50 protein-coding genes and 1 pseudogene (2 of these 51 cut by a window edge) are annotated in these 56,136 nt (G+C 71.3%); 30 read left to right on the forward strand and 21 right to left on the reverse strand.

Translation table 11 applies throughout. The annotated features are described in order from the left end of the window. A protein-coding gene (locus DEO23_RS09880) for a sugar ABC transporter substrate-binding protein (RefSeq protein WP_109275856.1) crosses the window boundary here: on the reverse strand, positions 1-696 show its 5' portion. The gene continues 660 nt to the left of window position 1, outside the view; 696 of the gene's 1,356 nt are visible here — the first part of the coding sequence; it begins with the start codon at positions 694-696; the stop codon falls past the left edge of the window. Between the two features lie 115 nt (positions 697-811). Between DEO23_RS09880 and DEO23_RS09885 the strand changes: the two genes are divergently transcribed. From DEO23_RS09885 to DEO23_RS09895, 3 genes are all read left to right on the forward strand, one after another. Continuing rightward, positions 812-1,582: a DeoR/GlpR family DNA-binding transcription regulator gene (locus DEO23_RS09885; RefSeq protein ID WP_109275857.1), complete on the forward strand. Its 771-nt coding sequence runs from the start codon at positions 812-814 to the stop codon at positions 1,580-1,582. Continuing rightward, positions 1,579-3,078: a family 4 glycosyl hydrolase gene (locus DEO23_RS09890; RefSeq protein WP_109275858.1), complete on the forward strand. Its 1,500-nt coding sequence runs from the start codon at positions 1,579-1,581 to the stop codon at positions 3,076-3,078. Before DEO23_RS09885 ends, DEO23_RS09890 begins: the two co-directional genes overlap by 4 nt. A gap of 153 nt (positions 3,079-3,231) precedes the next feature. Beyond that, entirely contained in the window at positions 3,232-4,083 is an 852-nt protein-coding gene (locus tag DEO23_RS09895) for an alpha/beta hydrolase (RefSeq protein ID WP_109275859.1), read from the forward strand. 205 nt (positions 4,084-4,288) lie between these two features. On the opposite strand, the gene DEO23_RS09900 is transcribed toward DEO23_RS09895, so the two are convergent. Genes DEO23_RS09900 through DEO23_RS09910 form a run of 3 tightly spaced genes read right to left on the reverse strand, consistent with a single transcriptional unit; the run spans position 4,289 to position 6,553 of the window. Continuing rightward, the gene (locus DEO23_RS09900; protein WP_109275860.1) at positions 4,289-4,798 is read right to left on the reverse strand and encodes a hypothetical protein; all 510 of its coding nucleotides are present in this window, start codon (positions 4,796-4,798) and stop codon (positions 4,289-4,291) included. Further along, on the reverse strand, positions 4,795-5,958 hold the full coding sequence (locus DEO23_RS09905; RefSeq protein ID WP_109275861.1) for a serine hydrolase domain-containing protein: 1,164 nt from the start codon (positions 5,956-5,958) through the stop codon (positions 4,795-4,797). Before DEO23_RS09905 ends, DEO23_RS09900 begins: the two co-directional genes overlap by 4 nt. Positions 5,959-5,962: 4 nt before the next feature. Then, positions 5,963-6,553: a helix-turn-helix domain-containing protein gene (locus DEO23_RS09910; protein WP_109275862.1), complete on the reverse strand. Its 591-nt coding sequence runs from the start codon at positions 6,551-6,553 to the stop codon at positions 5,963-5,965. Positions 6,554-7,177: 624 nt separating this feature from the next. Between DEO23_RS09910 and DEO23_RS09915 the strand changes: the two genes are divergently transcribed. The 3 genes from DEO23_RS09915 (at position 7,178) to DEO23_RS09925 (ending at position 9,150) form a co-directional block, all read left to right on the forward strand. Next, on the forward strand, positions 7,178-8,023 hold the full coding sequence (locus tag DEO23_RS09915; protein WP_109275863.1) for an undecaprenyl-diphosphate phosphatase: 846 nt from the start codon (positions 7,178-7,180) through the stop codon (positions 8,021-8,023). Between the two features lie 102 nt (positions 8,024-8,125). Beyond that, positions 8,126-8,416, forward strand: a complete 291-nt coding sequence (locus DEO23_RS09920; RefSeq protein ID WP_109275864.1) for a YciI family protein — start codon at positions 8,126-8,128, stop codon at positions 8,414-8,416. Positions 8,417-8,577: 161 nt separating this feature from the next. After that, positions 8,578-9,150, forward strand: coding sequence for a dihydrofolate reductase family protein (locus DEO23_RS09925; RefSeq protein ID WP_109275865.1), 573 nt, complete (start codon positions 8,578-8,580; stop codon positions 9,148-9,150). Between the two features lie 105 nt (positions 9,151-9,255). Here DEO23_RS09925 and DEO23_RS09930 read toward each other — a convergent pair whose 3' ends face one another. Together DEO23_RS09930 and DEO23_RS09935 are read right to left on the reverse strand one after the other, a co-directional pair. Next, positions 9,256-9,771: a hypothetical protein gene (locus DEO23_RS09930; RefSeq protein ID WP_240613334.1), complete on the reverse strand. Its 516-nt coding sequence runs from the start codon at positions 9,769-9,771 to the stop codon at positions 9,256-9,258. A 16-nt stretch (positions 9,772-9,787) separates the two neighbouring features. Continuing rightward, on the reverse strand, positions 9,788-10,702 hold the full coding sequence (locus DEO23_RS09935; protein WP_109275866.1) for a LysR family transcriptional regulator: 915 nt from the start codon (positions 10,700-10,702) through the stop codon (positions 9,788-9,790). Between the two features lie 217 nt (positions 10,703-10,919). Between DEO23_RS09935 and DEO23_RS09940 the strand changes: the two genes are divergently transcribed. The 4 genes and pseudogenes from DEO23_RS09940 to DEO23_RS16615 all read left to right on the forward strand — a co-directional run bounded on the left by DEO23_RS09940 (position 10,920) and on the right by DEO23_RS16615 (position 16,309). Next, the gene (locus DEO23_RS09940; RefSeq protein ID WP_109275867.1) at positions 10,920-11,687 is read left to right on the forward strand and encodes a LamB/YcsF family protein; all 768 of its coding nucleotides are present in this window, start codon (positions 10,920-10,922) and stop codon (positions 11,685-11,687) included. Next, on the forward strand, positions 11,684-13,456 hold the full coding sequence (locus DEO23_RS09945) for a 5-oxoprolinase subunit B/C family protein (RefSeq protein ID WP_240613335.1): 1,773 nt from the start codon (positions 11,684-11,686) through the stop codon (positions 13,454-13,456). The genes DEO23_RS09940 and DEO23_RS09945 overlap by 4 nt, the downstream gene beginning before the upstream one ends. A gap of 291 nt (positions 13,457-13,747) precedes the next feature. Further along, positions 13,748-15,886, forward strand: a pseudogene (locus DEO23_RS09950) (alkaline phosphatase PhoX); the annotation flags it as partial. Then, entirely contained in the window at positions 15,878-16,309 is a 432-nt protein-coding gene (locus tag DEO23_RS16615; RefSeq protein WP_420808024.1) for an S-layer homology domain-containing protein, read from the forward strand. The pseudogene DEO23_RS09950 and the gene DEO23_RS16615, both read left to right, overlap by 9 nt. Positions 16,310-16,329: 20 nt before the next feature. On the opposite strand, the gene DEO23_RS09955 is transcribed toward DEO23_RS16615, so the two are convergent. After that, positions 16,330-16,737: a VOC family protein gene (locus DEO23_RS09955; RefSeq protein WP_240613336.1), complete on the reverse strand. Its 408-nt coding sequence runs from the start codon at positions 16,735-16,737 to the stop codon at positions 16,330-16,332. Positions 16,738-16,745: 8 nt separating this feature from the next. Next, complete coding sequence (gene soxR / locus DEO23_RS09960) at positions 16,746-17,204, reverse strand: redox-sensitive transcriptional activator SoxR (protein ID WP_109275869.1); 459 nt, start codon at positions 17,202-17,204, stop codon at positions 16,746-16,748. 62 nt (positions 17,205-17,266) lie between these two features. Between soxR and DEO23_RS09965 the strand changes: the two genes are divergently transcribed. After that, positions 17,267-18,163 carry an MBL fold metallo-hydrolase gene (locus DEO23_RS09965; protein ID WP_240613337.1) on the forward strand — a complete coding sequence of 299 codons (897 nt, stop codon included), beginning with the start codon at positions 17,267-17,269 and terminating at the stop codon, positions 18,161-18,163. Positions 18,164-18,445: 282 nt separating this feature from the next. Further along, positions 18,446-19,039 (forward strand): manganese efflux pump MntP, encoded by a 594-nt coding sequence (locus DEO23_RS09970; protein ID WP_109275870.1) that lies wholly within the window; start codon positions 18,446-18,448, stop codon positions 19,037-19,039. 46 nt (positions 19,040-19,085) lie between these two features. Here DEO23_RS09970 and DEO23_RS09975 read toward each other — a convergent pair whose 3' ends face one another. Then, the gene (locus DEO23_RS09975; RefSeq protein WP_109275871.1) at positions 19,086-19,859 is read right to left on the reverse strand and encodes an ABC transporter ATP-binding protein; all 774 of its coding nucleotides are present in this window, start codon (positions 19,857-19,859) and stop codon (positions 19,086-19,088) included. 270 nt (positions 19,860-20,129) lie between these two features. Here DEO23_RS09975 and DEO23_RS09980 point away from each other — a divergent pair, with 270 nt between their 5' ends. Beyond that, entirely contained in the window at positions 20,130-20,672 is a 543-nt protein-coding gene (locus tag DEO23_RS09980) for a P-loop nucleotide/nucleoside kinase family protein (RefSeq protein WP_109275985.1), read from the forward strand. A 150-nt stretch (positions 20,673-20,822) separates the two neighbouring features. Here DEO23_RS09980 and manD read toward each other — a convergent pair whose 3' ends face one another. Then, the gene (gene manD / locus DEO23_RS09985; protein ID WP_109275986.1) at positions 20,823-22,055 is read right to left on the reverse strand and encodes a D-mannonate dehydratase ManD; all 1,233 of its coding nucleotides are present in this window, start codon (positions 22,053-22,055) and stop codon (positions 20,823-20,825) included. A gap of 158 nt (positions 22,056-22,213) precedes the next feature. Here manD and DEO23_RS09990 point away from each other — a divergent pair, with 158 nt between their 5' ends. Beyond that, positions 22,214-23,668 carry an amidohydrolase family protein gene (locus tag DEO23_RS09990; RefSeq protein WP_109275872.1) on the forward strand — a complete coding sequence of 485 codons (1,455 nt, stop codon included), beginning with the start codon at positions 22,214-22,216 and terminating at the stop codon, positions 23,666-23,668. A gap of 43 nt (positions 23,669-23,711) precedes the next feature. Here the strand turns inward: DEO23_RS09990 and DEO23_RS09995 are convergent, their stop codons facing one another. From DEO23_RS09995 to DEO23_RS10015, 5 genes are read right to left on the reverse strand one after another with little or no spacing between them, the layout of a single operon-like run. Next, on the reverse strand, positions 23,712-23,990 hold the full coding sequence (locus DEO23_RS09995) for a hypothetical protein (RefSeq protein ID WP_109275873.1): 279 nt from the start codon (positions 23,988-23,990) through the stop codon (positions 23,712-23,714). A gap of 49 nt (positions 23,991-24,039) precedes the next feature. After that, complete coding sequence (locus tag DEO23_RS10000; RefSeq protein ID WP_109275874.1) at positions 24,040-24,843, reverse strand: response regulator; 804 nt, start codon at positions 24,841-24,843, stop codon at positions 24,040-24,042. Further along, a complete protein-coding gene (locus tag DEO23_RS10005; protein ID WP_165831795.1) occupies positions 24,840-26,087 on the reverse strand; it encodes a sensor histidine kinase in 1,248 nt (415 codons plus the stop codon). The genes DEO23_RS10000 and DEO23_RS10005 overlap by 4 nt, the downstream gene beginning before the upstream one ends. 57 nt (positions 26,088-26,144) lie before the next feature. Continuing rightward, positions 26,145-26,720: a universal stress protein gene (locus DEO23_RS10010; protein WP_109275876.1), complete on the reverse strand. Its 576-nt coding sequence runs from the start codon at positions 26,718-26,720 to the stop codon at positions 26,145-26,147. After that, positions 26,720-28,255 (reverse strand): MFS transporter, encoded by a 1,536-nt coding sequence (locus DEO23_RS10015; protein ID WP_338067831.1) that lies wholly within the window; start codon positions 28,253-28,255, stop codon positions 26,720-26,722. The genes DEO23_RS10010 and DEO23_RS10015 overlap by 1 nt, the downstream gene beginning before the upstream one ends. 190 nt (positions 28,256-28,445) lie before the next feature. Between DEO23_RS10015 and DEO23_RS10020 the strand changes: the two genes are divergently transcribed. The 7 genes from DEO23_RS10020 to manA all read left to right on the forward strand — a co-directional run bounded on the left by DEO23_RS10020 (position 28,446) and on the right by manA (position 36,946). Then, complete coding sequence (locus DEO23_RS10020; protein WP_109275878.1) at positions 28,446-29,369, forward strand: class II glutamine amidotransferase; 924 nt, start codon at positions 28,446-28,448, stop codon at positions 29,367-29,369. Then, positions 29,359-30,309, forward strand: coding sequence for a CPBP family intramembrane glutamic endopeptidase (locus tag DEO23_RS10025; protein ID WP_165831796.1), 951 nt, complete (start codon positions 29,359-29,361; stop codon positions 30,307-30,309). The genes DEO23_RS10020 and DEO23_RS10025 overlap by 11 nt, the downstream gene beginning before the upstream one ends. Before the next feature lie 93 nt (positions 30,310-30,402). Next, complete coding sequence (locus DEO23_RS10030; RefSeq protein ID WP_109275880.1) at positions 30,403-31,347, forward strand: serine hydrolase domain-containing protein; 945 nt, start codon at positions 30,403-30,405, stop codon at positions 31,345-31,347. A 138-nt stretch (positions 31,348-31,485) separates the two neighbouring features. Beyond that, a complete protein-coding gene (locus DEO23_RS10035; protein WP_109275881.1) occupies positions 31,486-33,222 on the forward strand; it encodes a pyruvate dehydrogenase in 1,737 nt (578 codons plus the stop codon). Positions 33,223-33,493: 271 nt separating this feature from the next. Further along, complete coding sequence (locus DEO23_RS16520) at positions 33,494-34,249, forward strand: transglycosylase family protein (RefSeq protein ID WP_109275882.1); 756 nt, start codon at positions 33,494-33,496, stop codon at positions 34,247-34,249. A gap of 109 nt (positions 34,250-34,358) precedes the next feature. Beyond that, positions 34,359-35,552: a hypothetical protein gene (locus DEO23_RS10045; protein ID WP_133249863.1), complete on the forward strand. Its 1,194-nt coding sequence runs from the start codon at positions 34,359-34,361 to the stop codon at positions 35,550-35,552. 191 nt (positions 35,553-35,743) lie between these two features. Beyond that, positions 35,744-36,946: a mannose-6-phosphate isomerase, class I gene (gene manA, locus DEO23_RS10050; protein ID WP_109275884.1), complete on the forward strand. Its 1,203-nt coding sequence runs from the start codon at positions 35,744-35,746 to the stop codon at positions 36,944-36,946. A gap of 16 nt (positions 36,947-36,962) precedes the next feature. Here the strand turns inward: manA and DEO23_RS10055 are convergent, their stop codons facing one another. Next, entirely contained in the window at positions 36,963-37,994 is a 1,032-nt protein-coding gene (locus DEO23_RS10055) for a MauE/DoxX family redox-associated membrane protein (RefSeq protein WP_109275885.1), read from the reverse strand. A gap of 125 nt (positions 37,995-38,119) precedes the next feature. Here DEO23_RS10055 and DEO23_RS10060 point away from each other — a divergent pair, with 125 nt between their 5' ends. The 4 genes from DEO23_RS10060 (at position 38,120) to DEO23_RS10075 (ending at position 44,632) form a co-directional block, all read left to right on the forward strand. Beyond that, positions 38,120-39,571 carry an MFS transporter gene (locus tag DEO23_RS10060; RefSeq protein ID WP_240613338.1) on the forward strand — a complete coding sequence of 484 codons (1,452 nt, stop codon included), beginning with the start codon at positions 38,120-38,122 and terminating at the stop codon, positions 39,569-39,571. Positions 39,572-40,299: 728 nt separating this feature from the next. Beyond that, entirely contained in the window at positions 40,300-42,219 is a 1,920-nt protein-coding gene (locus tag DEO23_RS10065) for a nucleoside-diphosphate sugar epimerase/dehydratase (protein WP_109275887.1), read from the forward strand. Between the two features lie 3 nt (positions 42,220-42,222). Then, complete coding sequence (locus tag DEO23_RS10070) at positions 42,223-43,383, forward strand: DegT/DnrJ/EryC1/StrS family aminotransferase (protein ID WP_109275888.1); 1,161 nt, start codon at positions 42,223-42,225, stop codon at positions 43,381-43,383. A 7-nt stretch (positions 43,384-43,390) separates the two neighbouring features. Further along, positions 43,391-44,632 (forward strand): lipid II:glycine glycyltransferase FemX, encoded by a 1,242-nt coding sequence (locus tag DEO23_RS10075; RefSeq protein ID WP_165831797.1) that lies wholly within the window; start codon positions 43,391-43,393, stop codon positions 44,630-44,632. A gap of 135 nt (positions 44,633-44,767) precedes the next feature. Here DEO23_RS10075 and DEO23_RS10080 read toward each other — a convergent pair whose 3' ends face one another. Next, positions 44,768-45,868, reverse strand: coding sequence for an ATP-grasp domain-containing protein (locus tag DEO23_RS10080; protein WP_109275890.1), 1,101 nt, complete (start codon positions 45,866-45,868; stop codon positions 44,768-44,770). Beyond that, positions 45,865-46,956: a sugar transferase gene (locus DEO23_RS16525; RefSeq protein ID WP_276309450.1), complete on the reverse strand. Its 1,092-nt coding sequence runs from the start codon at positions 46,954-46,956 to the stop codon at positions 45,865-45,867. The genes DEO23_RS10080 and DEO23_RS16525 overlap by 4 nt, the downstream gene beginning before the upstream one ends. A gap of 270 nt (positions 46,957-47,226) precedes the next feature. Here DEO23_RS16525 and DEO23_RS10090 point away from each other — a divergent pair, with 270 nt between their 5' ends. Further along, positions 47,227-48,576, forward strand: coding sequence for a type III PLP-dependent enzyme domain-containing protein (locus DEO23_RS10090; RefSeq protein ID WP_109275892.1), 1,350 nt, complete (start codon positions 47,227-47,229; stop codon positions 48,574-48,576). Here DEO23_RS10090 and DEO23_RS10095 read toward each other — a convergent pair. Genes DEO23_RS10095 through DEO23_RS10105 form a run of 3 tightly spaced genes read right to left on the reverse strand, consistent with a single transcriptional unit; the run spans position 48,560 to position 51,983 of the window. Beyond that, on the reverse strand, positions 48,560-49,588 hold the full coding sequence (locus DEO23_RS10095; RefSeq protein WP_109275893.1) for an ATP-grasp domain-containing protein: 1,029 nt from the start codon (positions 49,586-49,588) through the stop codon (positions 48,560-48,562). The genes DEO23_RS10090 and DEO23_RS10095 overlap by 17 nt on opposite strands. Next, positions 49,585-50,838, reverse strand: coding sequence for a hypothetical protein (locus tag DEO23_RS10100; protein WP_109275894.1), 1,254 nt, complete (start codon positions 50,836-50,838; stop codon positions 49,585-49,587). Before DEO23_RS10100 ends, DEO23_RS10095 begins: the two co-directional genes overlap by 4 nt. Beyond that, on the reverse strand, positions 50,835-51,983 hold the full coding sequence (locus DEO23_RS10105) for a glycosyltransferase family 4 protein (protein WP_109275895.1): 1,149 nt from the start codon (positions 51,981-51,983) through the stop codon (positions 50,835-50,837). The genes DEO23_RS10100 and DEO23_RS10105 overlap by 4 nt, the downstream gene beginning before the upstream one ends. A gap of 209 nt (positions 51,984-52,192) precedes the next feature. Between DEO23_RS10105 and DEO23_RS10110 the strand changes: the two genes are divergently transcribed. The 4 genes from DEO23_RS10110 to DEO23_RS10125 form a co-directional block, all read left to right on the forward strand. Beyond that, on the forward strand, positions 52,193-53,662 hold the full coding sequence (locus DEO23_RS10110) for a tyrosine-protein kinase domain-containing protein (protein ID WP_165831798.1): 1,470 nt from the start codon (positions 52,193-52,195) through the stop codon (positions 53,660-53,662). A gap of 13 nt (positions 53,663-53,675) precedes the next feature. Next, positions 53,676-54,311, forward strand: coding sequence for an arsenate-mycothiol transferase ArsC (locus tag DEO23_RS10115; protein WP_109275897.1), 636 nt, complete (start codon positions 53,676-53,678; stop codon positions 54,309-54,311). Positions 54,312-54,426: 115 nt separating this feature from the next. Further along, the gene (locus DEO23_RS10120) at positions 54,427-55,659 is read left to right on the forward strand and encodes a hypothetical protein (protein WP_109275898.1); all 1,233 of its coding nucleotides are present in this window, start codon (positions 54,427-54,429) and stop codon (positions 55,657-55,659) included. A gap of 78 nt (positions 55,660-55,737) precedes the next feature. Beyond that, positions 55,738-56,136: the 5' portion of a methylenetetrahydrofolate reductase gene (locus DEO23_RS10125; protein WP_109275899.1), read on the forward strand. The gene runs 543 nt beyond the window's last position; 399 of the gene's 942 nt are visible here — the first part of the coding sequence; the start codon lies at positions 55,738-55,740; the stop codon falls past the right edge of the window.

The following is a 56,136-nucleotide window of genomic DNA, read 5'->3' on the forward strand; positions in this document are numbered from 1 at the left end:
CTGCAGCGGCCCGAACACGTGCAGGGCCGGCCACTTGTCGAGGTTGCCGAGCATGATCGGCAGCTCGTCGCCCTTCTTCGCGGTCTCGAGCAGTGTGCGCACCTCGTCCCAGGAGGTCGGCGGCTCCACGCCGATGCTCTTCAGCTTCTTGGCGCTGTAGTAGATCCCGCAGACCTCGCCGGTCTGCGGGACGCCCCACAGCGAGCCCTCCCCGAAGGTCTTCGCGTCCTTGGAGTAGCGCGCCTTGGACAGCACGGAGTCGGAGAAGCGCTTCGTCCAGCCGTAGGCGTCGGCGTAGCCGGAGAGGTCCAGCAGCTGCCCCGCCTTGACGAACTCGCCCATGTCGGCGCGGGCGTTGTTGACCTGCAGCACGTCGGGCACGTCCCCGCCGGAGAGCGTGAGCGCCGTCTGCTTCTGGAGGTCGTCGAAGGACTGCTTGACGCGCTTGATCGTGACGTTCGAGTACTTCTTCTCGAAGGCCGTGATCAGGGCCTTGATGGCCTCGTCCTGCGAGCCGCGGACCTCCTGGTCCCACACGTTCAGGGTGACGTCGCCGAGCGCGGCGACGTCGGTGTCGACGGCATCGGCCGACGGGCCCGTCGGCGAGTCGGAGCTGCCGCTGCCGGGGGCGCAGGCGGAGAGGGCGGCCAGGCCGCTGACGGCGGCGGCGGAGGCGAGGAACTGGCGACGGTGCATGAGGTCCTCCAGGTGGGCGGGGCCTCAGACTGCCACAGTGTGCGCGATTGTGGGAGAAGTTGAGCGCGCGTGTTCGGCACTGCGTGAAGATGAGCGGCGATGCTAGGTTTGCCGCATGCTGACCGATGACCGTCGCCGGGGGATCGTCGCCGCCGTGCGTCGGCGCGGATCGGTACCGGTCGCGGAGCTCGCGGGGTCCTTCGCCGCCTCCGAGGCGACGATCCGGCGGGATCTGGAGCATCTCGCGTCCGGCGGTCTCGTGCGACGTGTGCGCGGTGGCGCCTGCGACCCGCGCGGCGACGCGCGACCCGAGCCCGATCCCAGAGGGTTCGCGCAGGTCGCCCGCGACGCGGCAGGGCCCAAGCGGGAGGTCGCACGCCTGGCCGCAGGTCTCGTCGAGGAGGGTGACGTGATCGCCCTGGACATCGGCACCACGGTCGCCGCCATGTGCCCGTTCCTGCAGGAGAAGTCGATCACCGTGGTCACGGCATCGATCGCCGTCGTGAATGCTCTCGCGGGCGCCAGGGACATCGAACTGGTGGTGCTCGGAGGGATCCTCCGCCCCACTTATGGCAGCCTCGTCGGCTCGATCACCGAGAGCGCGCTGCGGCAGGTCCGCGTGGATCGTGCCTTCCTGGGCACCTCGGGGATCCGGGCCGACGGCACCGTTCTGGACACCACCCCCAGTGAGGTGCCGATCAAGCGCGGCCTGCTCGACATCGCCATCTCCTCGTGCCTTCTCGCCGACAGCGGGAAGCTGCCGGGGACCGGCTACCTCGAGGTCGCGCCGCTGGACCGCTTCGACGTCCTGGCGACGGACCGGCCACCCTCGGCCGACGCCCTCACCCCGGATCCCGACTCCGACCTGGAGGTCCTCACCCCATGAAGCTCACCATCCTGGGCGGGGGCGGCTTCCGCGTCCCGCTCGTCTACGAGGCCGCCGCGACGGGCGCCACCGGGCTGCGGATCGACGAGATCGCCCTGCAGGATCTCGATCCCGCTCGCCTGCGCGCCATCGAACGGGTGATCACCGAGCTCGGCGAGGAGCTGCGGGATCAGGGACGTGCCGTCGGCCCGCTGCCGCGGCTGGTGGCGACCACCGATCTGCGCGATGCCGTCACCGGCGCCGACTTCGTGTTCAGTGCGGTGCGCGTGGGCGGCGCCGAGGGGCGCACCGTCGACGAGCGGGTGGCGCTCGACCTCGGTCTGCTGGGCCAGGAGACCGTGGGCGCCGGCGGTCTCGCCTACGCCCTGCGCACCCTCCCCGTGGCTCTCGAGATCGCCCGCACGATCGCCGAGGTCGCCCCGCAGGCCTGGACCATCACCTTCACCAACCCCGCCGGGATCGTCACCGAGGCCATGCGCGGCGTGCTCGGGGATCGCGTGGTGGGCATCTGCGACACCCCGATCGGCCTGGTGCGCCGGGTCGGCCGCCTGATCGGCGAGGACATCGACGCCCCCTCCGCGCTGGATCGCATCGACATCGACTACGTGGGCCTGAACCATTTGGGCTGGCTGCGTGGACTGTCGGTCGACGGGCGCGACCGGCTGCCGGGGATCCTGGCCGACGACGCCTCCCTCGAAGAGATCGAGGAGGCACGGCTGATCGGCTTCGACTGGGTGCGCACGATGGGTGCTCTGCCCAACGAGTACCTCTACTACTACCTGTTCACCGAGCGCGCCCGCGAGCGGATCCTGTCGGCGGGTGCCACCCGCGGGGAGTTCCTGGTCCAGCAGCAGGGACGCTTCTACCGCGAGGTGGCCGGGACCGGGGATGCCGGGGGCGCGGTCACCGGGACCGAGGTCGCCGGGACCGAGCGCACCGAAGCCGGGGCGGGCGGCGACGACAGCCCCCTCGCGGCCTGGCGCGCGACGCTGCACGAACGCGAGGCCACCTACATGGCCGAGTCCCGCGAGGCCGACGAGGAGCGGCGCGAGGCGGACGTCGCCGGCGGCGGCTACCAGGAGGTCGCCCTGCGCCTGATGACCGCGATCGCGACCGGGCGGACCGAGCGCATGATCCTGGACGTCGGCAACGCACCCGCGGGGACCGCCGCGAGTGCGGATCCCTCCACCCGGATCGTCCCGCAGCTCCCCGCCGACCTCGTCCTCGAGGTGCCCTGCCTCGTCGACGGCGAGGGCGTGCACCCACAGGCCGTCGGCCCCGTGCCGCTGGACCAGCTCGGGCTGATGGCCCAGCAGCGCGGCGCCGAGCGCTGCATCCTCGAGGCCGCGACCAGCACGGATCCGGCCCGTGCTCGCGCCGCCGCCTGGGAGGGGTTCGCGACCCATCCCCTGGTGCGTTCGGTGGAGCTCGGCGCTCATCTCGTCGACGCCTACGCCGCACGCCAGCGCTCGATCGGCGAACTGCTGGGGGAGTGACGGCGTCGGTGGGCGAGGACCCGGCGACGTCCCGTTCTCGCCTTCTCGCCCCTGGTGACGCGTTCGGACGTAGATTCGACGCAGCGTGGTGCGCGCCGGGCGCATGACTCGGTCCGGGCACCCACACACGACCCGACATCGCCAGGAGGCCTCATGATCCGCATGCGCACCGACTTCTTCGCCGAGTCGCTCGGCATGGGCACCTCGATGGTGGTGCTGATGCCGGAGCCGACCTCCGGGATCGGCATGAGCGGGGACGCGAACGGCCGCGACGGCGCCGACCCCGACGCGGGAGCGCCGGGTCGGGCGACAGCCCCGGCGGCGGGACCGCCCGGCGGCGCAACGGGTCAGCCCGAGGTGCCCGTGCTGTACCTCCTGCACGGACTGAGCGACGACTGCACCATCTGGGAGCGCCGCACCTCGATCGAGCGCTATGCCAGCGAGCGCGGGATCGCCGTCGTGATGCCCGAGGTGCGCCGATCCTTCTACACCGACGAAGCCGTCGGCGAGAAGTACTGGACCTTCGTCTCCGAGGAGCTCCCCGCCCTGGTCGCGCGCACCTTCCGGATCTCGAGAGCGCGCGAGGACAGCTTCGTCGCGGGCTTGTCGATGGGTGGCTTCGGCGCCCTCAAGCTGGCCCTGAACCACCCGGGCCGTTTCGCGGCCGCCGCGAGCCTCTCGGGAGTGACGGATCCCGGCGCCATCGACCTCTCCGGTCACGAGGGCCACCTCGCGCGGCGCATCTGGGACGGACGGTCCATCGAGGGGACCCCCGACGACCTGATGGGGCTGCTGCGCAGCGCCGACCCCGACGCCCTGCCACAGCTGTTCCTGGACTGCGGCACCGAGGACCGACTGGTCACCCAGAACCAGGCGTTCATCGAGCTCGCCGAGGAGCGCAGCATCGACCTCACTTCCCGTCTGCGCACGGGCGAGCACGAGTGGGGGTTCTGGGATCAGGGCATCCAGGACGTCCTGGACTGGTTGCCGATCCGCGAGCGCTGAGGCGGGCGCCGAGACGAGCACTGGGGATGAGTGCGCGGCGGTTGCCGGACGCCGCGTGGGCGCCTGCGGCCTTACCAGGGCGCCAGGGCCGCGTCGGGACTAATAGCGCATCATCTGCGAGATATTGCAGATGATGCGCTATTAGTCCCGCCCAGGCCCGGGCCCGGGCAGTTTCTTCGTCGGCAGCCGGCGGGCCCTGCGCCTTTCACCCCGCGATCAGCATCAGCGCCGCGGCGCCGACTGCCAGGCCGCCGGTGATCACGAGCTCGGGGGTCGAGGGCCTGGTCGCACGGAGAACGGTGCGCCGCTCTGCCCGTCCTTCACGACCGGCGCGCCCTTCACGTCCTTCACGGCCGACCCGTCCTTCACGCCCGGCACGCCCTCCCCGTCCTGACCCGGCGCCGCCCGCCGCGGCCTGCCGGACAGGGCATGCGTCCGCGCCCGGCGACACGACCCGACTGCGTGCCAGTGCGACGACGACTGCCGCGATCATGAGTGCCGCGAGCATCCACCAGATGACGGTCATCGCCCCGGCGAGGGGCACCAGCAGACCCGCCAGCAGGAGATAGAAAGTGCCCGTGAGGGCGTGATTCAGGATCCGCAGCGGGTGCTGGCGGCCGATCAGGATCCACACCGGCTGCAGCAGCACCAGCAGGGCCAGCACGCCCCAGCCGAGGTAGGGGGCCAACGTCGCCAGCAGTGTCGGCATGGTCATCGCAGAACCTCCCCGGACAGCACCCTCATCGAAACGTCGTCGACGTCGGGGGTCGCGGTGTCCGAGAGCATGACCCATCCGCGCTCCGTCTCCGGTGACCAGCCGCAGAAGGAGTGGAACCCTCCGGTCTCGCCGTTGTGCCAGACGGCGGATCCGCCGCCCTCGAGCTGGCTGGTGAACCAGTTGATGCCGACCTGCGTGGTCTCGTTCTGCCGGGCGACCGGCTCGATGCCGTGGGCGCCGGGATTGGAGCCGTCCATCATCGAGCGCAGCCACGAGGCGATGTCGGTCGCCGTGGAGCGGATGCCGCCCGCCGCAGCGAAGCCGTCCATCGTCCAGGCGCCCGATCGGTGCCCGTTGGTGGCGTGCCCTGTCGGCGCGTTCGCGGGCAGGTGATCGGCCGTGATCGGCGCCCAGGTCTCGCGCAGACGCATCGGGTCGATCAGGCGTTTGTGCAGCAGGGTCTCCCACGACGCCCCCGCCGCCACAGCGAGCAGTTGACCCTCCAGAGCCACCCCGTGATTGGAGTAGACGACCTTCCCGCGGTGGACGGGCTCGGCGTCCAGGGCCAGATCGATGACCGCCTCGGCGTCGAACCCTGCGTACGGGTCGCGGTGGAGGGGAGTGCGCCAGATGTTCTTCGCGGTCACAGCGCTCGGGAGCGAGGGGATGCCCGAGGTGTGGCTGGCCAGCTCCTGGATGCTGACGTCGGCGACGGCCGCGCCGGATGCTCGGTCGCCCAGGACGTCGGCGACCGTGTCCTGCAGGGCGAGTTCGCCGCGGTCCACGGCATCCATCACCAGTGCGGCGGTGAAGGTCTTGGTCAACGACCCGATCTCGAACTCGCGGTGCTGATCGGCCCCGAAGCCGACGTAGCGCGTGGTGCCGCCCTCGATGAGGGCCGCCGCGACCGTGCGTTGCCCCGTCAGGTGCGGAACGAGCGCGGAGGCGAGGCGTCGATCGCCCGTCGATTCACCGAGATTCCCGGGTCGAGGGCTTGCCAGCGCCCCGGCGCCCAGCAGTGTCCCGACCGAGGCGGCGCCGATCCCCAGCACGGTGCGGCGGGCGGGGCGCTCGAGCGTGGGGTGGCCGGGAGTCGTTGGCTGATCGGACACGCTCTGCTGATCGGGTGCTGTGGTCTGATCGTCATCGGCCAACATCGGGTCACGCCTCCTCGAGAGCGGTGATGATCGCCAGCAGCGGCACCACGCGGGTGGGCGGTATCGACCAGGTGCCGCGGGTCGGAGAGGTCACCCAGCCCGCGCCCTGGAGCGCGTTGAGGTGGTGATAGGCCACCCCGGTCGAAGCGAGGTCGAGCTCGTCGACGAGCTGGGCGACGGGACGCTCGCCGTCGAGCAGGCGCTGGAGCAGCGAGAGGCGCAGAGGATGGCCCAGTGCCGCCACGCGCTCGGCGCGCTCGGCCCAGTCAGCGCGCAGCAACGGGTCGGTGGGACGACCCCACTGGTACTCCACGTGCCCCATGCCCGGGTCGACGGAGCCTGCGAAGACCACCCCACCGGGCTCGGGCATGCGCGACTTGAGGCTGTTCAGAGCCCAGAAGGGGTCATCGTCGTCGGTCGCCGTGCCGGAAGCCGTCGGCGTCGTGGGGTCCGGTGCGGGGCGGCCCTCGAGTGCGTCGAGCCGCGCTCCCAGATCGACGATCCGCTGCTCGAGGCGCGCGATCCGGTCGCCGTCGGTCGGGTCGGCCGTGGTCGACGGGGCGGCGTGCTGGGGCACAGGGCGGTTCGAGCTCATCGTGGACTCCTCGTCGGCGAGGTCGGGTGTGGGAGGTCGGATGCTGGGGGCTTAGGAGCGCTGATACGAGAGGGAACGGCGCTCGGTGCCTCGGCGGGGTTCGTCGCAACACTTCCTCCGAGAGTACGGAATTACGGAAGAACTGACAAGGGTGTGGTGTGGTCGTTGGGCGTGCTCGGCATCGGGAGCTGGGGTCGGCACTGGTGCCGGGGTGCTCGTCCTGCACTTGCGCGACGGCTTCAGCCGCGCCCGAGCCGGGTGCCAGGGCCGCGCTGGGACAAATAGCGCATCGTCTGCCATATATGGCAAACGATGCGCTATTTGTCCCGCCCAGGCCCAAGCTCCCGCCCAAGCTCCCGCCCAGGCCCAGGCCCAGGCCCAGGCCCAGGCTCAGGCCCAGGCTCCCGCCCCGGGCGCCGGTCGAGGCCCCTGGCGCGCTCCGCGCCCAGGTCGGAGTCCGACCGCGTGCCAGCCGCGTCCTCCACCTCCGCCTCCACCTCCCGTGCAGTCCCCGTGCAGGTCCTGTGAGGGGTCACGCGTAACCGTGCCGCCGGCGCGGGAGCACAGGATCTGCGGCGTAGGCTCCGACCGTCCTGATCCGCCACACGCTTTCGGAGTCCGCCCGTGAACTGGCTGCACGCGATCCTGCTCGGCATCGTCGAGGGGATCACCGAGTTCCTCCCGGTCTCGAGCACCGGCCATCTCAACATCGTCGAGAAGCTGCTGGGCTACGACATCGATTCCCGCGGCATGACCGCGTTCACCGCCGTGATCCAGATCGGCGCGATCCTCGCCGCGGTGATCTTCTTCCGCAAGGACATCGTGCGGATCGCGGTCGCCTGGGTGCGCGGACTGCTGGGCGCGGAGGGGCGGCGCGACCCCGACTACTCGCTGGGATGGGGCATCATCCTCGGGTCGATCCCGGTCGCGGTCGTGGGGCTGGTCTTCCGCGACCAGATCGAGGGGTCGCTGCGCAGCATGTGGGTGATCGCGATCGCGCTGCTGGTGTGGTCGGCGGCGATGTGGGCCGGCGACCGCATGCAGGCCCACCAGGTCGTCCCCAAGGAGATGCACCACGTCTCGGTGCTGCATGCCCTGGTGATCGGCCTGTTCCAGGCCCTCTCGCCGCTGTTCCCCGGGGTCTCGCGCTCGGGTGCGACGATGACCGCGGGCATGATGCTGGGCTTCGACCGTGTCACGGCCACCCGTCTGAGCTTCTTCATGGGCATCCCGGCGCTGGTCGCCGCGGGCGGCCTGGAGGCCGTGACCAGCGTCGACGACATCTCCGCGGCCGTCGGCTGGGGGCCGACGATCATCGCGACGGTGGTCTCGTTCCTGGTCGCCTACGCCTCGATCGCCTGGCTGCTCCGGTTCGTCTCGAAGAACTCCTTCACCTCGTTCATCATCTACCGGGTGATCCTCGCGCTCGTGCTGATGGGGCTGCTCGCGGGCGGCGTGGTCAGCGCCTGAGCCGAGGGCGCGAGCCGCCTATCCTGCTGGGAGACCCCATCCGGAACCCCATCAGGTGACCCAGTCCGGGTGGCACGCCGACCCCGCACCACAGGAGCTGCCATGACGACCTTCGCCGTCACCTACCACTACGCCGACGAGCCCGAGCGGCTGGACGCCGTGCGGCCGGAGCACCGTGCTTTCCTCGGCAGGCTGCACGAGTCCGGGGAGCTCATCGCGAGCGGCCCATACCCGGACACCGGGGGCGGTCAGGCCCTGCTGATCCTCCAGGGCGAGGACGACAGCGACGTCCTCGCCGCTCTGGACGGGGACCCGTTCCGTCGGGAAGGGCTGATCGAGCGGCGCGAGGTCCACGACTGGAACGTCGTGATCGGGAGCATCGGCGGCGCCTGAGACACCGAGCGCTGAGCCGGGGCCACCGGCGCCTCTCCGCACACTGCTTCCGCGCCTCTCGCCCCCACGGGCCCCGGGTAAATCTGTGGCGCGCGGACGGGCCGGGACGTAGCGTCCTCTCGCGACGCCTCCTCCTGCCCGCTCCGACCGATCGGATCCCCATGCGCGAGCTCACCTACTACGTGGCCGTCAGCCTCGACGGCTTCATCGCCGGACCCGACGGGCAGTTCGACGCCTTCCTCGCAGAGGGCGACCACATGGCGCCGATCTGCGCCCGCTACCGCGGCACGGCGCCGAGGGTGCTGGCGGAGGCAGCCGGCCTGCCGACCGAGGACGGTCCCTTCGACACCGTGCTGATGGGCTGGAACACCTACGCGGTGGCTCTGCCGACCTTGCCGAGCCCCTACGCTCACCTGCGCCAGGTCGTCATCACCCGCCACCACGACGCTCCCGAGGGGAGCGAGGACGTCGAGTTCACCGGAGAGGATCCCGTCGCCCTCGTGCGTCGCCTCAAGGGCGAGTCGGGGAGCGGGATCTGGCTGTGCGGGGGCGGGGCGCTCGCTGCGGCCCTCGCCGACGAGATCGATCATCTCGCCCTGAAGATCAACCCCGTCCTGCTCGGCGACGGGATCCCGCTCTTCGGGTCGCGCGGCTACTCGCCGGCGGCGTGGAGGTGCACGGCAGTGCAGTCCTTCGCCTCGGGCGTGACCCTGGGGGAGTACTCCCGCGCCTGAGGGCTTCCGGGGGCGCGGCCCCACGGGCGGCCCTGCAAGCGCGCCCTACGCGCGCCCTGCGAGCGCGCGCCCTAAGCGCGCCCTACGAGCGCACGAGCACCCGGGTTACTCGCCCCCGCGTGGTCCTGCCGCGTCGGCCCGCGCCCGTTCCTCGCCCTCGGCCTTGGCCTCGAGGAACTGGCCGACGGTGGCGCGGCGCAGGCAGGTGGAACCGACGAGCACGAGGGGCAGGGCTCCGCGGCCGCCGTGGGACTCGGCGAACTCGCTCGCCGCGGGATCCTTCAGCACGTTCACCCAGGCGATGTCCTCGCGCTCGCCGCGGACAGCGGCCTGCAGTCGCGCCGAGAGCGGATCGCCGGGCGCCCAGAGGATGATCGCCCGCTCGTCGTCCCGGCCGTCGAGCGCCTGTGCCAGCGGCATGTGCCGGCCGCGTCGCAGCGGCGAGGTCCAGTAGCCCATGAGCAGCCCGAGCGCCGCGAGCAGGACGGCCGCGACCCAGTGACCGGTGACGGCCAGCAGCACGGCCACCGCGAGACCCCCGAGGGTCATCAGCGCCGGACGCACCCACAGGCCCCTGCGGCTCAGCTGTCGGCCGGCATCCGGGGCGATCGTCTGATCCATCGTGGCTCGTTCTCCCTCAGATCATCACGGCGGCGCTCGAACGCTCCGCCGCCTCCTCCACCAGCGCATCGCGCAGGGCCTTCACCGCCGGGATCGTCGCTGCACCGGGCCGGTTGATCAGACCGATCGTGCGCTCGTTGAGGCCCGCGATCGGCCGCACCAGCACGTCCGCGCAGGGAGCCGCCTCGACCGCGCTCTCGGGCAGCAGCGCGATGCCGCCGCCGTGCTGGATCAGCCGCTGGACGACGACGGCGTCGTCGGTGGTGTGACGGATCGAGGGCGTGAATCCCGCACGCTCGGCGTTCACCAGCAGGTTCGCGCGGCAGCGCTCGCAGCCGGCGATCCACTCCTCGTCGGCCAGGTCCTTCATCGACAGATCGCGGTCATGCGCCCGCGGGTGGTCCTTGGGGACGACGAGCAGGACGCGGTCGTCGAGCACGGGGGTCCACTCGAGCGCCCCCTCGGCGTCGACCGTCGTGCCCTCGTAGCGGAAGACCAGGGCCAGGTCGAGGTCGTTGCTCAGCAGGCGCTGGATCGCATCCGGCGGCTCGAGCTCGTCGAAGGTGACGTCCACGCCGGTGGCCTGTGCGTTCATGCGGGCGAGCGCCGGCGGCAGCAGCAGGGCCGCCGCGGACGGGAAGGTCGCGAAGCGCACCCGACCCCGGCGCAGCGCCGTGATCTCGGCGAGCTCCTCCTCGGCGGCGTGCAGGGAGGAGGCGATGCGCTCGGAGTGGTTGAACAGGCGCTGGCCCGCCTCGGTGGGGGTGACGCCGCTCGAGGAGCGCAGCAGCAGCTGGGTGCCGACCTCCTTCTCGAGCGCGGCGAGATGCTGGGAGACGGCAGGCTGGGTCCAGCCGAGCTCGCGGGCACCACCGCCGATGGTGCCGTTGCGCACGACCGTTCGGAAGATGAGGACGCGACGGGGATCCATGCCCACGAGACTACGCGACCCACCCTAGGAATCCTTATGGCTTGCGGGACGAGTCACGATGGGAATTCGTCCGGTTCTCCCGGAGCGGGGCCGGGCCCGCAGGAGTCGCGACGGCACGGCCTCCCGCTCTCCTGGGCGCGCGGTTCCGCGTCCGATCTGAGATGCTGAGTCGCGGCCGCCGGCCCTTCCCGCACCCGGCGCGCGAGATGGAGGCCCCATGAGCAGCATCGACCTGAACAGCGACATCGGTGAGTCCTTCGGCGCCTGGCGAATGGGTGACGACGAGGCCATCCTCGACGTCGTGACCAGCGCGAACATCGCCTGCGGCTTCCACGCCGGGGACCCCTCGCAGATGCGGGCGACCGCGCGCGGCGCCGCCGCGCGAGATGTCACGATCGGCGCGCACGTGGCCTACCGGGACCTCGCCGGCTTCGGCCGACGCTTCGTGGACGCCTCCACCGCCGAGCTCACCGACGACCTGATCTACCAGATCGGTGCCCTGCGAGGGATCGCCGCGGCCGAGGGTGCACGCGTCACCTACGTGAAGCCCCACGGCGCCCTCTACAACACCATCGTCGAGCACGGGGGTCACGCCCGCGCTGTCGTCGACGCCGTGCGAGCCCTGCAGGGCGGGGGAGAGGACCTCGCGCTGCTGCTCCTGCCGGGCTCGCGCGCCGGGGAGCTCGCCCGCGAGGCAGGGATCGAGGTGGTGGGTGAGGCCTTCGCCGACCGTGCCTACACGCCGGAGGGCACCCTGGTCTCCCGCCGTGAGCCCGGCGCCGTGATCGAGGACCCGCAGCTCGTCGCCGACCGCATGGTGCGCTTCGCCGAGGAGGGCGTCCTCGAGGCGGTCGACGGGACGCGGCTGCGCATCGATGCCCGCTCCATCTGCCTGCACGGCGACACCCCCGGTGCGGTCGACCTCGCCCGCGCGGTACGCCGCGCCCTCGAGGACGCCGGCGTGACGATCGGAGCCTTCGCATGAGCCGCCGCACCCCCGAGCGCGCCGCCGAGCCGCAGCTGCTGCCCATGGGCGCTCGCGCCCTCCTCCTCGAGCTGCCCACCCTCGAGGACGCCCTGACCTGGCACGCAGCTCTGCGCACCGACCCCCTGGCCGGGCAGACCTCGGCCCTTGCCGCGGCGCGCACCGTGCTGCTGCGCTTCGCGACGCCGGAGGACGCCGACGCGGCCCCCGAGGCGCTCGGGAGTCGCGAGGCGCGCCGGGCGAAGAAGAAGGACGGGCGCACCCGACGCGTGGAGGTCGTCTACGACGGGGAGGACCTCGAGGCCGTGGCGCGCGAGACCGGGCTCTCGGCCGACGAGGTGATCTCCGCGCACACCGGCACCGCCTGGACCGCCGCCTTCGGGGGCTTCGCGCCCGGGTTCGTCTACCTCAGCGGCGGTGATCCCCGGCTGCAGGTGCCGCGCCGCGACAGCCCCCGCAGTCGTGTCCCCGCCGGCGCGGTGGGCCTGGCCGGCGAGTTCTCCGCGATCTACCCGCAGACCTCGCCCGGCGGCTGGCAGCTGATCGGGCGGACCGACGTCACCCTGTTCGATCCCGACCGGAAGAACCCCTCCCTGATCGTCCCCGGTGACACCGTGCGCTTCGAGGCGACCCGCGAGCGGGTCCGCGCCGGCCGCCGCTCCGACGCGGCGGAGGACTCGCAGGCACCGGACGCCGACGGCGCCGACGGTTCGCAGACGCGCGCCCTCTCGGTCGACCCGAGCCGAGCGGAGGCCCCGTCGGGTGCCGCGCGGCTCGAGGTGCTGGATGCCGGGATGCGCACCCTGATCGAGGACACCGGCCGCCCGGGCCTGGGCGATCTCGGGATCACCGTCTCCGGCGCGGCCGACGCCCCTTCCGCTCGGCAGGCGAACCGACTGGTGGGCAACGCCCCCGGCGCGGCCGTGCTGGAGAACCTGCTGGGCGGTCTGCGTGTGCGTCCACACGGCGATCTGGTCCTCGCCCTCACCGGCGCCGTCGGCGAGGCCACGATCGCCGCCTTCGACGCCGAGCCCCGGGAGGACGAGTCCGAGGACGAGGAGGAGAGCGAGGACAGCTCGCAGCCCCGCCAGCGGCGCGCACCGCTCCACGAGCCCTTCGGTCTGCGCGCCGGTGAGGTGCTCTCCCTCGGCGCCCCGGCCTCCGGCCTGCGCGGATACCTCGCTGTGCGCGGCGGGATCGACGCCCCCGCGCAGCTGGGCAGCCGCGCGAGCGACACCCTCTCGGGACTCGGCCCGCGGCCTCTGGGCGGCGGCGATCTGCTGTCGATCGGTGAGCCCGACCCCCAGCGCAGCGTGGGCTCCGCCGAGGCGCCGGTGACGGCGTTGGCACCCCCGGACGGGGACTCCGGCGGCGTCGAACCGGCCGTGGTGCGCGTCCGCCCCGGTCCCCGCGCCGACTGGGCGCAGCCGGACGCCCTGCTGGGTCGGACCTGGCAGATCGGCGGGAGCAGCGACCGGGTCGGCGCGCGGCTCCGAGCGGCCGACGGCACCCCGCCGCTGCGACGCCTGCGCACCGAGGAGCTGCGCAGCGAGGGCCTCGTCGCCGGCGCGATCCAGCTGCCGCCCTCGGGCGAGCCCGTCGTGTTCCTCGTCGACCATCCCGTGACCGGCGGGTATCCCGTGATCGCCGTGGTCGAGGAGGACGATCTGCCCCGGCTGGGCCAGCTCCCGCCGGGCACGCCGCTGCGCTTCGAGCACGCCGAGGAGCCGGGCGAGCACGCCGAGAAGACGGGCGAGAGCGGGGCCTGAGCCTTCCGCACCGGTGGCGCCGCGGCCCCGTCCGCTCACCGCCCGGCCACCCTCCTGTCACGTCGATGTGGGGCGCGGGTCACATCGGGCCGACATGCTCGAGGTGCCCCTCGCGCCCCGGGGGACGATCGGACGCGCCGACACTGCGACGCGGGCGTCCGCACCGGATCGCGCAGCACGCTCCCTCGCTGAGCGCGCCGCCGCCGACGCCCCGCCACCAGCGGGGCCACGCCGCCGGGGCCGTCCGTCCCCGGCGAAAGGACCCTCGTGGTCATCCAGCTCCCCCTCCTCATGAAGGATCACGTGGCCGGCAAGCGGTCGCCCGTGACCTGCGCGTTGAAGTGTGCGAACGCCTGCCTCGGCGAGACCTGCAACAGCTCCGCGAACGCCACCTTCCGCGACATCGCCTCCGCCGCGCTGAGCCGACGTGCCCTGCTCGGCGGCGGTGCCGCAGGAGCTCTCGCGATCGCCGTGGCCGGCACCGCAGGTGCCCCGTCGGCCGAGGCGGCGACCGCTGCGGGCCCGCTCCCGGCACGCCCGACGGCGCCGGGCGGCAGCCCGCTGGAGTTCACGACGATCCAGCCGGTCGAGCACACCGCCGACGAGTTCACCGTCCCCGAGGGCTTCCGGTGGCAGCCCGTCATCAAGTGGGGCGACAAGCTGTTCTCCGACGCCCCCGACTTCGACTGGGAGGACCAGAGCGCCGAGGCGCAGCGGCTCCAGTTCGGGTACAACAACGACTACACGGAGATCCAGGAGATCCCGCACACGAGCGGACGGCGCGCCGTCATGTTCGTGAACCACGAGTACACCAACGAGAACATCATGCTCCCGCCGGGCACCGACCCCGAGGTCGCCGCCCGCATCGGGATGGAGGCCCACGGCCTGAGCGTCGTCGAGCTCGAGCGCGAGAACGCCGACTCCCCGTACGAGTACGTGGTCGACGCCGACCTGAACCGTCGTTTTGTCGCCGACACCCGCTACGACTTCACCGGCCCCGCCGCCGGCTCCGAGCTGCTGCGCACCGCCGATTCCCGTCGTGGCCGCCACACCCGGGGCACGTTCGGCAACTGCTCGGGCGGCCTCACCCCCTGGGGGACCCTGCTCAGCGGCGAGGAGAACTTCAACGGCTACTTCCGCACCGCCGCGGACTCGGCGGAGAACAAGCGCTACGGCATGGGCGCCGAGCCGACCGTGCGGGGCTGGGAGGACGTGGACCCGCGCTTCGACACCACCAACGAGGGGTACGAGAACTCCGCCCACCACTTCGGATGGATCGTCGAGGTCGACCCCTGGGACCCGGAGTCCACCCCGCGCAAGCACACCGCGATGGGCCGCTTCAAGCACGAGGGCGCCAACATCATCATCGCCGAGGACCGCCACGCCGTCGCCTACATGGGCGATGACGAGAAGTTCGACTACCTCTACAAGTTCGTCTCGCGGAAGAAGTACGTCGAGGGGAACACCCGGCACAACATGCAGCTGCTGGAGGACGGCGACCTCTACGTCGCGAGGTTCTCCGGCAACTCCGGGCCGATGGACGGCTCCGGCGAGGTCCCTGCCGACGGCTCCTTCGACGGCACGGGCACCTGGATCCCGTTGGTCGTGGACGGGGAGTCCCGGGTCGAGGGGATGGACGTCGACGAGGTCCTGGTGCGCACCCGCCTCGCGGCCGACACGGTCTCGCCCACCAAGATGGACCGCTGCGAGGACGTCCAGCCCTCCCTGACCAGTCGCAAGGTGTACGTGGCGTGCACCAACAACGACGGGCGCGGCACCGAGGGCAAGGAGGGGCCCGACGAGGTGAACCCCCGGACCGTCAACCGTGACGGCCACGTGGTGGAGATCGACGAGCTGGGCAACCAGTCCGGCGCGTCCTTCGCCTGGAACCTGCTGCTGGTCTGCGGTGATCCCGAGCAGAACGACGCGACCTACTTCTCGGGCTTCCCGACGGAGAAGGTCTCGCCGATCTCCTGCCCCGACAACCTCGCCTTCGACTCCGTGGGCAACCTCTGGATCTCGACCGACGGCGCGCCCAGCACGATCGGGTTCAACGACGGGCTGTTCCGCGTCACCCTGGACGGGAAGCAGCGTGGGAGGGTCGAGCAGTTCGCCTCGGTCCCGGTGGACGCCGAGACCTGCGGACCGATCGTGCACGACCAGGACCGCACCGCCTTCGTCTCCGTCCAGCACCCGGGGGAGGACGGCAGCTACGAGAAGCAGACCTCCTACTGGCCCGAGTTCGCCGGCACGGGTCCGAAGCCGGCGGTCGTGCAGATCCTGCCTTCCACGGTCTCCTTCAGCGATGTCGACCCGGAGACCGCCGAGTACCAGGCCATCGTGTGGAGCGCCCAGCACGGCATCATCCCCGGGCGGGAGGACGGTACCTTCCGTCCCCAGGGCACGGTGGGACGCCGGGCGATGGCCACCTTCCTGTACCGCCTGGCGGGGAAGCCGGAGGTCACCCCTCCGCGCAACGAGCCCTTCGGCGACGTGGAGAAGGGCGACGCCGGGTACCGCGCGATCATCTGGGCCCAGCGCGAGGGGATCGTCCGCGGCTACGGCGACGGCACCTTCCGGCCCGCCCAGAAGGTCACGCGCGAGGAGGCCGCGGTGATGCTGTACCGCTACGCGGGATCGCCCGCCTACCCCTCGCCGACGAAGCCGCCGTACCCCGACGTGGAGCCGGGCGCGAGGAACGCGACCGAGATCGCCTGGCTGAAGGCGCGGGGGATCGCGACCACCTGGGAGGACGGCACCTTCCGCCCGACGGTCGCGCTCACCCGGGCCTCGGCGGCATCGTTCCTGTACCGCACGGACGCCGTGCAGCACGTGGCCTTCCGGGAGGGGTGAGCCGTCGGGACGGCTGGGCGTCAGGGCACCACGATCTCCACCTCGAACCCCTGCTCGTTCTCGAGGAAGAGGGCCGTGTGCGAGGGGCCGCCGGCATGGGGGTAGTCCTCGCCGAACAGTTCTGACCAGCCCTGGGAGGGTGCGTCGGAGCGGAGGTCGTCCAGCCTCGCCCGCCCGTCGGAACCGGGCGGGAGGTTCAGTGCGAGATGGTTCAGGCCAGGCCGCAGCCGATCGTGGCCCCTGCCGACGACCGCCGGCGATTGCTCGAGGACGAGGTAGAGGCCGCTGGGATGCTGCCAGGTCCGCCCCGCGGCCCAGGTGGGATCGCTCGTGTCACGCCACCCCAGCCGTCCCAGCAGCCAGTCGAAGGACGGCGCGGCCGCGGCGAGGTCATGGGTCCACAGCTCGATGTGGTGAAGGGGGTGCACGGCTGCTCTCATTCCTGTTCCCGTTCGACCTGCGGGAACACCCGTCGCGCCCCCGGGCCGCCGGCCGCGAGCTCGTCGTCGGGGTTGTAGATCGCGCACTGGCGCATGGACAGGCATCCGCAGCCCACGCACATCGACAGACCGTCGCGCACCTGCTCGAGCTCGCGGATCCGCCGGTCCAGGCGGGGCCTCCATTCGCGTGCCAGTCGCGCCCAGTCCCGCTTGGTCGGGGCGTGGTCGGGCGGGAAGCGGGAGAAGGCCTCGGCGATCTCGGCGAGGGAGAGTCCCACGTGCTGGGCGGCCTGGATCACCGCGATGCGCCGCAGCACCGTGCGCGCGTAGCGGCGCTGGTTGCCGCTCGTGCGCTCGCTCGTGAGCAGGCCCTGCGACTCGTAGTGACGGATCGCGGAGGTCGCGACGCCGGCTCTGGCGGCGACGTCGCCGATGGTCAGGCGTTCCTCGGACATGCCCGAAGTCTCCGCCAGAACCTCCTTGACTTCAAGTGGACTTGAAATCAGAGGGTCTCGGTATGAACACCACGACGGCGTCTGCTCCCCTCTCCGACACCATCTCCACCTCGCCGATGCGTCTGCCGGACGACGTCGTCCAGTGCGCGACCTGCGGCGTCGAGTACGACGCGCGGCGACTGCCCGGCGCGTGCCCGATCTGCGCCGACGAACGCCAGTACCTGCCCGCCGATGGTGTCCAGCGCTGGACCCGCCCCCTGGAGCACGATGAGGACATCGAGGTCGTCGAGCTCGAGGAGGGGCTCCACGCCCTGCGCTGCGCCGACGGGGTGGGCATCGGCCAGGAGGCGAAGGTGCTCGTGGTCGACGCGGGAGCGGTCATGGTCGACGTCCCTGCCGCGATCACCGAGGAAGCGGTCCAGGCGGTGCGGGCCCTCGGCCCGGTGCGCGCGATCATCCCCAGCCACCCGCACATGTTCGGGCTGCAGTCCCTGTGGTCCCGCGCGCTCGGTGACGTGCCCGTGTGGATCGCACGCGAGGACGCGGCGTGGCTCGGGCGCACCCCGGAGAACCTGCGCCTGTGGGAGGGGACGCAGGAGGTGCTGCCCCGCGTCGTCGCCGCGCAGCTGGGTGGGCACTTCCCCGGCAGCGCGGTGGTCCACGGGGAGGGCGCCGACGGCGCAGGGGTGCTGCTCACCGGCGACACCATCGCTCCCAATCCCGACGGTCGAACCGTCGCCTTCATGCGCTCCTACCCCAACCGCATCCCGCTCTCGGGCCCGGTCGCCCTGAGGGTCGCAGAGGGCGCGGCGGCCTTCGGCTTCGAGAGGCTGTATGGGAACTTCGCCGGAGCGATCCTCGTCGATGCGCGGGCATCGGTGCTGGCGTCGGCCGCACGCCATGCCGCCTGGGCCAGCGGCGAGCACGATGATCTGACGGGGTCCGCGGGGCTGGCCTGAACATCCGTGACCGGCCCCACGTGCGCTTCCGACCTCCATCGGCGACCCCGTACCCTGAGGGAAGAAGGGGAGTAGTTCCCTGAGCGCATCCGCGCCGCCGACCCGTGGGGTCGCAGCGCAGGATCGTCGAGGCGATGTCGACATATTGGTGCTCCGGCACCCGGCACGCCGCCCGGCCCGGCCGCATCGTCGGCCTCTCGGCCCGGGTGAACGAGACCTTCGGCATCTGACCATGCCGGAGGACTCTCATCCGCCGGCCCGACTCGTGAGGCCCTCGACCCCATGACCCTGGCCACCGCCGCCACCCTTCTGATCCTGGCCCTCGGCGTCTCCGCCGACGCCTTCGCCGTCTCCCTGGGCCGCGGCCTGCAGATCCGCGGGAAGCTGCTGTTCAACGCACTCGTGCTCGCCGCCGCCTTCGGCATCGCCCAGGCCGTGATGCCCCTGCTGGGGTGGCTGCTCGGCGCCGCCTTCGGCTCCTACGTCGACAAGGTCGACCACTGGATCGCCTTCGGCCTGCTGGCGCTGGTCGGCGGGCGGATGATCTGGCAGGCCCTGCACCCGGAGGCCGAGGAGGAGCTCCCCGAGGACCCCGATCACCCCGATCACCGGGTGACACCGCGAGAAGTCACGGTGCTGGCGCTCGCCACCAGCATCGACGCCTTCGCGGTGGGGATCTCGATCGCCTTCTCGAAGCTGTCGATCTGGATGGCCGTGCCCGTCATCGGCGTGGTGACCTTCGTGCTGTCGTTCGTCGCCGTGTTCCTGGGGCAGCGGATCGGCCGACGTTTCCGCACCCCGGCCGAGGTGATCGGCGGGATCATCCTGATCCTGATCGGCCTGCAGATCCTGCTCGAGCACCTCGGGGTCCTCTAAGGTCCGACGGCCCTCGGCCGGCTAGCGGCGACCCCGCCCCGCGAGATCAGCGGAAGCGCTGCACCGCGATCGGTGCGCTCGCCGCCAGATCACGGATCACAGGGTGCTCGCTCGCCCCGAGCACCTCACTCATGCTCCCGCGCGCGAGGATCCGCCCCTCGCCGAGGAAGGCGACGCTCTCGCACAGCGCCGAGAGCAGCTCGAGATCGTGCGAGGCGATCAACATGCCCACCCCCAGCTCGCTCGCGCGGGTGCGCAGAGTGGAGGCGATCTCCGCGCGCATGCCCGGGTCCACCGCCGTCAGCGGCTCGTCGAGCACCAGGATCTTCGGCCGGGTCGACAGCGCCGTCGCGAGGGCGACGCGCTGGGTCTCGCCGCCCGAGAGCGAGCGCAGCGTCCGTGACGCGAAGCGTTCCTCGAGTCCGACGGCCGCGAGCATCTCGGCAGCGGTGACCGCGTGGGTGCGGCCGGCCTTGCGGGCCTCGCGCGCCGCGTTCTGGAGCGCTCCGGAAGCGGTCGCGCGGGGATCGGTGATCGTCATCGCGTACTGCGAGACGAAGCGGACCTCGGCGGTGAACTCCCGTCGCACCGCACCCCGCAGGCGGGAGACCCTCCGCCCCTCGTAGCTGACCTGGCCCGACGTGGGCTTCAGCGCCCCGCGCAGCACGTCGATCAGCGTCGTCTTGCCCGCGCCCGAGGGGCCGAGGAGCCCCATCGGCGGCTGGCCTGCGCGGATCTCGAGGTCGATCCCGTCGAGCACGGCCTGGCCCGGGTATCCCGCGTGGACGTCGGAGGCGATGAGCGCAGAGGAAGGAGCCATGGTCACTCTCTGTCGGGTGCGGGTGCGGGTGCGGGTGCGGGTGCGGGTGCGGGTGCGGGTGCGGCAGTGGATCCGTCGGCCGGAGCGGCGAGGGCGTGCCCTGGCGTCCTGCCTGCGATCGACCAGAGGAACCGTACCCGCGGCATCTGTGCGAGCACGGGGAGCCCCCGGCACGTGGAGACGCCGCGATGTGGAGGAGCGCAGTGCCCGGTCCTGGCGCCGTGCTCCGAACCAGGTCCGTGCCCGCGCGCGGCTCCTTACAGTGGGGCCATGCCCGCACGTCTGTTCCTGCTCGTCGGCCCACCCGCGGTCGGCAAGCTGACCATCGCGCGGGAGCTCGCACGCCTGGACGACGTGATCGTCGTGGACAACCACCTGGTCAACAACCCCGTGTTCGTCCCGGTGGGGCTGAACCGCGGCGGCGGCCCGGGCCTCGCCGACACCGATGCGCTGCGCGCCCGGGTGACGGACGTGGTGCTCGAGGCGACCGTGGCCGCCCCGGCCGACCTCTCTCACGTGTTCACCATCTGGCTGCCCGACGAGCCCGGGTGCCGTGCCCACGTGGAGCGCCTTCGGGGGATCGCCGAGCGCCGCGGGGCACGCTTCGTTCCCGTGTGGCTCACCGCCTCATCGGAGTCGCTCCTCGCGCGGGTCGCCGCTCCCGAGCGCGGGCAGCGCAGCAAGCTCACCGACCCCGACGCGCTGCGCGAGCTGCTGGAGATCCCCCGGCTGCCGGCCCCGCCCGATGCCCTCGCCCTGGACACCACCGACCTCGACCCCGCCGGGGCGGCCGCGCTGATCCTGGGCGGCTGACGCGGAGAGTGACGACCGCCGGCCGACGTGACGGCCGACGCCCGATGTGTCGCCCCTCGGCCGGCGTCGCGGCAGACAGCCGCCACGAATGAGCGAGGGCCTGACCGGGACGTCCCGGTCAGGCCCTCGCTCATGACGTCGGCCGGTGGATCACCAGTCGTGCATCGTCCCGTCCACCAGGCGGTTCACCGGGAGGTAGGCGGGGGAGTACTCGTGGGAGGTGCCCGCGGCGTCGTCGTACTCCACGCCCAGACCCGGGGTGTCGCCCGGGTGCAGCAGACCGTCCTCGAAGGAGTAACTGGTGTGGAACACCTCGAGCGTGTCGTCGGTGTGGCGCATGTACTCCTGGATCCCGAAGTTGTGGATCGCCAGGCCCAGGTGCAGGGCGGCGGCCTGGCCGACGGGGGAGATGTCGGTGGGGCCGTGGAAGCCGGACTTGATCTGGTACAGGCTCGCGAAGTCCATGATCTTCTTGAGGTGCGTGATGCCGCCGGTGTGGGTGACGGCGCTGCGCACGTAGTCGATCAGCTGCTCGGTGATCAGCGTCTGGTAGTCCCAGACGGTATTGAAGATCTCGCCGATCGCGAGCGGCTGGGTGGTCAGCTCGCGCACGCGACGCAGGCCCTGCTGGTTCTCCGCAGGGGTGCAGTCCTCGAGCCAGAACAGGTCGTAGGGCTCGAGGTCGCGGCCCAGACGGCCGGCCTGGTTCGGGGTCATCCGATGGTGGCCGTCGTGCAGCAGCGGCAGGTCGGGGCCGAACTCGCCCCGGACCGCCTCGAACACGGAGGGCAGGTGGCGCATGTAGGCGCGGGTGTCCCACTGCTCCTCGGTGGGGCGGGCGCCGGGACGTGCGGGCTCGTAGTCGTAGCGCCCGGAACCGCTCGCGCCGGCCGCGGCGACGCCATAGACCTGGCCCAGGCCCGGGACGGCGGTCTGCACGCGCACCGCGCGGTAGCCCTCCTCGAGGTGGGCGCGGATCGAATCGAAGATCTGCGGGGTCTCGGCACCGGAGGCGTGGCCGTAGGCGAGCAGGCCGCGACGGACCGCACCGCCCAGCAGCTGGTAGACCGGCAGGCCCGCGACCTTGCCCTTGATGTCCCACAGCGCCATGTCCACCGCGGCGATCGACGCCATCGTCACCGGTCCGCGGCGCCAGTACGCGCCGCGGTAGAGGTACTGCCAGGTGTCCTCGATCGAGGAGGAGTCCCGCCCGGTCAGGATCGGTGCCACGTGATCGCGCAGGTAGGAGGCGACGGCGAGCTCTCGTCCGTTCAGCGTCGCATCGCCCAGACCGGTCACCCCGTCGCTCGTGGTGATCCGCAGGGTGACGAAGTTGCGGCCGGGATTGGTGATCAGGACTTCGACGTCCTCGATCGTGCTCATGTCGCGCATGCTCCTCTCGTAGGGTCCGCGGCGCGGACGCTGACCCGATGATGCTCCATCGCAGCGTCCCCGCGGGGAAGGTGTTGCCGAGGATTGCACCTCCCAGGAGCCCGCGGCGAGGGCCGCCACCACTCGGACCAGGGGCATAGCCTGCCCTCATGGCACACCCCGCGTACGTCACCGCGCCCACGCTCAGCGGCTCCTACGTCCTCGCCGACGTGAGCGTCGTGGATCCCGCGAGCGGCCAGGTCACCCCGCACCAGGACGTGCGCGTGGAGGGCGATCGCATCGCGGCCGTCACCGCGCACCAGGAGCGGAGCGGAGGGGGAGCCGAGGTCGTCGACGGCTCCGGCCTCTTCCTCTCCCCGGCCTACGTCGATGCCCACGCCCATCCGCTGAACAACCCCGACGACGTCGACGCGACCTACGCGCTGATGCTGGTCGCGGGGATCGCCGGGTACCGGCAGATGTCCGGCAACGACGCCCTGCTCGCGGCCCGTCGGCGCGGCGAGCTGCGAGCGCCCGAGGGCGCCCCGCGGCTGCTCGCGCTGCCCGGTGACCTGCTCACCCCGATCACCGCCCCCGACGCGAAGGGCGCGGCGGCGGCCGTGCGCCACCAGGCCGAGCACGGCGCCGACTTCGTCAAGGCCGGCTTCACCAACCGCTCCACCCTGCTCGCGGCGATCGCCGAGGGCGAGCGGGTGGGGCTGCGCGTGCACGGCCACGTGCCCGACGACATCGACGCCCGTGAGGCCTCGGCCGCCGGCATGCGCTGCATGGAGCACCTGGGCCCGGGCACCTCGCTGTACGCGGCGTCCTCCCGCCGCGAGGACCAGGTGCGCAAGAACGCCGGCGGCGTGCCGAGCCTGCCGCGCATCCCCGGCCTCGCCAGGATCGCCGACCGTCTCTTCCAGCCCTTCCTGATGAAACTCGTGGTCAACCCGGCCGCGAAGACCAGCGAGCGATCGGCCGAGAACTACCGCCTGGCCGACCGCACCTTCGACGAGCAGCGGGCGCGCGAGCTCGCCGACGGGTTCATCGCGCACGGGACCTGGCAGTGCCCCACCCTGATCCGCGTGCACACCCAGCAGTTCCCCGGCATCCCCGCCCACCGCGAGGATCCCCGACGGCGTTACATCGCCCCGGACGTGCTCGAGACCTGGGAGAAGACCACCGACACCTTCGAGGCGCTGCCGCAGGCCACCCGCGACGCCCTCGCGGAGCACTGGGAGGCGCAGAAGCGACTCACCCGCGTCCTCGCCGAGGCCGACGTGCCGATGCTGACCGGCACGGACTCCAACGGGGCCGGCTGGGTGATACCCGGGCTCGGACTGCACGACGAGTTCGCCCTGCTCTCCGAGGCCGGCGTCGGACCGCGGAAGATCCTGCGAGCGGCCACCAGCGACGCCGCACGCTTCTTCGAGCGCTCGGATCGCGCAGGCGCCGTGCGCGAGGGCTTCGAGGCCGATCTGGTGCTGCTGGGATCCGACCCCACGGCCGACGCCTCCGCGCTCGCCGACGTGCGCGGGGTGGTCCGCGACGGCGCGTACCGTGACCGCGCCGCACTCGACCGGATCCTCGAGCGGCTCGCGGAGCAGCCGACGGTGCGCTGAGCGTGGCTGCCGGAGCGCTGAGGGCGACCGTCCTCTGATCGCGTCAGCGCCGGCGGGCGCTGCCTCTCCTCCGCGACGCCGCCTGCCGACGGGACGGGGTGCGCAGGGCCTCCACCAGGCGCAGCACGAGCAGCACCACCACCAGGGCCAGCAGCAGCCAGTACTGCGTCGCGATCGCAGCGATGCCCGCGATGACCAGGGCCGCGATGTAGACGATGTCGATCGCGCGCTCGGAGACGCCCAGGAACTTCGCGCCCCATCGGCCTCGCAGCAGGCGCAGCGCGAGCAGGCCCAGTATCAGGGCGATGGCCAGGTACTTCACGTCAGCGGCTCCCGGGGTCGGCTGGGCCCGAGCCTACTGGGCCGGGCTCTCAGTGCGGCGTCTCGAGCTCGAGCACGCGGATGGCCAGCTGCACGCGGTTGGTGATCAGCAGCTTCTCGAACAGGTGGCCGATGTGCGTCTTGATCGTGGGGAGGGAGAGGAAGAGCGCGTCGGCGATCTCCGAGTTCGTCAGCCCCTGCGCGACCAGCCGTCCCACCTCCCATTCGCGGTCGGTGAGGCCCTGCGGCGGTCCGCTCGGAGTGCCCGGTCCGGCCTCGCCGGACCCTGTCGCCGCGGTGTTCGCGCCGATGACTCTGTCCGCATCGAGTGCTGTGTCCGCACCGAGCGCGGGGCCGGCGCCCTCCGACCCAGGACCGTCGGGCGCCGTGCCCGCCGCCAGCCCCACCAGGCGCTGCAGCACGGCGGGGGAGAAGCGGGACTCCCCGCGGGCGGCCTCGTGGACGGCCTGCACGACCCGGTCGGGAGGGGAGTCCTTGAGCAGGAAGGACAGAGCGCCGGCACGCAGGGCGTCGAGGAGGAAGGTGTCGGTGTCGAAGGCGGTCAGCATCACCACCCCGGGACTCTCGTGCCCCTCGGTGCCACGGAGGCGACGGGTCGCCTCGATGCCGTCCATCCCGGGCATCCGGATGTCCATCAGCACCACATCGGGGTCCAGTGCGGCGCTCGCCGTGACGGCCTCCTGCCCGTCGGCCGCTTCTCCGACGACGGTGATGCCGTCGGTGCCGTCGATCATCATCCGCAGCCCGGCGCGCATCAGCTGCTCGTCGTCCACGAGCAGCACGCTGACCGGGGCGGTGTCCTGTTCCGAGTGGGGGAAGGGTGCGGTGCTCATCGGCTCCTCCAGGGCAGGTGGACGTCCACGGCGAAGGTGTCGTCGTGCTCGGTCGCCTCGAACGAGCCGCCCAGCAGGCGCACTCTCTCACGCACCCCGGTCAGGCCCCATCCGGTCCCCAGCGCGGGGGAGGGGCCCGCGAGCGGATTCCTCGCGCTCAGGTGCAGGCCCTCGCCGTCCTCGGAGCGGCTCAGGCGCAGGGAGAGCGGGCTGTCCGGTGCGTGCTTGCGGGCGTTGGTGATCAGCTCGCGGACGATCCGCACGAGCGTCACCACGGTGGCGGAGCCCTCGGCGTCGAGCTCCGCGGCGTCGGTGCCCTCCCAGAGCATCTCCACGTCCTGGCCCTCGGCGCGGGCCGTCTCGATCAGCTCGCCGAGGTGGGCGGCCGTGGGCAGGGGCTCCGCACCGTCCTCCCGCAGGGCGCCGAGGACATGGCGCAGCTCCGTGTTCGCGGCGCGGGCGTCGTCGTGGATGGTGGTGGCGACGTCGCGCATCCGTTCCGGGGGCATGTCCTGGCGGTAGGAGAGCGCGCCCGCGTGCATGGCGATCAGGGAGAGATGGTGGGAGAGGCTGTCGTGCATGTCGCGGGCGATCGCGGCGCGCTGCTCGGCCTCGGCCTGCGCGACCAGTGCCCGGTGCTCGCGGGCCAGGGCATCGTGCTCGCGTTCGATCGCGGCGCGTTCGCGATGGGCGGTCGATGCCTGATGGCGCAGGGAGGTGATGAGTGCGGCGCGGGTCCCCCGCATCCGCCCCCACAGCAGCGCAGCGGCCCCGAGGACGGTGGCCAGCAGGATCTCGAACACGACCGACCCGGACCAGGCACCGGTGCCCCAGCGCTCCAGGGTGCTGTAGGCGAGCGCCGCCAGGGCGCAGGTCGCCGTCCCCGCGATGTCGAGACGCACGTCGCGGCGCCGGCCGAGGCGCACCAGCCCGACGACGACAGCCGGCATCGAGGAGGCGCTCAGGGCGCCGGAGGCCGCCAGCAGCAGGTTCCACACGCCTGCGCGCCGCATCGGGCCCGCGGCGATGTTCGCGACGGCTCCGATGATCAGGTCCGCGAGCAGCAGCAGCTGGAGCCCGCGGGGCGGGTCCTGGCCGTACGTGTCGACGTTGGCGGCCCACAGCACGACGTAGAAGGCCGCCCCGAGCACCAGGCACACGAGCGAGACCAGGAGGATCCGACCGACCGCCACAAGGCGTCCGAGCGCGCGGTGGGGCGGGGCGGTGTCGAGGGCGGCGGTCATCACCCGATCATCGTAGGAAGGCTGCATCCGCCCCGGGATCGACCGAAGGAACGAGGATCATCCCTCCTCGAGCGACCCCGCCCCGCGACGCACCGGCCCCGGCATGACCACGACGGGGCACTGTGCCCGCTGCGTCAGCTGCGCGGACAGCGCCGGGCCGCTGCGGACCTCGCGGCGCCGCGGCGCGTCCAGGACCAGCATCGTCGCGTTCGCGCTGGCGTCCACCAGCACCTTGCCCTTCGCTCCTCGCGCTGCCCGCGTGTCGACCTCGGAGGCCGCTGCCCCGAGGGCCTTGCGCACGTCGGCCTGCAGCGCCTCGAGCGTCGCGTCGCGCAGCGGGTCGTCGCTGCCGGCGACGCGGGACGGCGTCGGCCGGACGCTGCCGGCCGCCGTCCCCGGTACCCGGTAGGCGCGCAGCGCCACCAGCGGCAGGCCCCGCAGGCGTGCCTCGGCGAGAGCCCAACGCAGGGCCGCCGGGGAGCCGGAGGAACGACTGACACCCACCACGATCGGTGCCCGTACCCCGCTGTCGTCGGCCGCTCCGTCCGGCGTCTCGGCGCGCTCCCGCGCCGCTGCGACCTCGTCCAGTCGCTCGAGGGAGGTGGTGTCCTGGCTCGGATCGATCGGGCTCATCAGATGGCCTCCTGCTGCTCGTCCTGCTCCGCATTGCGCTTCGAGAGCGGATCGGCGACGTCCTCGAGACCCTTGCGCTCGGCGTCCACGCCGAGCACCAGGGCGACGATGCCGCCGATCAGCATGATCAGGCTCCCGCCGATGTACCCGATGACGAGCGGCCCACGGGACTCCCCCTCGCCGATCAGGGCGCCGTAGATCAGCGGGGCGATGGCGCCGGCGATCTGGGCGATCGAGAAGAAGTAGCTGATGGCCTGGCCGCGCACCTCGAGCGGGAACACCTCGGAGACCGTCAGGTACGCCGAGGACGCGCCGGCGCTGGCGAAGAAGAACGCGATGCACCAGAAGACGGTGTGGGTGGTCGCGGTCAGCAGGTCCATCGAGAAGCAGATCGCCGAGGCGCTGAGGATCACGGCCGCCAGCGCGTAGGTCCCGAAGATCATCTTGCGTCGGCCGACGGTGTCGAATAGCGGGCCCAGCAGCAGCGGCCCGAGCAGGTTCCCGATCGCGAAGGGGATCATGTACAGCCCGGCCGCGTCCTTGGCGACCCCGTAGAACTGCTCGAGGACGATCGCGTAGGTGAAGAAGATGGCGTTGTACAGGAACGACTGGGTGACCATGAGCGTCACGCCCAGCACGGTGCGCCCGGGGTAGACCTTGAAGAAGACGTGGGCGACCTCGCGGAACGGCAGGCGCTCCTCGGGCTTCACGGTGATCGACTTCGACTCGTCGACCTCCGTGAGCTCGTGGCCGCTGTCGTGCACCCGCTGCTCGATGCCGGCGACGATGTCCTCGGCCTGGTCGCCGCGACCGTGCGTGAGCATCCAGCGGGGTGATTCGGGGATGGCGCGCCGCATCAGGATCAGGATGATGCCCAGGACCGGGCCGATGAAGAAGCCGATCCTCCAGCCCCAGTGCTCGTTGATGATGCCCGGGTCCAGCAGGAAGATCGTCGCGGTCGCGCCCAGCGCGACGCCCGCCCAGTAGGTGCCGTTCACGGCGAGGTCCACGCGGCCGCGGTACTTCGCGGGGATCAGCTCGTCGATCGCCGAGTTGATCGCGCTGTACTCGCCGCCGATGCCCGCGCCGGCGATGAACCGGCAGAGGTAGAAGAACCACATCGAGAACGACAGACCTGCCAGGGCCGAGCCGAGCAGGTAGACCGCGAGGGTCAGGGCGAAGAGCTTCTTGCGGCCGATGCGGTCGGTGAGACGGCCGAAGACCAGGGATCCGATCACCTGCCCGAACAGGTAGGACGTGGCCGAGGCCGTGATCTGCTGGTTGCTCATGCCCAGATCGGCGGCGAAGCCGTTGGCCGCGACGATCTGCACCTCGATGCCGTCGAGGATCCAGGCGGTGCCGAGCCCCACGATCACCAGGGTGTGGAAGCGGGCCCAGGGCAGACGGTCCATCCGCGCCGGGATCAGGCTCCTGACGGCGCTGAAGGACGGCCCGCCCCCACCTCTGCCCCTGCTCGAGGACGCGGCGGGCGGCGGAGAGCCGGCGGCACCCGCGGGCTGTGCGGCATCGGACATGCGTTCCCCTCTTTCCACGTGTGCGGCGGCGGCGAGGGCCGGCGGGCACCCGGAGGGGTGTCGCGTCGGCCGACGTCGGCCGTGGACCCGAGGAAGGCTACGCCGATTCACGCGGTCGGGGGCGGACGTGTCCCACCTCGCGTGGGCGACCCGCGCACCTGGCGCAGCGTCGTCCTACAGTGGAAGGACCATGTGCCGTCTCTTCGCTCTTCATGCCGACCGTCCGGTCACCGCCCGCTTCTGGCTGCTGGATGCGCCGTACAGCCTCGTCCACCAGTCGCAGTTCAACGCCGACGGCACAGGCATCGGATGGTTCGACGACGAGGGCGCGCCCCATGTGCTGAAGCGACCCGTCGCCGCCCACTCCTCGGCCCGGTACGCCCGGATCGCCTCGGACCTGCGGTCGCAGGCGATGATCGCGCACGTGCGCAACTCCTCGGGCACCGCGAACGAGCTCGCGAACACTCATCCGTTCCTGATGGACGACATCGTGATCGCCCACAACGGGGTGTTGCGGGTGACCGACGGTCTGCGCGCGCGGGTCCGTGAGCTCGGCGCTGAGCGTCTGGTCGAGGGGGAGACCGACAGCGAATGGCTCGCCGCCCTGATCACGGGGGAGACCGCGGTGCACGAGGGGAACCTGCACGACGGCCTCGTCGCCGCCGTCACCTGGGTGCTTGCGAACGTGCCGGTCTACTCGTTGAACCTGGTCGCCGCGCGCGAGGAGCACCTGTACGCGCTGCGCCTGCCCGAGACCAACGAGCTGTGGGTGCGCGACCGTCCCGCCGGCGGGCGCCACGCGGACGGGCTCGAGCAGAGCTCCGACACCCTGCGCGCGACCAGCGACGAGCTGCGGGAGGTGCGCTCGGTGGTGATCGCGAGCGAGCCGATGGACGACTCCGACCAGTGGCGACTCCTCGCCGACGGCGAGCTGCTGCACGTCAGCCCCACCGGGGAGGTCGGTTCGGAGATGCCGTTCGAGGCGCCCGCTCACCGCCTGGGCATCGAGGACCTTGGCCTCAGCGAGGCCGCGTCCCAGGCGCACGCCGCCGAGGCCGAGGCCCGCGATGCCCGACGCTCCCGCAGCGACCGGGAGCGTCGACGTGCCGCATGAGGACCGGAGCCGGCCCGAGATCGCCGCGCCCTATCACCGCCTGCCGCACCTGCGCCCCGAATGGGCGCGCTGGTTCCGCCCGCTGCTGACGGCCGGCGCCGCCGGCGTCGCCCAGGTGGTCTTCGCCTACCTGGTGCTGATCGGCGTGGTCACCGTGCTCGCGATCGTCCCCGGCGTCGACCCGCTCGCGATCGGCCGCTCCCAGGGCGACCCCGCGAGCCCACTCAGCGTGTTCGTCGCCCTTGCGCTGGGGGCCTTCACCCTGCCCGCCGCTCTGCTGGGCGTGCGCGTGGGCGGCTGGCGTCCCGTCAGCACCCTCTGGTCGGTCGCCGGCAGGGTGCGCGGGGAGCTGCTGCGGTGGGGAGCCGTACGCGTGCTGCCGATCCTCGCCCTCGCAGCCGTCGTCGGCCTGCTGGTGGGACCCGACACGGGCCGGATCGGACCGCGCGGATCCGCCGCCGCGATCATCGGGGTGCTCGTGCTGACCGTGCTGCTGGCCCCGCTGCGGGCGATCGGCGAGGAGCTCGTCTTCCGCGGCATCGGCCAGCAGGCGATCGGCACCTGGCTGCGCAGCCCCGTGTGGGCGATCGTGGTGCCGGTTCCGCTGTCCCTGATCGGCCGCGGCTACGACGCCGACCCCGGCGCGCTCGGTACAGCGGCCCTCATCTCGCTGTGCAGCGGCGTGCTCGCCTGGAAGAGCGGCGGGCTCGAGCTGCCGATCCTGCTGCAGCTGGGCACGTTCGGCTTCGCCGCCCTGCTCGCGCCCTTCGGCGGCCCGCTGTTCCCCGGCGCGGGTGCCTCGGTCCTGCCGTGGGGGCTCGGCGTGCTCGTGGTGACGGTCCTGCTGGTCCTGGCGGTGGGTTCCCGGTTCGCCCTGCCGCTGGGCCGCGGCCTGTGTCGGTCCGAGCAGGAGCCGGCGCCCGAGCGCATGCGGATCTGAGCCCCGGCACATCCGGGACGGAACCCAGCTGGTTCGAGGTCCTGCTGGGCAGAGCCCCTGCGAGGCCCGCTCGGTCGGTCTAGGGTCGGGCCCATGCCCGACACCCCGCGACCTGCACCGGACGAGAGCCTTCCAGGCCCCCTGATCCTGCTGCCCCTGCGCCAGCGGATCCTCGAGAAGGGCCTGGGCGTGCGGGCGGTCCACCTGCACCGCGCGGGCCACGAGGACCTCGAGGTGCGCCTGGTCGAGGACACCTCGGAGAACGTCTGGTCGGTCTCCAAGACGGTCACCGCGCTCGGGATCGGCATCGCCCAGGAGGAGGGCCTGCTGGATCTCGAGGATCGCCTCGTCGATCACCTGCCCGCCCCGCCCGGCGGCTACGGGCGCGGCATGGAGGGCGTGCGTCTGCGCCACCTGATCACCATGACCTCCGGGAACCCCGTCACCGTCTTCCTCGACGCCGACAGGGAGCACCCGCACCTGACCGACCATCTGCTCGGAGCCGATCTGGTGCGGGAGCCGGGGGAGAGGTTCGAGTACTCCAACGGCTCCGTCTTCCTGCTGGCCCGGGTGATCGAGGAGCGGGTGGGGCAGAGCCTGCGCGACTATCTGCTGCCGCGTCTGTTCGAGCCGCTCGGGATCGTGAACCCCCAGTGGTTCAGCGACCGCGAGGGACACACCTGGGGCGCGACCGGTCTGCACCTGAAGACCCACCAGGTCGCCCGGCTCGGCAGGCTGCTGCTGCAGGGTGGCCGTTGGGGCGAGGAGCAGCTGGTCCCGTCCGCCTGGATCGACGCGATGCACGCGGAGTCGAGCTGGGTGAGCACGGGCGAGGTCGAGCCCGAGAACACTCAGTACGGCTACGGCGTCTGGCGCTCCACACCCGAGGGGGTCTGGCGGGCCGACGGCGCCTACGGCCAGTTCGCGATCGTGCTGCCGCACCAGCAGGCGGTCGTGACCATCACCTCCCACCACGAGGGCGGGCCGACGCAGGAGATCCTGCGTGCCGTGTGGTCGGAGCTGCTGCCCCTGCTGTGACGTGCGGCTCCATGCACTGCAGGCGCTGTCTGATGTGCCACGACGCCCCTCACGCCCGGACCGTGCTGACTAGGCTGAAGGAGTCATGCGGCCCGCAGGACGCAGGCCGCAGCACTGCCGATCCGCAAGGAGAACGCCATGGCCACCACCTTCGCCCAGCACCTCGTCACCCAGCTCAGGGACTTCGGGGTCGAGCGCATCTACGGGGTCGTGGGTGACTCCCTGAACCCGATCGTGGACGCCGTGCGCACCACCAAGGGCATCGAATGGGTGCACGTGCGCAACGAGGAGGCCGGGGCGTTCGCCGCCGGCGCCGAGGCGCGTGTGAGCGGGAAGCTCGCCGTCTGCGCCGGGTCCTGCGGCCCGGGCAACACCCACATGATCCAGGGCCTCTACGACGCCCACCGCGACGGCGCCCCGGTGCTCGCGATTGCCTCGCACATCCCCAGCGAGACCATCGGCACCGGCTTCTTCCAGGAGACCCATCCCGAGCGGCTGTTCCAGGAGTGCTCGTACTTCTGCGAGATGGTCAACTCCGGCCAGCACGGCGCGACCATGCTGCACATCGCCGCCCAGACCGCGCTCGCCAAGAGCGGCGTCTCGGTCCTGGTGGTCCCCGGTGACGTGGCCGACGAGGAGATCCAGGCCCCGGCCACCAAGGACCTCGCCACCCGCTTCGGCCGTGTCCAGCCCGATGCGGCCTCGATCCAGGAGCTCGCGCACCTGGTCGACGGCGCCAACTCGGTCACCCTCTTCACCGGTGCCGGCGTGCGGAACGCCCGCGAGCAGGTGCTCGAGCTCGCCGAGGCGGTGAAGGCCCCGGTGGGCCACGCCTTCGGCGGCAAGGAATGGATGCAGTACGACAACCCCTACGACGTCGGCATGAGCGGACTGCTGGGGTACGGAGCCTGCTACGAGGCGATGCACGAGGCGGATCTGGTGATCCTGCTGGGCACCGACTTCCCCTACAGCGAGTTCCTGCCCCAGAAGAACGTCACCATCGTCCAGGTGGACGCCGAGGGCTCCCGTCTGGGCCGGCGCGTCCCCCTCGACCTCGCCGTCCACGGCGACGTCGCCCTCACCATCGATGCCCTGCTGCCGCTGCTGAAGCCCAAGCGCAGCCGGAAGTTCCTCGACGAGATGCTGCGCAAGCACCACAAGGCGCTCAACGGGGTCGTCGCCGCGTACACCAAGAAGGTGGATCGCATGAAGCCGATCCACCCCGAGTTCGTCGCCTCGACCCTCGACAACCTCGCCGACGACGACGCCGTGTTCACCGTGGACACCGGCATGTGCAACGTCTGGGGCGCCCGCTACATCACCCCCAACGGCAAGCGCCGCGTGTTCGGCTCCTGGCACCACGGCACGATGGCCAACGCGCTCCCGCAGGCCATCGGCGTCTCCGCCGCGAACCCCGACCGCCAGGTGATCTCGATGTCCGGCGACGGCGGGCTCGGGATGCTGATGGGCGAGCTGCTGACGGTGAAGCTGCACGAGCTGAACACCAAGATCCTCGTGTTCAACAACTCGAGCCTGGGCATGGTCAAGCTCGAGATGCTGGTCGAGGGCCTTCCCGACTACGGGACCGACCACGAGCACGTCGACTACGCGGCGATCGCGGAGGGCGTGGGCATCCACTCGGTGCGCATCACCGATCCGAAGCGGCTCGAGAAGGACCTGGCAGCGGCCCTCAAGCGCAAGGGCCCGGTGCTGATCGACGTCGTCACCGACCCCGCCGCGCTCTCGATGCCGCCGAAGGTCAGCTCCCAGCAGATCCGCGGCTTCGCGATGGCCTCCACGAAGGTCGTCCTCGGCGGCGGCGTCGGCAAGATGCTCGACATGGCCGCGGCCAACGTGCGCAACATCCCGCGCTGATCCGCGCACTCCGAACGCACTGCGGACGGGCGGTCGACCCCAGGTCGGCCGCCCGTCCGTGCGTGGTCCCGGCGCGTTCTGTCGACCCGACATGCCGTGCGGGGCTGGTAAAGGTTCGGTAAAACTGGCGGCCGGATGTGGTCACGAACTATTCCGCTGGCGGGTCGGGCAGGGCACGGTAAGGGCTGTCCCCGACAGGATCGCAGGTCACGCGGATGTGTGCCGACGGTCCGGTCCCCTTCCCCCGCTTCCCCGACCGCAGGAGACCGTCATGGCCGAGCCCCGTCGCACCCCCACCCATCGCGCCGATGGCGCTGCCGTGTACTTCCGCGGCGTGCGCGTCGCGCCCCGCCTCGCCGCCGCCACCGGTGGTGCCGTGATCGCCGCGGGCATCGGCATCAGCGGCGCCGGGGTCGCCCAGGCCGACACCGCCGTGTGGGACCGGGTCGCCCAGTGCGAGTCGGGCGGCAACTGGTCCATCAACACCGGCAACGGCTACTACGGCGGCCTGCAGTTCTCGCGCTCCACCTGGACCTCCTTCGGGGGCGGCAGCTACGCCGCGACCGCCGACAAGGCCAGCAAGGCCGAGCAGATCGCGATCGCCCAGCGCACCCTGCACGCCCAGGGCCCCGGCGCCTGGCCGGTCTGCGGCGCGAAGGCGGGTCTCACCAAGTCCAATGGTGGCGCCGACGCGAACGCCAAGCCCGGTGGCGGATCCGGCTCGGGGTCGGGTTCGGGATCGGGCTCTTCGCCCTCGCAGGGCACCCTCGTCGTCGACGGCAAGTTCGGTCCGAAGACGACCGCGGCCCTCGAGTCCTGGGTCGGCCGACCCGCCGACGGCTCGCTGTCCACGGCCGACATCAAGGCCCTGCAGAAGAAGGTCGGCGCCGTCCAGGACGGGAAGATCGGCTCCGAGACCACCCGGAAGCTGCGCGCGGCCATCGGCCTCGGCAACAACGGCGTCTGGGACTTCCGCACCTCCTACGCCACCGTCAAGGCGCTGCAGACCTACCTCAACGCGCACTGATCACCGATCATCGATCACCGGGCACATCCGCCCCGACGCCGCGTCGCGGCGCCGGGGCGGCATGCTGTGTGCGACAGTGTGAGCAGCAGGCCGGCGAGGATCCGGCCCGATGCCCTATGTGTGCCGCGGAGGAATGATGGCCGGTCTCGTCCACCCCGAGAGCATCGTCATGTGGCGGGAGTGGGCGCGTTCGGCCCACCGCGGGCAGGATCGCCGCGCCGCTCTCGTCAACGCCGCGCGAGCCCTGCGCCGCCCCCATGGCACCGAGCAGGACTGGAGCGAGCCCGCCTGGATCCTCCACTCCCGTGCGGGTGAGGGCGACTCGCGCGTGCTGATCGCGCTCGAGGACGGCAGCGAGCGCCCGCGCGCCGCCCTGCTCTCCTTCCTGCCCTACCTGCGGGTGGGCGTGGACGTCATCGTCCCCCGGGGTGTCGCGGCACCCGAGCTCGACGGTCCGAACTGGCGCCGCCGCGCCTTCGAGTCGGCGCGAGACGCCGTCCCCACCGACGCCGGCGCCGTCATCACCGCAGGCCAGCACGGTCCGCCGGGGATCGCGGTGCACCAGGTCGCCCGCCGCCGCGGACTGCGATCGATCGTCGTCCAGGCGGACACCCTCACGCCGTATGCGGCCCCGCTGCCCGAGGACGCGCTGCTGCTGGCGTGGTCCGAGGAGGACGCGGACTTCTGGCGCTCCGGGCGCGAGGACCTCGAGCTGCTGCCGGTCGGATCCCAGCGGCTGTGGCAGCTCGGGCACACCGCGGACGAGACCGATCGCGGCGACGACGACGCATCCGATGCTGGCGCCGATGCCGATGCCGATGCCGATGCCGACACCGACCGCGCCTCGCAGGACGGGCGGGACGGCGAGTCCCGCACCGCCCCGGTCGTGCTCGGACAGCTCTCACGCCTGGAGCTGCCCCGCTCGGTCGCGGCGCGAGCGGCCTCCGACATGATCGTCGGCGGGGGAGCGCGGTACCTGCCCGGCGCCGCCGAGACCGGCCGCCTGGCGCGTCTGCAGCATCGGCTGTGGGAGCGGCGCGGGGCCGAACTGCTGGATGCCGACACGGATCCGCTGACCCTGCGCGCCCCGCTGGTCTCGATCCTGGCCACCGAGGTGCTCGAGACCGCGGCGCGCGGAGGGGAGGCCTGGGTGCACGCCCCGGGCGCCCCCGCCTGGGTGCACGAGTACTGGCACCGCTACGGCATGCGACGCCACGGCGCCCCGACGCCCGCGCCGACGATGCCCCAGGAGGAGCCCGCCGCCGCCATCGCGCGGGTGATCGACGAGGTCATGGGGTCCTGACAGTCCGCACGTCTCGATGCGTAGAGCTGAACTGAACGGGTCAACGGACGAAGGGCATGAGGATTCGGGGCGTCCGTGGCCCGATGCTCGATGAGGGGGCGGCGGGGAGCTCCTTCGCGCAACGGCACTAGTGGCCTGAACAGGGCAGGATGGGGTTAACAGAGCCGGCTGACGGAGGAGCGGACAGCGGAATGTGGGAGATCGACGGCAGGGTCCGGCACTATGCCTGGGGGTCGAGGTCGCATCTGCCCGAGCTGTTGGACGTGCCGGAGGATGGATCGCCATGGGCGGAGTTCTGGCTGGGCGCCCACCCGCTCGCCCCGTCTCGGCTCTCAGACGGCACAGGGGTCGGTGAGCTCGTTGCCTCCGATCCTCACGCCATCCTCGGAGAGGGCGTCGCGCGTGCCTTCCACGACGAGCTCCCTTTCCTGCTGAAAGTCATCGCGCCGGAGAGGCCGCTCTCCTTACAGGTACACCCTTCGCGTGCTCGCGCTCGCGAGTCGTTCGCGGCAGAGGAAGCTGCAGGACTTCCGCTCGACTCACCGCAGAGGAACTATCGCGACCGCAATCACAAACCGGAGCTGTTGGTCGCTCTCTCCCCCTTCACGGCGCTGTGTGGCTTCCGGACGCCGCGACGAGCCACCGCGATTCTCGAGGGCCTCGGCACGCGGCTGACGGATCGATTGCACGCTCTCCTCGTGGAGAATCCCACGGCGCACGGAATGCGGGCGGCATTGCGCTCCCTGTTGTCACAGTCGCTGCGGCCAGACCCGGGGGCAGTGCGGGAGGTGGTCGCCGCCTGCGATGCTCGGGCACGGGGCGGTGCATCTCCGTCGGTGCGAATCGACCGCATCGTCGCCGAGCTCGGTATGCATCATCCGGGGGACCCCGGCGCGGTCGCTGCGATGCTCTTGAACCCCGTGAGCATGCAACCGGGGGAGGCCATGTACGTGCCTCCTGGCGCCCTGCACGCGTACATCAGCGGCGTCGGCATCGAGGTGGCGGCAGCGAGTGACAACGTGCTGAGGGCAGGGCTCACCGAGAAGAGGGTCGATGTCGAGGAGCTCCTGCAGTGCGTGAGCGTCTCCGCAGCACCGCCCGTGCGCATCGCCCCGGAGCGCCAGAGCGCGACGACCGTGGCGTACTACGCACCGGTGGATGACTTCGAAGTCTCGTTCACGACCCTCGACGACGGTGAAGCTGCTGGGACTGGGCCCCACCGGGTAGCGGGAAACGGGCCGCGGATACTGTTGGCGCTGGAAGGCGGTATGACGGTGGCGGCCGGAGGCGACGAACGCACCTTGGTACCAGGTCGAGCGCTTCTGGTTCCCGCGAGCGCGGGCGAACTGAGCGTGCGCGGGCGAGGGCGGATGGTGCAGGCCAGCGTCCCGTGATGTCAGCCTGAGGGCGTCACTCCTCAGGCTGTGATGTCAGGTCACCGCTCGCGCGGGCCAATGCGACCTGATCGATGATCTCCTGGACGAAGACGTGCACGTCCTCCGCGCCGGCGACGGGGCCACCGGCCAGCTGGCCATCGGCGCCCAACAGGACGGCGGCGGGAGACGAACCGGCGTTCAGTGCGGCCGCGAGATTTCCTTCGATGTCCCACGCGGCGGTGCTGCCGGCGCGCTCACGCACCGAATCGGTGAGTCGGGCGGGCGGAGTCCGGAACAGTGTGCGGATGCTCAACGTGTCCTCCAGGGCGTCTCGCCACGCCGGGACCGCGTTCAGGACGCGCTCGCAGGGCCCGCAACCGGGCCGCACCCAGAGCAGGAGCGCCGCACGTTCCGCGGTGAGTGCTGCGAGGGAAACAGGAGCTTCGCCGTCTTGTTGGAGCATCCCGAACGGGGTCGGCAGTCGCTCGTATTCGCCGTCTTCCTCGCGGTCCGTCTCGGTTGCGGAGGAGCGGCCGGAACCGAGGTCGGAACGCGTACCGCCGATCGTGAGGAGAGTCAGGGCGCCAGCGGCCACGAGGGTGAGGAGGAGCTGGGTCAATGACCACGGGTAATGGGTGAGAGCGTGGAACGGGTCGCCCTGGACGCCGCCGAGCAGCGCGAGGACCGCGAGCACGAGGAGCAGAGAGTTACGGACGAGCGTGGGGCTCGAGACGGTGGGCGACCCCAGGGATCCGAAGCATGCGCAGGACACCGGCTCCTCGAATCGCAGAGCGCGCGCGATGATCACCCAGTAGGCAGCCATCAAGAGGACGGCGATTCCCGCCAGAGCTGCTGCGAGGCCTGGCATCGGCATCCAGACCCCGAGCGCGAGGACGATCTCGATGACCGGAACGGCGATGGCCAGCGCTCGGTGCGAGGTCCGCACAGGCAGACGGAGCGATCTCATCGCGTCGACCGTCCGCTGTCGATCTCCCATCTTCGCCAGACCGCTGACCAGGAGTGTCAGAGTGATCAGCAGCTGAGCGGCGAGCAACAGTAACGGCACGCCATCAGGCTACTCGGCGGGCCGTTGAAGCTGTCGAGGCGCGATGGCGAGCCCGATACATTCCGATGCTCACGTCTGCACCTCAGCCCGCCCGGGGCATTGACCGGATCCGTATCCTTGTCCAGGTGAACGATTCCCCGTCGACCTCCTCCCCGCCAGTCCGCCAGCAGCAGCCCACCCACCCCCGACGGGTGCTGTTCGTCCTGCTCCTGCCGTTGTTCATGGCACTGGTCGCGGTCTCGGTCATCAACGTCGCCCTGACCCCCATCGGTCACTCGCTGAAGGCGGACACCGAGGGCCTGCAGTGGGTGCTCTCCGGGTACGCGCTCGCCTTCGCGGTGCTGCTGGTCCCCGCCGGACGCGTCGGGGACGCCACGGGCAGGCGGCGGATCCTGCTGCTGGGCGTGGGGCTGTTCACCCTGGGATCGCTGATCGCGGGGCTCTCCCCGAACGTGGGCGTCCTGAACATCTCGCGGATCATGCAGGGCCTCGGCTCGGGCCTGCTGAACCCGCAGTCCATCGGCCTGATCCAGGCCAACTTCCGCGGCCAGGCGCGCGCGAAGGCGTTCGCGATGTTCGGGACCACCGTGGCCGTGGCGACCGCGCTCGGTCCGGTCATCGGCGGTCTGCTGATCCAGGTGCTCGGGGAGGACACAGGCTGGCGCTGGATCTTCTTCTCCAACGTGCCGATCGGCGTCCTCGCGATCGTCCTGGGGTTCGCGTGGATCCCCGACGACCGCCGCCGCAGCAAGGACACCAAACCCGACCTCGACCCCGTCGGCACCCTCCTGCTCGCCGTCGCGATCCTGCTGATCATGCTGCCGTTCCTGGAGCGCTCGGTCTCGGCGCTGGTGTGGCTGCTGCTGCCGCTCGGCCTGCTGCTGATCTTCGGATGGGTGAGCTGGGAGAACCGCTACCGCGATACCGGGCGCCCGCCGATGGTCGACCCCGACATCTTCCGCAGCCCGCCCTTCCGCAACGGCATCCTGATCGTCTCGGTGTACTTCCTCGGCGCCACGAGCATCTGGATCGTGCTGCCCCTGTTCCTGCAGATGCACCTGCACCGCACCCCGTTCGAGGCCTCGATCATCGGTCTGCCCTCGTCGATCGGCGCGATGATCACCTCGCAGCTGGGCGGACGCTACGTGCTGCAGCTGGGGCGGCGCCTGGTGATCACCGGTTTCATCGTCGTGCTCGCGGGTCTCGCGCTGGTGGCCGTGATGGCCGGGGTGGTCGAGAGCGGCGCACTGCCCTTCTGGGCCCTCGCGTTCCCGCTCACGCTCGTGGGCGTCAGCCAGGGCATGACGATCTCCCCGAACCAGACCCTGACGCTCGGCGCGGTCGACCCGCGCTACGGCGGCGTCGCGGGCGGGATCCTGTCGCTGGGGCAGAGGATCGGTGCGGCCGTGGGCACGGCCCTGATCCCCGGCATCCTGTTCTCCCTGACCGAGAACGGGACACCCTGGCTCGAGGCCTTCATCATCACCCTGACGGTGATCATGCTGATGGCCATGGCCGCGCTCGGCGTGAGCGTCGTGGACCGCAAGCGCGAGAGGCTCGCCGGCACCGAGGGGTAACCCACGGGGCCGGCGCGGCCGGGCCCGTAAGTTCCGCGGTTCGGTCCCACGGCCTCAGACGCGAGCGCGGTGGTTCCCAGCTGCTCGGATTGCCCTCGTGCTCCTCCGCGGGTTCGAATCCCGTCCCGCTCTCGGGTCTTCTTTCAACGAATGCGCATGGAGCACGCGTCAAGGTTCCGGCAGCGACCGCGCCCGAGGGGAGGGCGAAGGTACCCGAGGGGCTCCATCAACGCGACGGGACAAACGAGCGTCGGGAGGCCCGTTGATGTGTCTGTTCCTCGTGCGAGACGCCGGCTTGGCACCGGAAGCGTAATTGTCGCGGACAGCGAAAGGGCGCGCCGAGCGGTCTCTCTCGGAGTAAAGGACGCTCCGGTCGGCAGTGCTCGACCGCAGTAGTGCGACGGCATCTTCCCGTGGCTCCCGCTGGCTCGGTCAGGATGCGCGCCTCCTGCACCGTCGTACCCCAGCGTGACTCTCGCGCTGACTCAGTGAGTACCGGGGACACCACGCTCTACGCCTATGTGCCGGTCTTCTTTGCCTGCCCGGAACCGCGAGGTCAACGCCGGTCGTGGCGCTCGGAGACGGCATCGAGTCGGACGGATTCAGACAAACCCTCGCAAAACAGGCAACTAGCGAGTAAGGTGCAAACCGTAAAGAACGGACCAAACGGACTCATCGGGCCAACGGAGGCCGATGGTGCGCCCATCACGTCTCTGGAGGGGGCACCCATGACCACCATCTCCCTGCGCCGCCCCTTCGCGCGCAGCCGCAGCAACGAAAGCTCCGAGGAGCCGATGTCGGCGAGCGCGCTGCAGGAGCTGCAGCCCTCGCCGCTCGCCTTCGCGCTCAGTGATGCCGCGCTCTGGTTCATCGGCCTGTGGATCGCAGCGGGCCTGCGTCTCGAGTCGCCCGCGCTCTCCGGCGGGCTGTTCATCTCCGAGCACGGGATCCCGATCCTCGGGCTCCTGGTCTGCGCGGGCCTGTCCGTGCTCGTCTCGGTGTCCCTGGCGCGCGCAGTGCACCTCTACCAGGGGCGCCACCTGGTCGGCAGCTTCGAGGAGATGCTGCCGCTCGCGATCGTCGTCGGCGGTGTGACGGTTGCCGTGACCGCCGCCAACGCTCTGCTCGGCGAGCGCATGGTGCCTCTCACCGCGCCCGCCATCGCCGCTCCCGTGGTCCTCGTCCTCGCGGCCGCGACCCGGGCGCTCGCCCGCATCCACGCAGCGCACAGACTGCTGACGGCACGCTCCCAGAGCACCACGCGAGCCCTCGTCGTCGGCGCCGGATCCGTCGGTCGTGCCCTCGCGGACTCGATGCGTCGCGATCCCTCCTCGGAGTGGGAGCCGGTCGCCTTCCTCGACGACGACCCCCGCAAGCGGCATCTCCGGCACGGGGGGGTGCCCGTCATCGGGGGCACGAGCGATCTCGCAGCCGCCGTCGAGAGATCGGACGCCGAGGTGCTCGTCATCGCGACGCCCGCGATCAGCGCGGGCACCATCGGGGCCCTGACCCTCGAGGCGCGGGCGCTGGACCTCCCGATCCGGATCGTGCCGCCGCTGAAGGAGATGATGGGGGCCGTCCGCCACACCGACCTGCGTCGGATCGAACCCCAGGACCTCCTGGGCAGGCGCCAGGTCGCGACCGACCTCAGCACCATCTCGCAGATGATCGCGGGCAAGGTCGTCCTGGTCACCGGGGCGGGTGGGTCGATCGGGTCCGAGCTGTGCCGCCAGATCAACGGCTTCGGTCCCCGCGAGCTGGTCATGCTCGACCGTGACGAGTCGGCCCTGCACGCGCTCCTGCTGAGCATGGACGGCATCGCGGACCTGGGTCGGGAGAACATGGAGCTCGCCGACATCCGTGACGCGGACCGTCTCGACGACGTGTTCGCCAAGCACGCCCCGGACGTCGTCTTCCACGCCGCGGCCCTCAAGCACGTCAACATGCTCGAGAGGGCGCCCGGCGAGGCCTACAAGACGAACGTCATGGGGACGCACAACGTTCTCGAGGCCGCGGAGCGACACGGCGTCGAGCAGTTCGTCAACATCTCGACCGACAAGGCCGCCGACCCGCACAACGTGCTGGGACTGAGCAAGCGCGTCGCCGAGGGGCTCACCGCCCAGAAGGCCCTGACCAGCGGTCACGGCTCGTGGGTGAGCGTCCGCTTCGGCAACGTCCTGGGCACCCGGGGATCCGTCATCCACACGTTCATCGGACAGATCGAGCGCGGAGGACCGGTGACGGTGACGGACAAGCAGGTGACGCGCTTCTTCATGACCGTGGCCGAGGCGGTGCAGCTCGTGCTCCAGGCCGCCGTCGTGGGGGAGAGCGGCTCTGCGCTCGTCCTGGACATGGGGGTCCCGGTGCGGATCGAGCATCTCGCGCAGCAGCTCATCTCCGCCTCGGGCCGAGACATCGCGATCGACTACCCGGGACTGCGTCCGGGCGAGAAGCTCCACGAGGTGCTCTTCGCCGAGAACGAGAACGCCAGCCCCACCTCCCACCCGCTGATCTCCGGCGTCCCGGTCGCTCCCGTGGCGATCCAGGACATCCCGGACCCGCGCGAGCTGCATCGACCCGAGCAGTTCATGACCACGATGACCCACGTGTGCGGCACCATGAGCGCACCTCTGACCCTGGGGGCCTGAACGATGTCCACGATCCTCCTCTCCGGCCCGGACATGTCCGAGGCCGAGAAGTCCGCAGTCCTCGAGGCGTTCGGCTCCGGCTGGATCGCCCCTCTGGGCCCCGCCGTCGACGAGTTCGAACGACGGATCGCGGAGCGGGTGGGCAGGCGGTACGCCGTCGCCCTGAGCTCCGGGACGGCCGCCCTGCACCTCGGCCTGCTGGCCTGGGGCGTCGGCCCCGGCGACGTGGTGCCGACGTCGACCATGACGTTCGCGGCCACCGCCAACGCGATCGCCTACACCGGGGCGACGCCCTACTTCGTGGAGGCGGACCCGGTGACGGGTCAGATGGACCCCGACGCCCTCGAGACCGTCCTCGCGGACCTCGCGGACCAGGGATGCAGCGTCCCCGCCGTCGTGCCCGTGGATCTGCTCGGGCGGTGTGCGTACTACACCCGGATCCTGGAGATCGCGCATCGCCACGGTGCGCAGGTGCTCGCGGACTCCGCGGAATCGCTCGGGGCGAGCCACCACGGCGTCGCCGCCGGCAAGCTCGGCGATGCCGCCATCTTCTCGTTCAACGGCAACAAGATCATGACCACCTCGGGCGGGGGCATGTATCTGACCGACGTCGAGGTCGACGCCGCCCGCGTGCGCTTCCTGGCCACGCAGGCGCGCGAGCCCGTCGCCCATTACGAGCACCGCGAGATCGGCTTCAACTATCGCCTCTCGAACCTGCTCGCCGGCGTGGGGCTCGCCCAGCTCGACCGCCTGGACGGCATGCTCAGGCGCCGGCGGGCCCGTCGTGAGGCGTACGCCGCCCTGGTGGCGGACCACCCCGGTGTGACGGTGTTCCAGCGCGGGGGCGACGCGGAGGACAGCTGCTGGCTGACCGCGCTCCTGGTGGACCCGGACCTGGCGGGCTTCAGTGCCGAGGAGCTCGCCGCTGCGCTCGGCGCGGAGGGCATCGAGTGCCGCCCGCTCTGGAAGCCGATGCACCTGCAGCCCGTCTTCGTCCACGAGCCGCGGCTCGTCAACGGCACCTCCGAGCGGCTCTTCCGCACCGGACTCAGCGTGCCCAGCGGATCGGCGCTCACCGCCGAGGAGTGCGAGCGGGTGGACAGCGTGCTGGGGGAGTTCCTCGCAGCGCATCGGGCGTACGAGCAGGAGAGGGCGGTGGCTTGAGATGGTGATGCGTGTGGAGAAGGCGGGAGCGCCCGCCGGGGCCACGGAGCGGGCGACGACCTCGCCGGCCCTGCAGGTACGCCCGATCGACGAGAGCGAGTACATCGCCCACTTCGCCGCCCATACCGGTGCGAGCTATCAGCAGACCCCGGAGTGGGCCGCCGTCCGACGTGGCGACTGGGAGCCGGAGTTCGTGGGCTGGTTCGACGCCGACGGGGGCTGCGCGGGGATCGCCGTGATCCGCTACCGCCGGCTCCCGGGGACCTCGTTCCGCCTGGCCTACATCCCTGCCGGCCCGCTGCTGGACTGGTCGGACGCTTCTCTCCGCTCCGCGCTCGACGCCCTGCGGGACCACCTGGACGAGCGGCGGGTCTTCGTCGTCCGGATGTACCCGCCCGTGGACAGCCGTACGTGGTCGAGCGGACGGGTCCGACGTGCCGTGGGCGAGTCGTCGATGCAGCACCTCTCCGAGGTCACGCCGGACACGACGAACGCCGTGGCCGACGAGGTGCGCGAGGTCCTGCACAGCGGGGGATGGGCTCCGATGAGGACCGAGGAGGACGTCGAGAGCACGCAGCCCTGCTTCCTGTACTCGGTGCCGCTGGACGGGCTCAACGAGGACGAGGTCTTCTCCCGCATGTCCAAGGACTGGCGCAAGAACATCCGCGCCGCACAGAAACGTGGGGTCGAGGTGAGGCCCGCCGCTCACGAAGATCTGCCGACCGTTCACCGGCTCCACGTCGAGACCTCTCGCAGGAACGGGTTCACGCCGCTTCCCCTGACGTTCTTCGAGACCGTGTGGGACGAGTTCGAGCAGCACCGTTCGGGCTCCGCGCGCTTCGACCTCGCCTCCGTCGAGGAAGAGGTGATCTCGGGGACGCTGATGCTGGCCGTGGCCGGCAGGGACTACGGCCTCGTGGCCGGCAACAGCGTCCACCACCGGGAGGCGCGGCCGTCCAACGCCATCCACTGGGTGCGGATCAGGAGCGCGATCACCGACGGTGCTGGTGCACTCGACCTCGGCGCGGTCCCCCCGGTCCTCACCGCTTCGCATCCGAGCGCCGGGCTGCTCCATTTCAAGCTGGGGCTCGGTGGTGAGATCGCGGAGAACATCGGCGGCTGGCAGCTCGTGCTCCGCCCGGGCGTCGACCGGGTGTTCCGCACGGTCTACTCGCTGTACCGCGAGGCGCCGCGCCTCGCCCGCGTGCTCCGACCGGGCGGCGGCGCGACCTCCCGCGCATCGGACTGAGCGCGCGGGCGCCGGCCCCGGTCGCGGCTTCTGTGCCTGCGGCCGGGGCCGGCGCACGTTGTCATCCGGCCGTCCGGCCGCACCTCCCCGAGCGGGGCGGCCGGGGATCACGGCCACCGGCCACGCGGCCGCGGGTCACACGGCTGCGGTGACGGCGGGCTCGCCGGGAGAGAGTGCTGCAGCGCCGGGTGCGCCGGGGGCCGGGGTGGTGACCCGGACGCTCTCGTGCTTGGCCGAGACCACACCGGTCTCGTACTCCTGCCAGCTCGCACCCGGATCCAGACCGAAGGCCCGGGCGACGCAGTACCGGGGGACGTCGGCGCCGGCGAGGTGCACGAACGGGTAGCCGCCGCCGAAGCGCGGATTGATGTCGATGACGGAGACCGCCCCGTCCCCGTCCAGGAACATGTCGACGTCGATCAGCCCGGCGAGGTCAGCGGCCTCGGCGATCCTCCGCGCGGGATCGAGGAACGGCTCGGGCCCGACGGTGACGGCCTTGTCCGTCTCCCCGGCGCGCATCCGCAGCTTGCGCCGTGCGAGGACCCCGGAGAGCACCCCCGGGCTCGTCAGGTCCCCGACCAGGTCCACCCCGTGCTCCACTCCCGCCGCCTTCGGCTGGACGATGACGGCGTCCTCGGCGGTGATGGAGGACGAGGAGGTGGGGGCGGTGCGGGCGGCGGCCCGCACGGCGCTCTCCACCTGGGACGGCGGCACCACGGCGAGCCCGGAGGAACCGCTGCCCAGGCGGTGCTTGACCACGAGCTCCTCGGCGTCCCGCCGCAGGGCGTCGATGCCCTCCGTGTCCCCGCCGGCCACGGTGACCGGGGTGGGGACGCCGATCCTCGTCAGCAGCTGCGCCATCAGCAGCTTGTCCGCGCACGCCCGCTGCCAGGCGCGCGAGACGCCGGGGACCAGCACCCCGCGCTCCCGCATCGCCTGCGCGAGATCCGTGGTGACGTGGAGATGCATCAGCTCGTAGTCGTTCGCGGTGATGAACAGGCCGGGGCGGAGCTCGTCCACCATGCCCAGCAGCTCGGGGCCGTACGCAGGGTCGTCGTACCGCGGGAGCATGCGTGCGAGGTCGCCGTAGGAGGCGGAGGCGCTGCTGGGGTCGTTCTCGGTCACCACCACGCGGCCCTCGAGGCCGAGGGAGGTGAAGGCGTCCCGGAACCAGTCGATGAGATAGAGGCGGCGCCCGGCCGATCCGATCACCACCGTGGGGGTCTGCTCCGTCATCTCTCCACCTTCCCGAGGGTCCTGACATCGATGGCGCGACCGTCCACGGCGACCCGCAGGAAGCCGAGCCGCGGCGGCAGCTGCGAGGGGACGGAGGAGCCCGTGCTCTCGTACTGCACCGTCTCCACGGCGTGCGCGCGGGCGATGCCGAGCATCATCTCCGCAGCGCGGGCGCGGATGAGCTCCGGGTCCGCGGCTCCCGGGAGCACGTCGATACCGAGGTCGGCCGTGGTCTCGCCGGTGCGCACGAGAGAGCACTCGGCGACCGCCGTGCCGGAGGGTCGATGAACGATCTCGAAGCGCAGCTCGCCCGCATCGGCGACCGGGCGTATCGCATGCTCCCCGATGCGACGCGGGCCGAAGAAGACGCTGTTCGTCACGTGTCCCTGCTCCGAGATGCCCTCGCTGCGCAGCACCTTCGGGACCGTCGCCATCAGGATCCGCAGGTCGAGAAGGGGGCCTCGCATGCGGATGTACTCGAGATCGAGATCGAACCTGTCGTCCCAGGACAGCGTGTTGCGGCCGGAGACCTGCGCGAGGCCGGTGAGCCCGGGCAGCACGTCGAGCCGGTACGTCTGGTCCTCGCTGTAGCGCTCGAGGTACTCGGGCAGCAGGGGGCGGGGGCCGACCAGGCTCATGTCGCCGCGCACCACGTTCAGCAGGCCGGGCAGCTCGTCGAGACTGGTGGAACGCAGCCGGCGGCCGAACGGCGTCAGCCGGGCCTCGTCCGACAGCAGCCCGCGCGCGGCATCCGGTGGCCGCATCGTGCGGAACTTCAGGGCCTCGAAGACCTCCCCGTCCAGGCCGAGTCGCCGCTGATGGAAGAAGATGCCGCCTGCGCCCAGCCGCAGGCGCACGAGACCGGCGATGGTGAGCAGCAGGGGGGACAGCGCGAGCAGCGCCGTGCCGGCGACCAGTGCGTCGGCGAGCCGCTTCATGCGGTCGTACCAGGGCGAGAAGGGGATCGGGATTGCTCCGGACGGGCGCGCGCTCCATGGGTGCGCGCTCGGCACGCCGGGCGCGATGGTGGGCGTGGGCTCGGGCGTGAGAGAGGGGACGGGGCCGACGTGAGGAGGTGAGGTGACCATGAGCGCGCTGACCCCTTCCGGGTGATCGATGGTGCGGTGACGACGTGCTTCGGCCGGGCCCGTACGGAGCACGGGGAGCGGAGCACGAACCCGCGAGATGCGAGGGTTGCGTACTTCGTCCATTTTGACCAGTATAGGGTGGAGATGTCCCCTTCGGAACAAGGTGGCACCGATACACAGGATCAACGACGACGAGGCGGTGGAGTCGGCGGCGGGCGGCACGATCCGCGCTCGGCGGCCGGTCCGCACCCGCGAACGAGGGGTTGTTCGATGGTGGACACGACGACACGGGCGGAGCTGGCGCCGACCACGCCGGTGTTCGTGATCGACAGACGGTTGCTCGAGACCTTCGTCGGGCGTTTCCGGCGAGCTCTGGATGCGCAGTGGCCAGGAGCGATCCTGTCCTACTCGTTCAAGACCAACTCGCTGCCCTGGTTGCTCGCGCACATGCGCCGAGAGGGGGTGTGGGCGGAGGTCGTCTCCGACGCCGAGTACGACCTCGCGCTCGCGCTCGGCTACGACCCGGCCCGCATCGTCTTCAACGGCCCGGTCAAGAGCCGCGACCGACTCCGCTTCGCCCTGCGCGCCGGATCGGTCGTCAACCTCGACTCCAAGCGTGAGATCGAGTACGCCGCCGAACTCGCGCGGGAGGAGCCGTCCCGATCGGTCGCGGTAGGACTGCGCGTGAACTGGGATCTGGAGGCGCGCTGCCCCGGGGAGAGCACGACGGGGAGCGAGGGGAGTCGCTTCGGCTTCGACGTGGACAACGGCGATCTCGACCGGGTGATCCGGACGCTGACGGACGCGGGCGCCCGCGTCGTCGGCCTGCACATGCACCGCAACTCCTCGACGCAGAGCCTCGACGTCTACCGTGCTGCCGCCACCGTGGCCGCCGAGATCATCGCCTCGCGCCGGCTCGAGCTGGACTGGGTGGACATCGGGGGCGGGTTCTTCGGCAGCCTCGAGGGGCGCCCGACGTTCGAGGACTACGTGCGCGTCATCCGGGAGACGCTCGAACCCGTGGTCGACGTGCAGCGCACGCGCCTGGTCGTCGAGCCCGGTGGGTCCCTGATCGCCCTCCCCGTCGAGTTCCACGCGAGCGTGCTCGACGTGAAGGACGTGGGCCCCCGCCGGCACGTGGTCACCGATGCGAGCCGCACCGACATCGATCCGCTGTTCCGGCGTCGCCGCCCCTTCGCGATCTCCACGGACGCCACCTCCGAGGTGGAGCTGCCCGAGCAGATCATCGACGGGTTCACCTGCATGGAGGACGATCGGCTGACGCGTCTGCACGACGCCCGCGAGCTCGCCGTCGGCGACCGGCTCGTGTTCGCCGGGGTCGGTGCGTACACCATGAGCTACCAGTCCACGTTCATCGAGTTCCCTCCCGCCGTCTACGTGCGTGACGGGCAGACGTTCACGCAGGTGCGCAGGCGCTGGGGTGCCGCGGACTACCTGCGCGGGAACGACTGGGAGACCGAGGCCCGCGAGGACCGGGAGAGCATCCCGACCGCAGCAGGCATGGAAGGGGCCGCCGGGGCGGCAGCGACCGCAGGCACCGCCGCGACGCCGTCCGAGGACAGGGCCGATTCGGTCCGCACGGTCAGCGCGGCGCGCTGACCACCGTGAACTCCTCCCGGCGGGCCGTGGTCACGCCGGCCTGGTAGCGCAGGAGCGAGGGGTCCGCGGCGAGGCCCGCGGCCGAGCGCACGAGCGCGCCGGGAAGATCGGCGCCCGCGCGGTGGCAGAACGGGTAGCCACCGCCCAGGCGCGGGTTGATGTCGATGACCAGCGGCTCGCCCGCGGCGGTCTCGCGCAGATCGACGTCGATGGCCCCGGAGGGGCGCAGCAGCTCTCCGATCGCGCCGATCACACCGCGGAACCGTTCCGGGTCCACGGTCGTGGCGACGTCGGTGTCGCCCCCGCGCATCACGTCCTTGCGCCGCGCGAGCACACCCAGGAGATCACTCCGTCCGTCGACGTCGAAGACGCCGTCCACGCCGTACTCGGATCCGGGGAGGGCCTCCTGGACCACGACGGCCGAGAGGTCGCCGGTCGCGGGGAGCCCGTCGGCCCCCAGGGCGGTGCGGGCGGACTCCTCCACCGCCGCGGCGAGATCCGCCGGGGACGCGAGCTGCAGTCCCGTGGATCCGCTGCCGAAGCGGTGCTTGATGACGAAACGGTCCTCGGGACCGGACGAGCTCCGCAGGGAGGCGATCTCGCTGCCCAGCACGGTCGGCGGCGTCGGGATGCCGTGCTCGGCGAGCGTGGCGGCCATCCGGTGCTTGTCCAGCACGATGGGCTGGACCCGGGGGTCGAGCACGGCGACCCGACACCCGAGCTCCCTGATGCGCCCGGCGAGCTCTCCCGAGAGGATCTGCAGCTCGTAGTCGTTCAGCGAGACGAACAGCTCGGGGCGTTCGCGGGTGCACCACTCCAGCAGCGCGTCCGGGTACTCGGGGCTGTTGTACGCCGGCATCGCCGCGACCCTGTCCGCGATGCCCACGCTGGGGCTCAGCGAGCGGTACTCCATGGCGATGACCTCGCCCCTCACGCCCTGGGAGGACAGCGCGTGGCGGAACCATTCCAGGTAGTGCGCACGACGACCTGCGGATGCGATGACGATCTTCATGCGGTGTGACCTCCGGATCGTTGTGAGGCGGTGTGACCGGCCCCTGGGGTGGGCGGGAAGGGACGGGATGGATCGCTCGGCTCCGCACTCGTCGCTCTGCGCCGGTCCGTGCGCGAGGGGATCCAGAGAGGTGCTGCGATCAGTTCGGCGAGCGCGGCGAACCAGATCACGGACGCGGTGCCGACGGTGAGCACACCACCGACGGTGATGACGATGATGATGACGGTGTGGAGGATGCGGCGCACGATCAGGCGCCGACCGGAGAACCCTCCGCGCCCTGCGAACTGGATGAAGGAGGGCATCGACGTCGTCCAGACCCACGCACCGACGGCAAGGGCGTGAGGTGCCATCTGGACGATGATCGTGTCAGGTCCGAGCACGCTCCACCGGCCGAGGACCGCCAGTCCCGCCGCGACACAGGCTCCCTCCACGGCGCCGATCGCGCTGATGATCAGCAGTGTGCGCATCGTGCCGCCAATCGCTCCGCTGATGATCCTGGCTCGGAGCATGTCGACGACGAGCCGGACGGGGTAGGTCAAGGAGCTGGCTGCGCGATGCAGGGCGAGGGCGAGCACGCCGCCGAAGATCCCGACCAGATACGGGGTTCCGACGGACTCGGTGGTCTTGATCGCCGATTCGCCGGTGAGCAGCACGATGTCGCGCTTGTTGGTGCGGACCCACGCTCGGGTCGAGCTGAGGCTGGCGCGGGGAGCGACGGCGAGGACGAGGCTCGCGACCAGTGCGGACACCGCCCAGCACAGGAGCGCGGTGAGCGGGGAGTATGCGTCTGCGACGAGGAGGAGGACGGCGACGACGGCGGAGGTCGCTGCCCCGGTGACATCGGCGATGCCGCATCGACGCATCCTTCCCGCCGCGATCATCCGGTACCCCACCCCACTGCGGTAGACCGCCAGCGCTGTCGCCGCCGCTGCGGCGAGTCCCAGGGTGAGGGAAGCGGTGCTGACCCCGACGACCACGCCCACCAGGGCGCCGCTGGCGGTCGCCATGCTCGTGAGCGCCGCCTGGAACATGTGCACGAGGCCCGGCGTGGGATCGATGCGGCGCAGGATGCGGGCCCAGACGTCGCTGATCGTCGCGTAGGTGATGGCGACGGAGGCCGCGAACCCGAGATACACGGCGGAGTAGAGCGCGTAGCCGGAGACCGAGAGCGTCAGCATCGGCACGAGCTGGATCACCGCGATGCTCGCGATCTGTCCGGCCATCAGCCAGAGGTAGGAGAGCCCCCTCATCTGGCTCTCCGCGCGACGTCGCGGTAGAAGGCGAGGAACTGCTCCCGCACGAGCGGCCTGTCGAACTCGGCCAGCACGCGGCGTCGTCCCTCGGCGCCGAGCTCCGCCCGCAGCCGGGCATCCCCGAGGAGACGGTCCAGGCAGCGGGCGAGCGACCTGCTGTCGTGGGCGGGGAACAGGAGTCCCGTGCGGTCGTGGACGACGGCGTCGCGGATCCCCGGGATGTCGCTCCCCGCCGTCGCCACCCCCATCGAGGAGGCCTCGAGCAACGTCTGCCCGAACCCTTCGCGGTACGAGGGCAGGACGAGCACGTCCATGGAGGCGAGGAATGGGCGCACGTCGGCCCGGAAGCCGGTGATGTGCACGCGAGGATCCTCTTCGAGCGTCTCCATCACCCGGGGGTCGACCGGGTCCGTCTCCTCCGGGGCGCCGACGAGCAGGAGGTGGGCATCGGGATGGATGTCGCGGATCTCCTGCCACGCATCCGCGAGTTCCGCGATCCCCTTGTCCCTGACGACCCGACCCACGAAGCCGATCACGGTGGCGCTCGCGGGGATCTCCAGCTCGTGGCGCGTCGTCGCGACCGTCCCGGCGAAGCGCGATGCGTCGAAGGCCGCGGTGTCGACGCCGTTGATCGTGCCTGCTCCGATCACCCTGCCCTTGCCCGGGCAGATGATGTGCTCCGCCTCGGCGTACTCCAGAGCGGACGGGCTCACGCAGAGGACCGCGTGCGCGCTCGCGCACGCGACCCGCTCGGCCGTCTTGAGCAGGACCCTCTGTGCGCCGGTGGCGGTGGCGAACCGGAGACCGTGGATCTGGTAGACGCACACGGGAACGCGAGCGATCCTCCCCGCGAGCGTGACGAGCAGCCCCGCCTTGGGGGTGTGCGCGTGCAGGATCTCGGGTCTCTCCTTCTTGAGCACCCTGACCAGGCGGGCGAGCGCGACCACGTCGGCCGCCGGCGAGATGGCGCGTTTCATGTCCACGGAGATCGCTCGCGCCCCTTCGGATGCGGCGATCTCCTCGAGCTCGGCCGCGGGGGACGAGAGCAGCACGACCTGCGTCCCCTCCTCGCCCAGGTGCTTCGCGTGGCCCTCGAGGAAGCGCAGCGTGGAGGGGACGGTCGTGGCATGCAGGAGCTTCATGTCGGGGTCCTGTCGTCGTGAGGGTCGGTCGTCGCCGGTGACGCCGTGTCCGATTATGTATGAATGTCCCGGATGTCAGATTTTGAGTGTACCCTACGGTAACGCGCCTCCAGGAACGACCGAGGTGCGACGTAGTCCGCGGCACGATGCGCGCGGGACGAAGATCGAGGGTCGGTGGGACGTTGGGGGATGTGCGCGATGAACGAGCCGTGCAGACAGTGCCGAAGGGGAGCGCCCGTGCGCCCCGGCAGGTCGTCATCGGGAAGCGGGCGCGAAGGATGACGGCGCCCGCGCAGACAGTCGTCCCGCATGCCGTGCGAGCGGAGGAGCGCACGCACGGCGACCACCATCTCGTGCGCGAACTGCGCACACGGTGGCGGTTCATAGCGCTGGTGACCCTGGTCGCGCTGCTCCTGGGGGTCGCTGCATCGCTGCTGCTCCCCAAGCAGTACGACGCGGAGACGCAGCTCCTGGTCTCGGTCAGCTCCGCCGACGACGCCGTGGCTCTGAGCCAGGGCAGCGATTTCTCCGAGCAGCGGGTGCAGACCTACATGAGCGTGGCGACCAGCCGGCCCGTCATGGAGAAGGTGATCGAGGACCTCGGGCTCCACACGACGCCGAACGAGCTGGCGGAGAAGGTCACGGCCGAAGCCGTTCCGGAGACCGTGCTGCTGACGATCACGGCTCGCGACACGGATCCGGACCTGGCCGCGGAGATCGCGAACTCGACCGCTGAGAACCTCATGGCGGAGATCGGCTCCCTCGAGAAGGGGGACGGGGAGAACTCGACCCCTGTCAGGACCGTGGTCGTCGAGAACGCGATCGCACCGACGACAGCGTCCTCCCCCTCGGTGCTCCGCAACGGCCTCCTCGCGATGATCGGTGGCTGCGCGCTGGCGATCATGTACGTGTACCTGCGGTCGATCCTGGACACCAAGGTGCGTTCCGCCGACGCGCTCGCCGAGGGGACGCCCCAGATCCCGATGCTGGCGAGGATCCCGCGGGACCCGGGGCGGGCCAGCGATCCGGCCGTGATCTCGGGACACGGGGCCTTCACCACCTCCGAGGCGTATCGCATGCTCCGGACCCGCCTGAGGTACGCGAACATCGACGGAAGCGTCAGCTCGATCATGGTCACGTCGGTCGCGGAGGGCGAGGGAAAATCCTCCGTGGCGAGCCTGTTGGCGGCCGCGCTCGCGGACAGCGGGGTAAACGTGCTCCTCATCGATGCCGATCTGCGGCGCCCCAGCATCGCCGAGAAGTTCGGGCTCGAAGGGGACGCCGGGCTGACGGCAGTGCTCACGCGTCAGGCGTCGTTCCGCGACGTCGTCCAGGAATCGCCGACCACCGGCGTCCAGGTGATGACGGCCGGCGTGGAGTCCCCCAATCCGGCTGAGCTCCTCGAGTCGCAGACCATGCGCGATCTGCTGAGCGAGCTCTCGGAAGAGTACGACCTGGTCATCATCGACACCCCGCCCGTGATGGCGACGGCCGACACGCTCTCGGTGGCCGCCGTGGCGGACGAGGTGCTGCTCGTGGTGCGCACCGACGGGAAGGTGACTCGGCGCGCGGTGCTGCGGGCGGTCGACAGCCTCACCTTCGTCGGCGCCCGTCTGCTCGGAACTGTCGCCACCTTCTCGAAGGTCGACAGGTCCCAGGCGTCGAGCTACTACTACTGAGTCCGGGCTTCGCATGAACGCACTGGCACAGGGCCGCCGTGACGAGGATGCGGCGGATGACGACCGTTTCAGGATCCTGGTGGTCTGCACCGGGAACGTGATCCGTTCGCCGTTCGCGGCCGCACTCATGCAGGCGAGCTTCGATGCGCACCTTCCGGGGCGGGTGGAGGTCGGCAGCGCCGGCACGGCCTCTCGCCGCGGTCAGCCGGTCGACGGGTGGACACGAGAGGAGCTGGAGGGGCGCGGCCTCGATGCGTCCGCGCACAGGAGCAGGATGCTCACGGCGCCGGACCTGCGGGCGGCGGACCTGGTCCTGGGGATGACGGAACAGCACACGAGGGCCGCTCTGGAGCTCGCGCCGTCCGGGCTCCGCGTGACGTTCATGCTCACCGCCCTGCAGAGGATCGTCGTGAACTGCGACGGCATCGTGGAGCTGGATCCCGATGACGATCCGACCGTCGGCCCGACCGGCCGGATGCGCTCGGTCATCCGAGCGGCAGACCGGTGCCGGGAGCTCGGTGCCGGCGCCCGTGCCGTGCAGGATCCGCGGGGTCTGGGCATCGAGGTGCATCGGGAGGCGATCGCTCAGGTGGACGCCGCCGCTGCCGCCATCGTGACGGCGCTGTTGTCGGCGAAGGGGAGGAGCTGATGAGCGTGGGCCACCAGGAGCAGGGCTGCGTCGTCGACTCGTCCCCGGTGCGCGTGACATCGGGACGCTGCCGCACCGCGGCCACCTCGTTCCCGACCAGGCAGGCGGCACTGCGATGACGATCCTCGCCTGCGTCGTGACGGTGCTGTTCAGCAGCGCGATCGGTGTGCTGCTGCTGCATCGGGCCTATGGACCGGTTGCAGCCGGAGTCATCGTGGTCCTCTCCCAGGGACTGAGCCTCGTGGCGACGGCGGAGAGGTACGTCTCCGAGATCGCCGATCCTCACTACGTCGACGAGTCCACGGATGCCTTCCGGTACATCGAGGGAGCCAGGGCGCGCTGGGAGGCGGACGTCCCTCCGTTGGACGGGATCACGGTCGGCGACGGCACCAACAACATGTACGTCGTGGGCCAGTGGTTCTTCACGGTGTTCGGCGATGACAAGGCCGCGGTGTTCCTGGCGGGTTCGACGGTGGGTCTGGTGGGGCTGTGGCTCAGTGCGCTGGCGATCCGCATCGTCGTGCCGGATGCCCCGGTGGTCCTGGGGTTCCTCGCCACTGCGGCGCCGTCGGTCGCTTACTGGTCCTCGAGCTTCGGCAAGGACTCCCTGACGTTCCTCTCGGTGGGGATGTGCCTGTGGAGCGTCGCTGCGATGACGACCCGGCGTCGAGTCGGCGCGTTGCCGGTGCTGGTGTTCATGGTCGGGGACGCGCTGATGCTGCTGATCCGCATCGACATCGGTGTCGTGCTGCTGGTGGCGCTCGCCGTGGCGATCACGGGCGTCCGGGATGGTTCCGTCGTCCGGTTCCGTCGAGTCGTCCTCGGCGTGGTGTTCGTCGGCGCCCCGGTCGGTCTGCTGGTGGCGTCCGCCCTCCACCTGGACGATCCGTGGGGCGTCGTCAGCTCGTTCAGCGGAACAGCTGACCGCACGGCCATCGGAGGATCCTCCGTCGGCGAACGCCAAGGCAGCAGCCTCGCCGGGGTGATCTCGGGATCCGTCACGGCGCTCCTGCGACCGTTGCCGTGGGAGTTCGGGATCGGTGGGCTGGTCTCGTGCGTGGACACGATCGCGGTCCTGGTGCTGATCTGGGCGATCGTGCGCGCCCTCAGGGGGAGGTTCACGTGGGGGTACCCGGAGGCCTTCTGCGTGGTGTTCGGCGCGTTCTTCGCCATCGCGGTGTTCGCGGAGCTGACCCAGATCGGGAACGTGGGCCTGCTGGTGCGGCTGCGATCGCTGATCGTGCCCGTGCTCCTGATGATCATCGCCGCTCTCTGGAGCTGCACGGACCCCCGTGAGGTCGAGGAGCCCGTGCGGGCGAGCGGTCGGCGGGGTGGCGTCCCGCGGTAGACCCGACCCCCTCACGGGGGTTCACACATGGTCACCATCCTTCAGCCCGACCCGACCCCTCCCGTAGCTTCCGTGGCCATGACAGCGCCCACGACCCTGCCCGAGCTCGAGGCGGCGGTGACCGCCCGCCGGCGGCCCGCGCTCAGCTACGAGCTGTTCCCGGCGCGCACCGACACCACCTTCGAGCGGCTGCGCGACACCATCGCGCAGCTCGAGACCACGGCGCCCGACTACGTCTCCGTGACCAGCCGTACCGGACATCGGAACCTCGCGCGGGTCCTCGAGCTCACCGACCACGTGCTGCACGAGACGGATCTGCGCCCGCTCGTGCACGTGACCTCCATCGGCTCGTCCCGTGCGGAGCTGCGCACCGTGATCGAGGCGCTCCTGGACCGGGGCGTGCGCGGCATCCTCGCGCTGCGCGGGGACCAGGAGGAGGGCCACGATCTCGAGGACGACGAGATCCCCTTCGCCCGC

Source organism: Brachybacterium endophyticum (assembly GCF_003130585.1).
In the GTDB taxonomy this organism is placed as follows: domain Bacteria; phylum Actinomycetota; class Actinomycetes; order Actinomycetales; family Dermabacteraceae; genus Brachybacterium; species Brachybacterium endophyticum.

Coding starts and splice junctions, on each gene's coding strand:
- DEO23_RS09885 (WP_109275857.1), top strand. CDS start 812: ATGCTGACCGATGACCGTCGCCGGGGGATCGTCGCCGCCGTGCGTCGG.
- DEO23_RS09890 (WP_109275858.1), top strand. CDS start 1,579: ATGAAGCTCACCATCCTGGGCGGGGGCGGCTTCCGCGTCCCGCTCGTC.
- DEO23_RS09895 (WP_109275859.1), top strand. CDS start 3,232: ATGATCCGCATGCGCACCGACTTCTTCGCCGAGTCGCTCGGCATGGGC.
- DEO23_RS09900 (WP_109275860.1), bottom strand. CDS start 4,798: ATGACCATGCCGACACTGCTGGCGACGTTGGCCCCCTACCTCGGCTGG.
- DEO23_RS09905 (WP_109275861.1), bottom strand. CDS start 5,958: ATGTTGGCCGATGACGATCAGACCACAGCACCCGATCAGCAGAGCGTG.
- DEO23_RS09910 (WP_109275862.1), bottom strand. CDS start 6,553: ATGAGCTCGAACCGCCCTGTGCCCCAGCACGCCGCCCCGTCGACCACG.
- DEO23_RS09920 (WP_109275864.1), top strand. CDS start 8,126: ATGACGACCTTCGCCGTCACCTACCACTACGCCGACGAGCCCGAGCGG.
- DEO23_RS09925 (WP_109275865.1), top strand. CDS start 8,578: ATGCGCGAGCTCACCTACTACGTGGCCGTCAGCCTCGACGGCTTCATC.
- DEO23_RS09930 (WP_240613334.1), bottom strand. CDS start 9,771: ATGGATCAGACGATCGCCCCGGATGCCGGCCGACAGCTGAGCCGCAGG.
- DEO23_RS09935 (WP_109275866.1), bottom strand. CDS start 10,702: ATGGATCCCCGTCGCGTCCTCATCTTCCGAACGGTCGTGCGCAACGGC.
- DEO23_RS09940 (WP_109275867.1), top strand. CDS start 10,920: ATGAGCAGCATCGACCTGAACAGCGACATCGGTGAGTCCTTCGGCGCC.
- DEO23_RS09945 (WP_240613335.1), top strand. CDS start 11,684: ATGAGCCGCCGCACCCCCGAGCGCGCCGCCGAGCCGCAGCTGCTGCCC.
- DEO23_RS16615 (WP_420808024.1), top strand. CDS start 15,878: ATGGCCACCTTCCTGTACCGCCTGGCGGGGAAGCCGGAGGTCACCCCT.
- soxR (WP_109275869.1), bottom strand. CDS start 17,204: ATGTCCGAGGAACGCCTGACCATCGGCGACGTCGCCGCCAGAGCCGGC.
- DEO23_RS09965 (WP_240613337.1), top strand. CDS start 17,267: ATGAACACCACGACGGCGTCTGCTCCCCTCTCCGACACCATCTCCACC.
- DEO23_RS09970 (WP_109275870.1), top strand. CDS start 18,446: ATGACCCTGGCCACCGCCGCCACCCTTCTGATCCTGGCCCTCGGCGTC.
- DEO23_RS09975 (WP_109275871.1), bottom strand. CDS start 19,859: ATGGCTCCTTCCTCTGCGCTCATCGCCTCCGACGTCCACGCGGGATAC.
- DEO23_RS09980 (WP_109275985.1), top strand. CDS start 20,130: ATGCCCGCACGTCTGTTCCTGCTCGTCGGCCCACCCGCGGTCGGCAAG.
- manD (WP_109275986.1), bottom strand. CDS start 22,055: ATGAGCACGATCGAGGACGTCGAAGTCCTGATCACCAATCCCGGCCGC.
- DEO23_RS09990 (WP_109275872.1), top strand. CDS start 22,214: ATGGCACACCCCGCGTACGTCACCGCGCCCACGCTCAGCGGCTCCTAC.
- DEO23_RS10000 (WP_109275874.1), bottom strand. CDS start 24,843: ATGAGCACCGCACCCTTCCCCCACTCGGAACAGGACACCGCCCCGGTC.
- DEO23_RS10005 (WP_165831795.1), bottom strand. CDS start 26,087: ATGACCGCCGCCCTCGACACCGCCCCGCCCCACCGCGCGCTCGGACGC.
- DEO23_RS10010 (WP_109275876.1), bottom strand. CDS start 26,720: ATGAGCCCGATCGATCCGAGCCAGGACACCACCTCCCTCGAGCGACTG.
- DEO23_RS10015 (WP_338067831.1), bottom strand. CDS start 28,255: ATGTCCGATGCCGCACAGCCCGCGGGTGCCGCCGGCTCTCCGCCGCCC.
- DEO23_RS10020 (WP_109275878.1), top strand. CDS start 28,446: ATGTGCCGTCTCTTCGCTCTTCATGCCGACCGTCCGGTCACCGCCCGC.
- DEO23_RS10030 (WP_109275880.1), top strand. CDS start 30,403: ATGCCCGACACCCCGCGACCTGCACCGGACGAGAGCCTTCCAGGCCCC.
- DEO23_RS10035 (WP_109275881.1), top strand. CDS start 31,486: ATGGCCACCACCTTCGCCCAGCACCTCGTCACCCAGCTCAGGGACTTC.
- DEO23_RS16520 (WP_109275882.1), top strand. CDS start 33,494: ATGGCCGAGCCCCGTCGCACCCCCACCCATCGCGCCGATGGCGCTGCC.
- DEO23_RS10045 (WP_133249863.1), top strand. CDS start 34,359: ATGCCCTATGTGTGCCGCGGAGGAATGATGGCCGGTCTCGTCCACCCC.
- manA (WP_109275884.1), top strand. CDS start 35,744: ATGTGGGAGATCGACGGCAGGGTCCGGCACTATGCCTGGGGGTCGAGG.
- DEO23_RS10065 (WP_109275887.1), top strand. CDS start 40,300: ATGACCACCATCTCCCTGCGCCGCCCCTTCGCGCGCAGCCGCAGCAAC.
- DEO23_RS10070 (WP_109275888.1), top strand. CDS start 42,223: ATGTCCACGATCCTCCTCTCCGGCCCGGACATGTCCGAGGCCGAGAAG.
- DEO23_RS10075 (WP_165831797.1), top strand. CDS start 43,391: ATGCGTGTGGAGAAGGCGGGAGCGCCCGCCGGGGCCACGGAGCGGGCG.
- DEO23_RS10080 (WP_109275890.1), bottom strand. CDS start 45,868: ATGACGGAGCAGACCCCCACGGTGGTGATCGGATCGGCCGGGCGCCGC.
- DEO23_RS16525 (WP_276309450.1), bottom strand. CDS start 46,956: ATGGTCACCTCACCTCCTCACGTCGGCCCCGTCCCCTCTCTCACGCCC.
- DEO23_RS10090 (WP_109275892.1), top strand. CDS start 47,227: ATGGTGGACACGACGACACGGGCGGAGCTGGCGCCGACCACGCCGGTG.
- DEO23_RS10095 (WP_109275893.1), bottom strand. CDS start 49,588: ATGAAGATCGTCATCGCATCCGCAGGTCGTCGTGCGCACTACCTGGAA.
- DEO23_RS10100 (WP_109275894.1), bottom strand. CDS start 50,838: ATGAGGGGGCTCTCCTACCTCTGGCTGATGGCCGGACAGATCGCGAGC.
- DEO23_RS10105 (WP_109275895.1), bottom strand. CDS start 51,983: ATGAAGCTCCTGCATGCCACGACCGTCCCCTCCACGCTGCGCTTCCTC.
- DEO23_RS10115 (WP_109275897.1), top strand. CDS start 53,676: ATGAACGCACTGGCACAGGGCCGCCGTGACGAGGATGCGGCGGATGAC.
- DEO23_RS10120 (WP_109275898.1), top strand. CDS start 54,427: ATGACGATCCTCGCCTGCGTCGTGACGGTGCTGTTCAGCAGCGCGATC.